Annotated in this window: 54 protein-coding genes (2 of these 54 cut by a window edge); 24 read left to right on the top strand and 30 right to left on the bottom strand. The window is 38.1% G+C overall.

Annotation, left to right across the window (positions count from 1 at the left end; translation table 11 throughout):
• From NZD88_RS13585 to NZD88_RS13560, 6 genes are all read left to right on the top strand, one after another.
• Nucleotides 1-34: the 3' end of a DNA alkylation repair protein gene (locus tag NZD88_RS13585; protein WP_259829860.1), read on the top strand. It extends 686 nt beyond the left edge of the window; the window shows 34 of its 720 coding nt (coding positions 687-720); its start codon lies beyond the left edge, outside the window; its stop codon occupies nucleotides 32-34.
• Nucleotides 35-120: 86 nt separating this feature from the next.
• Nucleotides 121-789, top strand: coding sequence for a hypothetical protein (locus tag NZD88_RS13580; RefSeq protein ID WP_259829858.1), 669 nt, complete (start codon nucleotides 121-123; stop codon nucleotides 787-789).
• A 15-nt stretch (nucleotides 790-804) separates the two neighbouring features.
• Nucleotides 805-2,823 carry a hypothetical protein gene (locus NZD88_RS13575; RefSeq protein ID WP_259829856.1) on the top strand — a complete coding sequence of 673 codons (2,019 nt, stop codon included), beginning with the start codon at nucleotides 805-807 and terminating at the stop codon, nucleotides 2,821-2,823.
• Nucleotides 2,824-4,062: a hypothetical protein gene (locus NZD88_RS13570; RefSeq protein ID WP_259829854.1), complete on the top strand. Its 1,239-nt coding sequence runs from the start codon at nucleotides 2,824-2,826 to the stop codon at nucleotides 4,060-4,062.
• A gap of 35 nt (nucleotides 4,063-4,097) precedes the next feature.
• Nucleotides 4,098-4,436, top strand: a complete 339-nt coding sequence (locus NZD88_RS13565; RefSeq protein WP_259829852.1) for a DUF6122 family protein — start codon at nucleotides 4,098-4,100, stop codon at nucleotides 4,434-4,436.
• Between the two features lie 232 nt (nucleotides 4,437-4,668).
• The gene (locus tag NZD88_RS13560) at nucleotides 4,669-5,739 is read left to right on the top strand and encodes a calcium:cation antiporter (protein ID WP_259829850.1); all 1,071 of its coding nucleotides are present in this window, start codon (nucleotides 4,669-4,671) and stop codon (nucleotides 5,737-5,739) included.
• Between the two features lie 31 nt (nucleotides 5,740-5,770).
• On the opposite strand, the gene NZD88_RS13555 is transcribed toward NZD88_RS13560, so the two are convergent.
• Complete coding sequence (locus tag NZD88_RS13555) at nucleotides 5,771-6,151, bottom strand: group III truncated hemoglobin (RefSeq protein ID WP_259829848.1); 381 nt, start codon at nucleotides 6,149-6,151, stop codon at nucleotides 5,771-5,773.
• 157 nt (nucleotides 6,152-6,308) lie between these two features.
• Here NZD88_RS13555 and NZD88_RS13550 point away from each other — a divergent pair, with 157 nt between their 5' ends.
• The 5 genes from NZD88_RS13550 to NZD88_RS13530 all read left to right on the top strand — a co-directional run bounded on the left by NZD88_RS13550 (nucleotide 6,309) and on the right by NZD88_RS13530 (nucleotide 10,734).
• Nucleotides 6,309-7,280 (top strand): ion channel, encoded by a 972-nt coding sequence (locus NZD88_RS13550; RefSeq protein WP_259829845.1) that lies wholly within the window; start codon nucleotides 6,309-6,311, stop codon nucleotides 7,278-7,280.
• Nucleotides 7,281-7,769 carry a YkgJ family cysteine cluster protein gene (locus NZD88_RS13545; protein WP_259829843.1) on the top strand — a complete coding sequence of 163 codons (489 nt, stop codon included), beginning with the start codon at nucleotides 7,281-7,283 and terminating at the stop codon, nucleotides 7,767-7,769.
• Nucleotides 7,770-7,883: 114 nt separating this feature from the next.
• Nucleotides 7,884-8,222, top strand: coding sequence for a hypothetical protein (locus tag NZD88_RS13540; protein ID WP_259829842.1), 339 nt, complete (start codon nucleotides 7,884-7,886; stop codon nucleotides 8,220-8,222).
• Nucleotides 8,223-8,390: 168 nt separating this feature from the next.
• Complete coding sequence (locus tag NZD88_RS13535; protein WP_259829841.1) at nucleotides 8,391-9,110, top strand: LytTR family DNA-binding domain-containing protein; 720 nt, start codon at nucleotides 8,391-8,393, stop codon at nucleotides 9,108-9,110.
• Nucleotides 9,111-9,213: 103 nt separating this feature from the next.
• Nucleotides 9,214-10,734: an amidohydrolase family protein gene (locus tag NZD88_RS13530; protein ID WP_259829840.1), complete on the top strand. Its 1,521-nt coding sequence runs from the start codon at nucleotides 9,214-9,216 to the stop codon at nucleotides 10,732-10,734.
• A gap of 168 nt (nucleotides 10,735-10,902) precedes the next feature.
• Here the strand turns inward: NZD88_RS13530 and gdhA are convergent, their stop codons facing one another.
• The 3 genes from gdhA to NZD88_RS13515 all read right to left on the bottom strand — a co-directional run bounded on the left by gdhA (nucleotide 10,903) and on the right by NZD88_RS13515 (nucleotide 14,542).
• Nucleotides 10,903-12,261, bottom strand: a complete 1,359-nt coding sequence (gdhA, locus tag NZD88_RS13525; protein WP_169234411.1) for an NADP-specific glutamate dehydrogenase — start codon at nucleotides 12,259-12,261, stop codon at nucleotides 10,903-10,905.
• Between the two features lie 190 nt (nucleotides 12,262-12,451).
• Nucleotides 12,452-13,561 (bottom strand): DNA-processing protein DprA, encoded by a 1,110-nt coding sequence (gene dprA, locus NZD88_RS13520; protein WP_259829839.1) that lies wholly within the window; start codon nucleotides 13,559-13,561, stop codon nucleotides 12,452-12,454.
• Nucleotides 13,562-13,774: 213 nt separating this feature from the next.
• A complete protein-coding gene (locus tag NZD88_RS13515) occupies nucleotides 13,775-14,542 on the bottom strand; it encodes a rhomboid family intramembrane serine protease (protein ID WP_259829838.1) in 768 nt (255 codons plus the stop codon).
• A gap of 257 nt (nucleotides 14,543-14,799) precedes the next feature.
• On the opposite strand from NZD88_RS13515, the gene NZD88_RS13510 reads away from it, so the two are divergent.
• Entirely contained in the window at nucleotides 14,800-15,726 is a 927-nt protein-coding gene (locus tag NZD88_RS13510) for a DUF3078 domain-containing protein (protein WP_259829836.1), read from the top strand.
• Nucleotides 15,727-15,959: 233 nt separating this feature from the next.
• Nucleotides 15,960-16,883, top strand: a complete 924-nt coding sequence (locus tag NZD88_RS13505; protein WP_259829835.1) for a DUF3078 domain-containing protein — start codon at nucleotides 15,960-15,962, stop codon at nucleotides 16,881-16,883.
• A gap of 72 nt (nucleotides 16,884-16,955) precedes the next feature.
• Here the strand turns inward: NZD88_RS13505 and sufD are convergent, their stop codons facing one another.
• The 5 genes from sufD to NZD88_RS13480 all read right to left on the bottom strand — a co-directional run bounded on the left by sufD (nucleotide 16,956) and on the right by NZD88_RS13480 (nucleotide 21,511).
• Nucleotides 16,956-18,263, bottom strand: coding sequence for a Fe-S cluster assembly protein SufD (gene sufD / locus NZD88_RS13500; RefSeq protein WP_259830103.1), 1,308 nt, complete (start codon nucleotides 18,261-18,263; stop codon nucleotides 16,956-16,958).
• 115 nt (nucleotides 18,264-18,378) lie between these two features.
• On the bottom strand, nucleotides 18,379-19,122 hold the full coding sequence (gene sufC / locus NZD88_RS13495; RefSeq protein WP_169234416.1) for a Fe-S cluster assembly ATPase SufC: 744 nt from the start codon (nucleotides 19,120-19,122) through the stop codon (nucleotides 18,379-18,381).
• Nucleotides 19,123-19,140: 18 nt separating this feature from the next.
• On the bottom strand, nucleotides 19,141-19,644 hold the full coding sequence (locus tag NZD88_RS13490; protein WP_259829833.1) for a GNAT family N-acetyltransferase: 504 nt from the start codon (nucleotides 19,642-19,644) through the stop codon (nucleotides 19,141-19,143).
• A 7-nt stretch (nucleotides 19,645-19,651) separates the two neighbouring features.
• Nucleotides 19,652-21,100: a Fe-S cluster assembly protein SufB gene (gene sufB, locus NZD88_RS13485; protein WP_169234418.1), complete on the bottom strand. Its 1,449-nt coding sequence runs from the start codon at nucleotides 21,098-21,100 to the stop codon at nucleotides 19,652-19,654.
• Nucleotides 21,101-21,181: 81 nt separating this feature from the next.
• Nucleotides 21,182-21,511 (bottom strand): HesB/IscA family protein, encoded by a 330-nt coding sequence (locus tag NZD88_RS13480; protein WP_034739378.1) that lies wholly within the window; start codon nucleotides 21,509-21,511, stop codon nucleotides 21,182-21,184.
• Nucleotides 21,512-21,656: 145 nt separating this feature from the next.
• On the opposite strand from NZD88_RS13480, the gene NZD88_RS13475 reads away from it, so the two are divergent.
• Nucleotides 21,657-22,502, top strand: coding sequence for a GLPGLI family protein (locus NZD88_RS13475; RefSeq protein WP_259829831.1), 846 nt, complete (start codon nucleotides 21,657-21,659; stop codon nucleotides 22,500-22,502).
• Nucleotides 22,503-22,555: 53 nt separating this feature from the next.
• Here the strand turns inward: NZD88_RS13475 and ypfJ are convergent, their stop codons facing one another.
• Nucleotides 22,556-23,416, bottom strand: coding sequence for a KPN_02809 family neutral zinc metallopeptidase (ypfJ, locus tag NZD88_RS13470; protein ID WP_259829830.1), 861 nt, complete (start codon nucleotides 23,414-23,416; stop codon nucleotides 22,556-22,558).
• A 77-nt stretch (nucleotides 23,417-23,493) separates the two neighbouring features.
• Here ypfJ and NZD88_RS13465 point away from each other — a divergent pair, with 77 nt between their 5' ends.
• From NZD88_RS13465 to NZD88_RS13455, 3 genes are read left to right on the top strand one after another with little or no spacing between them, the layout of a single operon-like run.
• The gene (locus NZD88_RS13465) at nucleotides 23,494-23,814 is read left to right on the top strand and encodes a hypothetical protein (RefSeq protein WP_259829829.1); all 321 of its coding nucleotides are present in this window, start codon (nucleotides 23,494-23,496) and stop codon (nucleotides 23,812-23,814) included.
• Entirely contained in the window at nucleotides 23,814-24,140 is a 327-nt protein-coding gene (locus NZD88_RS13460; protein WP_259829828.1) for a hypothetical protein, read from the top strand. Before NZD88_RS13465 ends, NZD88_RS13460 begins: the two co-directional genes overlap by 1 nt.
• A gap of 3 nt (nucleotides 24,141-24,143) precedes the next feature.
• Nucleotides 24,144-25,271 carry a glutathionylspermidine synthase family protein gene (locus NZD88_RS13455; protein ID WP_259829827.1) on the top strand — a complete coding sequence of 376 codons (1,128 nt, stop codon included), beginning with the start codon at nucleotides 24,144-24,146 and terminating at the stop codon, nucleotides 25,269-25,271.
• Here NZD88_RS13455 and NZD88_RS13450 read toward each other — a convergent pair.
• The 12 genes from NZD88_RS13450 to NZD88_RS13395 all read right to left on the bottom strand — a co-directional run bounded on the left by NZD88_RS13450 (nucleotide 25,261) and on the right by NZD88_RS13395 (nucleotide 40,456).
• Complete coding sequence (locus tag NZD88_RS13450) at nucleotides 25,261-27,339, bottom strand: LTA synthase family protein (protein WP_259829825.1); 2,079 nt, start codon at nucleotides 27,337-27,339, stop codon at nucleotides 25,261-25,263. The two genes, NZD88_RS13455 and NZD88_RS13450, sit on opposite strands and share 11 nt — an antisense overlap.
• Nucleotides 27,340-27,566: 227 nt before the next feature.
• Nucleotides 27,567-28,085, bottom strand: a complete 519-nt coding sequence (ribH, locus tag NZD88_RS13445; RefSeq protein WP_169234424.1) for a 6,7-dimethyl-8-ribityllumazine synthase — start codon at nucleotides 28,083-28,085, stop codon at nucleotides 27,567-27,569.
• 3 nt (nucleotides 28,086-28,088) lie between these two features.
• A complete protein-coding gene (locus NZD88_RS13440) occupies nucleotides 28,089-28,796 on the bottom strand; it encodes a YfgM family protein (protein WP_259829823.1) in 708 nt (235 codons plus the stop codon).
• Nucleotides 28,797-28,963: 167 nt separating this feature from the next.
• Nucleotides 28,964-29,500 (bottom strand): adenine phosphoribosyltransferase, encoded by a 537-nt coding sequence (locus tag NZD88_RS13435; RefSeq protein ID WP_259829822.1) that lies wholly within the window; start codon nucleotides 29,498-29,500, stop codon nucleotides 28,964-28,966.
• A complete protein-coding gene (locus NZD88_RS13430) occupies nucleotides 29,500-30,699 on the bottom strand; it encodes a hypothetical protein (RefSeq protein WP_259829821.1) in 1,200 nt (399 codons plus the stop codon). Before NZD88_RS13430 ends, NZD88_RS13435 begins: the two co-directional genes overlap by 1 nt.
• Nucleotides 30,700-30,847: 148 nt before the next feature.
• Nucleotides 30,848-31,864, bottom strand: coding sequence for a hypothetical protein (locus NZD88_RS13425; RefSeq protein ID WP_259829820.1), 1,017 nt, complete (start codon nucleotides 31,862-31,864; stop codon nucleotides 30,848-30,850).
• Nucleotides 31,865-32,031: 167 nt separating this feature from the next.
• Complete coding sequence (locus NZD88_RS13420; RefSeq protein ID WP_259829819.1) at nucleotides 32,032-33,363, bottom strand: quinol:cytochrome C oxidoreductase; 1,332 nt, start codon at nucleotides 33,361-33,363, stop codon at nucleotides 32,032-32,034.
• Nucleotides 33,364-33,371: 8 nt separating this feature from the next.
• Nucleotides 33,372-34,073 carry a c-type cytochrome gene (locus NZD88_RS13415; RefSeq protein WP_169234430.1) on the bottom strand — a complete coding sequence of 234 codons (702 nt, stop codon included), beginning with the start codon at nucleotides 34,071-34,073 and terminating at the stop codon, nucleotides 33,372-33,374.
• 1 nt (nucleotide 34,074) lies between these two features.
• Nucleotides 34,075-34,596, bottom strand: a complete 522-nt coding sequence (locus NZD88_RS13410) for a DUF3341 domain-containing protein (protein ID WP_047398786.1) — start codon at nucleotides 34,594-34,596, stop codon at nucleotides 34,075-34,077.
• Nucleotides 34,583-35,980 (bottom strand): NrfD/PsrC family molybdoenzyme membrane anchor subunit, encoded by a 1,398-nt coding sequence (gene nrfD / locus NZD88_RS13405; RefSeq protein WP_073336711.1) that lies wholly within the window; start codon nucleotides 35,978-35,980, stop codon nucleotides 34,583-34,585. The genes NZD88_RS13410 and nrfD overlap by 14 nt, the downstream gene beginning before the upstream one ends.
• Before the next feature lie 25 nt (nucleotides 35,981-36,005).
• Entirely contained in the window at nucleotides 36,006-39,071 is a 3,066-nt protein-coding gene (locus NZD88_RS13400) for a TAT-variant-translocated molybdopterin oxidoreductase (protein WP_259829817.1), read from the bottom strand.
• 23 nt (nucleotides 39,072-39,094) lie between these two features.
• Nucleotides 39,095-40,456: a c-type cytochrome gene (locus NZD88_RS13395; RefSeq protein ID WP_259829816.1), complete on the bottom strand. Its 1,362-nt coding sequence runs from the start codon at nucleotides 40,454-40,456 to the stop codon at nucleotides 39,095-39,097.
• Nucleotides 40,457-40,638: 182 nt separating this feature from the next.
• Here NZD88_RS13395 and NZD88_RS13390 point away from each other — a divergent pair, with 182 nt between their 5' ends.
• A complete protein-coding gene (locus NZD88_RS13390; RefSeq protein ID WP_169234433.1) occupies nucleotides 40,639-41,196 on the top strand; it encodes an SPOR domain-containing protein in 558 nt (185 codons plus the stop codon).
• Nucleotides 41,197-41,243: 47 nt separating this feature from the next.
• On the opposite strand, the gene NZD88_RS13385 is transcribed toward NZD88_RS13390, so the two are convergent.
• From NZD88_RS13385 to NZD88_RS13360, 6 genes are all read right to left on the bottom strand, one after another.
• On the bottom strand, nucleotides 41,244-42,521 hold the full coding sequence (locus tag NZD88_RS13385; RefSeq protein ID WP_259829815.1) for a DUF6080 domain-containing protein: 1,278 nt from the start codon (nucleotides 42,519-42,521) through the stop codon (nucleotides 41,244-41,246).
• A gap of 74 nt (nucleotides 42,522-42,595) precedes the next feature.
• Entirely contained in the window at nucleotides 42,596-43,555 is a 960-nt protein-coding gene (locus NZD88_RS13380) for a T9SS-dependent choice-of-anchor J family protein (protein ID WP_259829814.1), read from the bottom strand.
• A 90-nt stretch (nucleotides 43,556-43,645) separates the two neighbouring features.
• Nucleotides 43,646-45,187 carry a protein adenylyltransferase SelO gene (locus NZD88_RS13375; RefSeq protein ID WP_259829813.1) on the bottom strand — a complete coding sequence of 514 codons (1,542 nt, stop codon included), beginning with the start codon at nucleotides 45,185-45,187 and terminating at the stop codon, nucleotides 43,646-43,648.
• A 75-nt stretch (nucleotides 45,188-45,262) separates the two neighbouring features.
• Nucleotides 45,263-47,641: a transglycosylase domain-containing protein gene (locus NZD88_RS13370; protein ID WP_259829812.1), complete on the bottom strand. Its 2,379-nt coding sequence runs from the start codon at nucleotides 47,639-47,641 to the stop codon at nucleotides 45,263-45,265.
• Between the two features lie 6 nt (nucleotides 47,642-47,647).
• A complete protein-coding gene (locus NZD88_RS13365; RefSeq protein WP_259829811.1) occupies nucleotides 47,648-48,112 on the bottom strand; it encodes a gliding motility lipoprotein GldH in 465 nt (154 codons plus the stop codon).
• A complete protein-coding gene (locus tag NZD88_RS13360; protein ID WP_259829810.1) occupies nucleotides 48,105-49,520 on the bottom strand; it encodes a PSP1 domain-containing protein in 1,416 nt (471 codons plus the stop codon). The genes NZD88_RS13365 and NZD88_RS13360 overlap by 8 nt, the downstream gene beginning before the upstream one ends.
• A 280-nt stretch (nucleotides 49,521-49,800) precedes the next feature.
• Here NZD88_RS13360 and NZD88_RS13355 point away from each other — a divergent pair, with 280 nt between their 5' ends.
• The 5 genes from NZD88_RS13355 (at nucleotide 49,801) to NZD88_RS13335 (ending at nucleotide 55,769) form a co-directional block, all read left to right on the top strand.
• Nucleotides 49,801-51,042, top strand: coding sequence for an OmpP1/FadL family transporter (locus NZD88_RS13355; RefSeq protein WP_259829809.1), 1,242 nt, complete (start codon nucleotides 49,801-49,803; stop codon nucleotides 51,040-51,042).
• Nucleotides 51,043-51,052: 10 nt separating this feature from the next.
• The gene (locus NZD88_RS13350) at nucleotides 51,053-52,615 is read left to right on the top strand and encodes an SGNH/GDSL hydrolase family protein (RefSeq protein WP_259829808.1); all 1,563 of its coding nucleotides are present in this window, start codon (nucleotides 51,053-51,055) and stop codon (nucleotides 52,613-52,615) included.
• 85 nt (nucleotides 52,616-52,700) lie between these two features.
• On the top strand, nucleotides 52,701-53,639 hold the full coding sequence (locus NZD88_RS13345; RefSeq protein WP_259829806.1) for a ribose-phosphate pyrophosphokinase: 939 nt from the start codon (nucleotides 52,701-52,703) through the stop codon (nucleotides 53,637-53,639).
• Between the two features lie 55 nt (nucleotides 53,640-53,694).
• On the top strand, nucleotides 53,695-54,330 hold the full coding sequence (locus NZD88_RS13340) for a 50S ribosomal protein L25/general stress protein Ctc (RefSeq protein WP_259829805.1): 636 nt from the start codon (nucleotides 53,695-53,697) through the stop codon (nucleotides 54,328-54,330).
• 218 nt (nucleotides 54,331-54,548) lie between these two features.
• On the top strand, nucleotides 54,549-55,769 hold the full coding sequence (locus NZD88_RS13335) for a cysteine desulfurase (RefSeq protein ID WP_259829804.1): 1,221 nt from the start codon (nucleotides 54,549-54,551) through the stop codon (nucleotides 55,767-55,769).
• A 38-nt stretch (nucleotides 55,770-55,807) separates the two neighbouring features.
• Here NZD88_RS13335 and NZD88_RS13330 read toward each other — a convergent pair whose 3' ends face one another.
• Nucleotides 55,808-55,933 (bottom strand): GNAT family acetyltransferase, encoded by a 126-nt coding sequence (locus tag NZD88_RS13330; RefSeq protein ID WP_259829803.1) that lies wholly within the window; start codon nucleotides 55,931-55,933, stop codon nucleotides 55,808-55,810.
• Nucleotides 55,934-56,152: 219 nt separating this feature from the next.
• On the opposite strand from NZD88_RS13330, the gene NZD88_RS13325 reads away from it, so the two are divergent.
• Nucleotides 56,153-56,785, top strand: coding sequence for an NAD(P)H-dependent oxidoreductase (locus tag NZD88_RS13325; RefSeq protein WP_259829802.1), 633 nt, complete (start codon nucleotides 56,153-56,155; stop codon nucleotides 56,783-56,785).
• A gap of 71 nt (nucleotides 56,786-56,856) precedes the next feature.
• Here the strand turns inward: NZD88_RS13325 and hemE are convergent, their stop codons facing one another.
• Nucleotides 56,857-57,671: the 3' portion of a uroporphyrinogen decarboxylase gene (gene hemE / locus NZD88_RS13320; RefSeq protein ID WP_169234446.1), read on the bottom strand. The gene runs 217 nt beyond the window's last position; only the last 815 of its 1,032 coding nucleotides appear in the window; its start codon lies off the right edge, out of view — the gene reads right to left on this strand; it ends in the stop codon at nucleotides 56,857-56,859.

Genomic DNA, 57,671 nt, shown 5'->3' with positions numbered 1-57,671 from the left:
AGTAAGACAGGATTATTTGAAAGGCAGAATTTAAAAAAAATGGTTGTTTTCAGTGAAATAACAGCGTCCATAAAGTATTTTCAAACGGAATTAAGTAGTTTTGTGTTTTAAAACTCAATTATGAAAAATTTTCTGAAGCTGTTTGTACTGCTTTTTCCTTTATTATTACTGACCAGCTGTTTTGATATTTTGGATAAAGTGAATGTGAAAGCTGATGGAACCGGAGAATATACTATTATTCTAAACGCCAGTAAAAGCAAAACCAGACTGGCCTCCATCTCTAAAATGGAGACCATTAATGGGAAAAAGGTTCCAAAAAAATCTGAAATTGAAAATAAAATCAATGAAGCTTCCAAAATTTTCAAGGGAACACCGGGAATCAGCAATGTAAAAACCTCGATGGATTTTGACAATTACATCATCAAACTAAGCTGTAATTTTAAACAGATAGAAAATATCAACGCCGGACTTGAACAGCTGAAGGCAAAACATATCCTTGGCAAAATGATTCCCACACAGATTTATAGCCAGAGTCTTCAAAAGAAATCATTGACCAGAAACAAGGTGAATACTTTTAAAGCAGATTACGATAAGATGGGGAAGGCAGACAGAGAAGTCTTCAATGATGCTAAATATACCTCCATCATGCAGTTTGAAAATACGGTAAAATCTCAAACCAACAGCTCTTATGTGCTGGCTCCGAATAAAAAGGCCGTAAAGCTGGAAGCGGATATTTTAGACCTTATTTTTCAAAAAAAACAATTACAAAACACGATATTATTTCAATAAATTCTAACACTAACCATGAAATCCATTCTATTAAAAACACAAACAATTACTTTCGTACTTTTTGGTTTTATGCTTGTTTTCGCGCAAAAAAGCATGAAACTTCCTACTGATGCCGTATTTTATATGGAAATCAACGGGAAACAACTCAATCAGAAAATCAATTGGCAGAAACTTAATCCTTTACTGCACGAGTTAAGCAAAAAGAGCGAAGAAAAATCCTCGTGGAATGACTATTCCAAAACAGGGATTAAATATGATGCTACACAATATCATTATGCCAGTTTTAATGATTCGATACAAACATACACCACTCATTTTATTGTAGACAATAAAGAGAAATTCCAGGAGTTCATCAATTCTACCAAGAGAAAAGGCCTGGAAATTTCTAAGAAAAAGAACTATTCGTTTGTAGATATTAACGATAATATCTTTGTGGCCTGGAACAATGACCGTGCTGTTTTGAGTATGGTGAATTATACCAAACCTTATAAAGCTCTGGAATGGGATGCTGAAGTAGATAGTGCTGCGACAGCGGCTGTTGAGGCTGCTGCTGTAGCGGACAGTGCTTATGCCATAGAGCCGGAAAAACCTTTCGATTACAAAGAAGAAATCATCAGCCTGAAGGATGAGATCAAATATTTAAAAGATAACATCAGAGAAAATAACAAGGAGATTACCAGAATTCAGAAAGATATCAAGTATCTGGAAAAGAATCATAAATATCCGAAGGAAAACGTAGATACGCAGCATTCTGAAGGTGAACCGGATGTTTATCCTAAAGAAGAGGAGTATGTGGAACCTGCGGTAGATTCTGCATATCAGAAAGAACTGGACTCCATGAATATTGAGAATTTCAAGATCGTCAAGAAAATTGCAGAAGATCGTTTTGATCAGTATTTCAGTTCCAATTTAGAACTTGAAGTTCCGAAATCCATGCTCAATTTCAGAGACCCGAATTCTGACGTGTTCGTCTACACAGATTACGGGAAAATGGTGAATGACGGGATCTACGGAAAAATGATGAAGCAACTGGAATTTTGGCAGTTCCTGAGAAATGTATACAATTCAGATTCATCTTACAATTTATATTTTGATAAAGACAAAGTAAAGCTGGTGAATAATTATCAGCATAAAAATCCGGAAACCCAGAAAACAATTTCATCCGTTTATAAAGGGAAGAAGAACAAAAAACTGGCAGAACTTATCAATGAAAAAAGCATCGGTTATTACGTGATGAATGTAAACGGAGCTAAATCTTTTGACATGATGTACAGCCTGCTTCAGGATTCAGGAGAAGGCGAATATAAAAAGGAGATGGAGCTGGTGATGGAAACCATGAAAATTATTCTGGATGAAGAAGCTATTGCTAAAATAGCCCCAGGAAACGGAATTTTTGTACTGAATGAATTAAAATCCAAAAAGGTAGATTATACAGACTACGAATATGATGATGACTACAATGAAAAAGAAGTAAAGAAAACTAAAGATGTAGCCGTTCCGAATTTTACGTTTGCTTTTGCAACGGAAAACGAAGGCTATTGGAACCGTGTGTTCAATGTAATGGCTACCAATAAACATTTGTCTAAGAAATTCTCAAAAATCGGAAACTTTTATTCATTTAAGGATGAAAAAGGGGACGGATATATGGATCAATTGTACATGACGGTAAAAGATGGGATCGTGTATCTGACAAGTTCTACAGACAATATTACCCCTCAAAGCCAGTCTGATATTTCTAAACAATGGGCTAAAGATTCATCTAAATATCCGTTATCCGGAAGACTGGATATGCAGAAACTTATGATCGGCCTGGAAAAAGAATTTAAAACACCTTCTGAAAGAAAAACATTGGATCTGTTCAGAAAAAATGTAGGTGAAGTTTACTTCAGAACTGAAGTAAAAGGAGAAAGTTTCGAAACAGAAATAGATTACAACATCAAGAATTCTTCGGAAAACAGCCTGATGTATTTCTTTGATCTGTTTGATGAAATTTTTAAAATTAAAGAATCAGAAAAGAAGCCTCAAATCCTGTAAATGAACAAAAAGAAACTTATTGTCCCGTTAATTCTTTTACTCGCAGCCGCGATGTATTTTGTGTTTTTTTATACAGACAAAACATTAAAGGTGGTCCCTAAAAATGCAGATGTGGTTGTTTTAATCGATGTGAAAAAATTAACGAGGCAATATATTTCAAACCTGATTGTGCATCCTTCAAAATGGTCAGGAAGCAAAACAAAAGATAAAAACGAGATTTCGTTAAAAGACTCAGGCATCAGAATCCCGGATTTTTTACAGATTTTCCATCTCAAAGACACCAGATTCTCGGAATGGTACAGCGTGGTTGAACTGAAAGACCCGCAAAAATTCATTACTTTTTTAAAAAACCATCATTTTGTAAGCAAAGGGAAAAATCTCTTTCAGAAAGATCAGATTTTTGTTAAAATAGAGGGTGAAAACAGCATCATAGGAACTTCTGCTTCAGCTTTTGAGACCATCAAAAACCAGCTCTTCCAATCTTCCGTAAAAAATACGCTGACTGCCGATCAGTTTATTACTCATACAGCAGGAAGTATCTCCTTCATTTCAGGACAGAAAATTCAGAATTTTTCTATTGAATTAAAAGCTGATGAAATTGAAATAAAGAATACAACAGACGTCAGAACTTTAGCTTCTCTTATTTCAGAAGTTCAGAAAAAAAATCACTTTTTAGAAGCAGAATTAGATGCCCGTAATGTGAAAAATTATGCCCGTTTTTTCAATAAAAGCATAATAGATTCCTCTCAAATCAATTATTTTAAAGCAACTGCTGATCTGGAGCAGGTGAATGATACCATTATCAGCTACGGCTATGACGATAATTTTAATGAAATCGAGAAAAAAACCGTTCAGAAAATTATTCAGCCCAATTATGCGATCAATCTTCAGAGTTCTGTTCCCGAAAAAACATGGGAATATTTTCAGCATAAAAAATGGATCAATGCTCAGAATCAATTCACAGCGATTCCTTTTCAGCCCAACCATATCGATAGACGGAGCGGAGGGCTTGTCATTCAATCTACAAGGAAACCGGTATCTTTATCCCCAAATCTTGCACAAAATTATATCTTCATCAAAAATAGTTCAATGCTGCTCTCCTCGTTAAGTATTTTAACATCAACAGAGAAAAAATTGCTTTCAGACCTTGAGTATATATTTTACGGAAATAAAGCAGAAAATTATTGGGTGAAGATCAAAGCTAAGAAGGGAAAACTGCCTTTAATTTTAAGATGGTAGAAATCCTGTAATCCTAAAAAACTGACTGAGTATTAATGACTTTATCTGAAATTGCATTACTGAAAACGTTCACCCATTATTTTTTACATCTGGTTTTTCCGGTTTTCATTGCCCTGATCTTTTTCCGCAAAAACTGGAATAAAGCATACCTTATTATGCTGGCCACGATGCTGGTAGACCTGGACCATATTTTTGCCAATCCGGTGTTCGATCCATCAAGAAACAGTATAGGTTTTCATGTTTTACATTCCTATTATGCCATTGCGGTGTATTTTTTGCTGCTCTTTTTTAAAGGAAATATCAGAATTGTAGCCATTGGTCTTTTGTTTCATATGCTGACAGATTTTCTGGATTTTAACCTGTGGGTGCACTAAGAGGATGTAAGAAGGAGGCTGGAAGTTAATATTCAGTTTCAATATCAATTGCGAGGATAATAGATAACAGAGTAGCATGTAAAAGAATAAAAAGGGGTAGTGGTTATCCTTTATGACCTCAATAACTTCTCTCTTCTAACTTCAGACTTCTTACGTATTAGATTAAAATATGATTAATATTTTCTTTTGATATTTCAAATTTCATAGATTTTTTGTATTTTGTAGACACTTTATGAGATTAAAAGAACTTTTACATTATACGTATATTTTTCCTGTTTTAGCGGTAGGATATTATTTTTCCGGACTGATGGGGGGCGGAGTTTTTTATGATGTTATCGCAGGACTTCTGCTTACCGGAAGTGTTTTATCCGCAGTACATCACGCAGAAGTGGTGGCTCACAAAGTAGGAGAGCCATTCGGAACGATCATTCTTGCCTTATGTATTACCATTATTGAAGTTGCGCTGATCATCTCGCTCATGGTCGCCGGCGGAGATCAGGCGATCACGCTGGCCAGGGATACCGTTTTTGCTGCCGTCATGATTATTCTTAACGGAATATTGGGGATTTGTATCCTTGTGGGTGGCGTTAAATATCATGAACAGTTCTTTGCAAGAACTTCTGCAACAACCTATTTAGTGAGTATTGTTTCCATTCTGGTGCTTACTCTGGTTCTTCCCAATTTTACTTCAAGTGTCAACGGACCTTTCTATAACGAAGCTCAGCTTGTTTTTATTTCCATTGCGTGTCTTGTGATCTACGGAGTCTTTCTGATGGTGCAGACCGTACGTCACAGAAGCTACTTTATCGTTCCCGATGAACATCCTGAAGCGCATTATATCCCTTCATTAAATAAAACGCTGATAAGCTTTGGCTTTTTGGTCGTATGTCTTGTTATTGTAGTGTTGATGGCTAAAGGACTTTCCGGAACCATAGAAGGAATGGTACAGAGCATAGGCGCTCCGAAATCGTTGGTTGGGGTAATAATTGCAGGTGTTGTGCTTCTTCCTGAAGGAGTGGCTGCCATACGTGCCGCAAGAAGCAATCAGATACAGTCCAGTTTAAATCTGGCATTGGGATCTGCTTTGGCAAGTATCGGACTGACTATCCCGGCGGTATCTACCGTTTGTATTGTGTATGATATTCCGTTGGTTTTAGGGCTTGATAAAAAAGATATTATTCTGCTTTCACTATCCGTATTTATTGTCATGCTTTCTTTAAGCCGCGGAAAAACGAATGTCCTGTACGGAACCGTTTTATTGGTGAATCTTGCCGCCTATATCTTTACGGTCATCGTCCCATAACATTCCTCACTAGCAAACTCTCAAACTTGTATCACAGCCTCCTCGCAAGCTCCATTTTAAAAGCCATCAGCTTAGCGATATTTTCGGATTTATAAATGGCCATTTCGGCATTTTCTCCGACGAAATTCTCTTCAATCGTTGTTCTCCAAAGCTCAAGCCAACGGTCAAAATGCTTCTGCTCCATAGCCTGGATTTCGTTGATTGGAAAATGGACTCCCATAGGATTTCCTTTGTAGCTCATCTGCCCAAACAAAATGGATTCCCAGAATGAATACATTTTCGGTAGGTGCTTGTCCCAGTCTACTTTCGCGACATCGCTGAAGAAAAATCCAATCGTCTCATCTTTAATAACTTTGGTGTAAAATGAGTTAACAAGGTGTTCAATATTCTCTCTTGATTCCAATTTTTTCATATTTCAAAAGTACTGCAAAATCAAATTAAAAATTCAATCATCAGCTTGATAAATTTCATGAAAACAATATTTTATCTTTGCATGGTAAAATGGATAGATCGCAAAAGAACAAACGTGCTTTTTTGAGATTAATCTGAACAAAAAATAATCATATAAAATGGCAAGAGGCTTCAGACAGAAGATTCGTCAGAAAAACACCGAAAACAGTGGTTTTGGAAGCAATGCATCCGGAAGGTTCATCAATAAAGACGGGCTTCCGAATGTAAAGCGAAGAGGCGTAAATGTATTCAACAGACTGAGCTGGTATCATACCATGCTGAACCTGTCGACTTTCCGTTTCCTATCCTATCTGGTGATCGCATATATTCTGATTAATCTGGTATTTGCGATGATCTATTTCCTCATTGGAGTAGAGCACCTTACCGGAATCGATAAAAGTGATCCGCTGAACGAATTCATTGATGTTTTTTTCTTCAGTTCACAGACCTTTACCACCGTAGGGTACGGAAGGATTGCGCCTATAGGCTTTACAGCGAGTCTGGTGGCTACTTTTGAAGCTTTTCTGGGATTGCTTACCTTTGCCATTGCAACGGGACTTTTCTACGGAAGATTTTCACGGCCTAGAGCTTACCTGAGGTTTTCGGATATTGCTGTTATTGCTCCGTTCAAAGAGTCGCGGGCTTTGATGTTCAGGCTGGCACCTTTTAAAAATAATGCTTTGACTGATGCTGATGTCATTGTTTCTGCAGCTATTGAGGTCATAGAAAACGGGGCTCCGAAAAGTAATTTTTATTCTTTAAAGACCCATTTAAGCAAAATCAATACGCTGGCGCTGAACTGGACAGTGGTTCATGAGATCAAAGAAGACTCACCATTTTACGGCTTTTCGGATGAGGATTTTAAGAATACGGATATTGAGATTATTGTTCAGGTCCGTGCCTTTGATGAAGTCTTTTCCAATACGGTGGTGCAGAGATCTTCGTATGTCTCGAAAGAGATTGTTTATGGAGCTAAATTTACCCCGATGTACTACCCGGATACCAATGATCAGACAACGATATTGGATCTGGATAAAATTAATGAATACCAAAAAACAGACCTTCCGGCTATGGCTGAGGATAACGAATAAATGAATTTAGACCTTTATAAAAAGCAGGCTTTACAGAAGCAGAAGGAACATAAAAAATTTCTGGAAGGACTGAAAAAGAGACCGCCCAAAAACCTTGATTATATTGTCCAGGAGACCCATGATGAAGTTTTTGATGAAGTAGACTGCCTCCAGTGCGCCAATTGCTGTAAAACCACCGGACCCTTATATACAGAAAAGGACATCGAACGCATTTCCAAGCATCTGCGCATGAAACAGGTTGATTTCGAATCAAAATTTTTAAGGGTAGATGAAGATAATGACAAGGTACTTCAGAATCTTCCCTGTTTTTTCCTGAATAATGATAATACCTGCTCCATCTATGAAGTAAGGCCGAAAGCCTGTCGTGAATACCCGCATACAGACCGGAAAAAAATCTACCAGATCAACGACCTGATGCTGAAAAATACAGTGATCTGTCCTGCTGCATTTGAATTTGTTGAAAAGATGATGAAGAATATTTCAAAATAAATCCTACTTTGTAAAATCTCTTAAATAATGATAAAGTACGTTAAATAAGACTCTTACACATAATTTAATAAAAACTGTGTCGTTTAATTTAAACAACCATTTAAATATTGTATTATGAAAAAGTTAGTTTTAACAGCAGCGTTTACTTTAGTCGGCGTAATCGCAGTATCGGCACAAACACAAACACAGACACAACCGCAAAAGCCAGCCGATACCACCACTAATAACCAGACCACTCAAACTCAACAGCAGAATACACAAACGGGCAGTTCTACTGATGCTCAGAAACAAAATACCACTGCTACTGCAACGGTAGATGCAGCAGCCACTCCGGCCACAACAGTTGATGCTACGGCAACAGTGAATGCAGAGACTGCTACCGATGCTACAAAACCTTCAGAAGCCACAAAAGCAGAAAGAAAAGCTAAGAAAAAAGCAAAGTCATCGAAGTAAATATTGAACAAAGTAGAAAGGAAATCCTGGGGCATAATGTCTCAGGATTTTTTATTGGTAATCAATTAATCAAAGTATTATTTATGTATATTTCCTGTTGAGTAAAAACATAACCGAAACCAACCAGGCCAACAGCCTTTTTATTCAATGAAAAGATTAAATCCTTCGATGAAGCATCATTTACTGATAGGAATCCTCCTCGGTATCTGGCTTTTCATCTTCGCTTTTCTTATAAGACCATTTGATGATGGAACGGTAAGTTTTAAAGCATGGGTTCTTATCAGTATAGGATTTAGTCTGATTGCTTTTCTATGTTGTGCTGTACTGGCCATAATTCAGAAAAGGGTTTATTATAAACAGTCAGAATGGAACCTTGGATTTGAAATAATGAGTCTCATTTTTTTTCAACTTTTTTACGCGATAAGTACGTATGGGTTTTATAAAAGTCCCGTTTTAGATGGAGGATATGATTTCTTTGAATTTGTAAGTACAATCACCCTTAAATTAGCCTTAATTTCTACACCAATATTGGTTTTAGCCAGGATGTATGTTGTTACATTAATTCCTGCCAAGGATGATCGTATCATAATCAGAGGAGAGAATAAACTGGATATTTTAAACATTAAAAAAAGTGATTTAATCTGTGTTTCCAATGCACAAAATTATGTTGAAATTTTCTTTATAGATGGTAATGATTTAAAAACAAAGCTTATTCGAAGTACTCTAAAAAAAATTCAGAGTGATTGTGATTTTTTGATTCAGGTTCATCGTTCCCATTTAATAAATCCTTCTCATTTTAAGGCCTGGAAAAATCAGGATACTATTTCTCTTACTCAGCTTGAAATTCCCGTTTCTAAAAATTATAGGGAACGTTTATTATCCTTATAATTTTCGTACCTAAAACCTCGTATTTCATCCCTAACTCCTCAAATCACATGGTTTCGGGGAGCATTTGTATTTATTTTGCCTTTCAAATAAAAATAAATAATTTATGAAAAAGCTCTGGGTCAGGAGAGTTCTGCATTCCGTTATGCTATTGTCAGGCGTTCTTATTTTTGGATTTATGTGGGCAGATCATGAATTAAATAAGGTCTTGGGTAAGGGTACGAAGGTTGTAGATTTCTCTTCAATGATTAAACCGTCAAAAATAATTCAGATACGGAATGTGAATGTTCTGTCAGAAGATTGCAGTCATTTTATTAAGAACCAGAATGTCCTCATTAAGGATGGCGTGATCGTTCAATTAGGCGAAAATCAGATAGTGAATGAAATGGCTACCAGTATTGACGGGAGTGGGCAATATCTAATTCCGGGCCTCGTAGACAGCCATGTCCATTTAAAAGAAAGCCGGAACGATTTGTTTTTATATTTGGCTAATGGGGTTACTTACATTAGAGAAATGGCAGGTCAGCCGGTTATTTTGGAATGGAGGAAATCAATACGTAAAAATGGTCTTGGGCCGCGAATGTTTATTGCATCTCCACCCATATTTAGTGAAAAAGGATTAGCCGGTTATTATTACGGCTGGACAAGACAGTCTATTAATTTTTCCAATAGAGACGATGCTCAGAAAGGAATCTGTAAAATAAACAAACAAGGTTATGATGCCATTAAAATGTACGGTTTTGTGAATCCGGAAATGTTTAAAACAACCATAGAGATCGCCAGTGAAAATAACATTCCGGTCATTGGCCATATACCATTGGTTAATTTAGATACTTTTTATCAGTCAGGCCAGATTGAGGTGGCTCATATTGAAGAAATTACGGTTAAGACAATCGATGAATTTGGGAAATCCATTTCTGAAAACCCGCAAGAGTACCTCAACTTTCTCAAAATACGGTCAGGGCAGATAGCACAAAAATTGAAGGATCAAAACATCAGTGTTACTTCAACGGTTTGGTTATCTGAAAGTTTTATCGGTCAAAGATTTGATTTAAAGTCTAAACTTAAGGAAATTGAATTAAAGTATGCCAATCCCCCCATTATTGAAGGAACTCCACTTTATAAATTGGGCTGGTTACCAGGTAAAAATGGATACGAATATGATGGAAAAGATGAGCCTGCAGCAAAGAAACGGTCATTGACTTTTTGGAAGACGTATGCAGAAGCGATCCACATGATGGCAAAGGCTTTGGCAGATCATCAGGTGACCATTATGGCGGGAACGGATGCTAATGTAGCTACTGTTGTTCCCGGGTTTTCTCTTCACAATGAGCTGGAGTCTTTATCTAATTCAGGGATGACCAATTCACAGGCGATTTACTCCGCGACTGTTGCGCCGGGCAATTGGATGAAAAGTAAAACAGGAAAAATAAAAGTGGGATATCATTCGGATCTCGTACTGCTTAGCAGAAATCCATTGGAAAATATTAAAAATACAAAGACTATCGAATACGTGTTTTTTAATAAGTATGTAATTAACAAGAAACAAATCAAAACCATTCTGAAAGCTATAGAAGATGCAAATAATGAAAACAGAAATATAAAAATCAATGAATACTTAAAGTAATGAATAGGAAAGCTTCTTGGAATTCAATTGGTTTTTTAGTCCTGGCAAAATAAAAAAAGCGCTGTACATGTACAGCGCTTTCTCCTTTCACTTTTTACTTTTTTCCCATTATCCCGGGAACAGGCTTTATCAAAAAAGGTTGGGAACATTCCCAACCTTTATTATTTTTTATACTACTCCCTGAGCGAGCATTGCTTCTGCAACTTTCACGAAGCCGGCAATGTTTGCTCCTTTCACGTAGTTAACATAGCCATTTTCATCTTTTCCGTAGTCTCTGCAAGCCTTGTGGATTCCGATCATGATCTCTTTCAGTCTTGCGTCAACTTCTTCAGAAGTCCAGTTAAGACGGATAGAGTTCTGTGTCATCTCAAGACCTGAAGTAGCAACACCTCCAGCGTTGGAAGCTTTACCAGGCGAGAATAAGATTTTATTATCTAAGAAATAGTTGATTGCATCTAAAGTAGAAGGCATATTAGCCGCCTCAGTAACGCAAACACATCCGTTTTCTACCAAAAGTTTAGCATCTTCAAGATCCAGTTCATTTTGAGTGGCAGAAGGAAATGCTACATCACATTTAACCTCCCAAGGACGTTTTCCAGCGTGGAACTCGGCAGAAGGATATTTCTTAGCATAGTCTTCCGCTCTGTTGTTTCCGGAAGATCTAAGTTCTAATAAATAATCGATTTTTTCTCCGCTGATACCATCTTTATCATAGATGTATCCATCAGGACCAGAAACCGTTACTACTTTAGCGCCAAGCTCAGTAGCCTTCTTGATTACTCCCCAAGCTACGTTTCCGAAACCAGATACACTTACAATTTTACCTTTGAAAGTTTCATTGATCGTCTTAAGCATTTGCTCTGCGAAGTATACCACACCGTATCCTGTAGCTTCAGGACGGATAAGTGAACCTCCGTACGCAAGACCTTTTCCTGTAAGTACTCCTGTAAATTCGTTTCTTACTTTTTTGTACTGTCCGAAAAGATATCCGATCTCTCTTGCTCCTACACCAATGTCTCCTGCAGGTACGTCTGTTTCAGGACCGATATGCTTGCATAATTCAGTCATAAAAGCCTGACAGAAACGCATTACTTCCATGTCAGATTTTCCTTGTGGGTCAAAATCTGAACCTCCTTTACCTCCTCCCATCGGAAGAGTCGTCAATGAGTTTTTAAATACCTGCTCGAAAGCAAGGAATTTAAGAACTGAAAGGTTTACAGTAGGATGGAAACGAATTCCTCCTTTGTATGGTCCAATCGCAGAGTTCATTTGGATTCTGAATCCTCTGTTTACCTGGATCTCTCCTTTATCATCAACCCATGGAACTCTGAAGATAATGATTCTTTCAGCTTCAGCCATTCTCTCTAGAAGCTTCATTCCCGTATATTCCTTTTTGGTCATAATAAACGGAATTACAGTCACAGCTACTTCTTTTACGGCTTGTAAAAATTCTGGTTCATTAGGATTTTTTGCTTCAATCTTGGCAATAAACTCCTGGATTTTCTGGTCAATATTATATTGTTCCATATATTAGGGTTGATTATTATTGTCAACAAATTTAATTTTTTTTTCAAGATTCACAATACTGTATTTCAACATTGCTGAAAATTAAATAATAATGTCCCGAAATATTATTAAATTGATAATTAATGATCAAATTTTGTTGAAAATTAAAAGTTAAGTCTCAAATAATGCAATATTAAGAAATCGTTAATTCTCAAATTACGGTAAATTGCCTCCCGGAATATGATTTTACTTTCCCCAAAAGCTCTAATTCCAAAATTACCGGAAGAATTTTATAAGATGGCATCGAAATCATCTGTGCCAGATCGTCCAGAGATACCTGAGGATTGGCTTTTATGCACTCATAAACGGTTTCTTGATTTTCAGTAAGTTGTAGACTTATCTCACTAAATGAGAACAGATCGGCCACTTTCTCTTTTGAATGATTAAAGCCCAGCGAATCCATAAGATCCTTTATAGTAGAAATAGCTGATGCTTTATTCTGGAAAATCAATTGATTGCACCCCTGGCTGTATGGATCTGTGATCTTTCCGGGCAATGCGAAAACTTCCCGGTTATAGTCATTGGCAAAGGCTGCAGTGCTTACAGATCCACCTCCGAATCCGGTCTCCACAACGATGGTTGAAGGAGAAAGTCCTGCTATAATTCTGTTTCTCTGAATGAAATTTTCACGGTCCGGTTTTCGGGATGAATTGAACTCGGTGAGCAGCGCGCCACCCTCTTCCAGAATCTTTTCGGACAGTTTTTTATTTTTGGAAGGATACAGCATATGAAAACCGTGAGCCAGCACAGCTGCCGTAGGAATTTTATATTGAATAGATTGTTCATGAACCTCTTTGTCAATACCAAGAGCTAATCCACTGACAGAGATGTATTTGGAAGCCTTTGTAGCTTCGAAGAACTCCCCAATAAACTGTTTCCCGTACAAAGTCATATTTCGGGTTCCCACAATGCTGATCTTCTGCAAAGAATCATCAAATTTTCCTTTTTGGTAAAGGACAGCAGGTGCGTCATCACATTCACCGAGTAAATAAGGAAGCTGATTGAGATGCCTCAACATGATTTTGATATTGTTCTTTTCGCAGAATTGTATTTCTTTTTCTGCAAATTTCAAATAGTCTTCATTTCCGATATCAGCGACTGTTTTCCGGCCTATACCATCTGCTTTGTTATACTCTTTTTTTGCTGTTTTCCAGGCTTCTTCAGCACTTCCGAAGGTTCGTACAAGTTTATGGAAATTGATGTCGCCAATCAGACTGCATTCGCGCAGGGCGATTGCATATAGGTGTTCTTCAGAGATCATGTGTGTTTTTTATCAAAAGTAATAAAATAACCTGAGTTGAATATTGTCAGGAAGCCTGAAGTTTGATGAGGAAAGTTATTGATCATCTAATGAATAGCCATAGGTCTGTTTTTATTACTTTTTAATAGGGCTCACCAGAACTTTCGATAACTTTAAAATATACTAAGTCTAATAGTAACTTCCAACCTTCCTCTCCGGGCTTCCAGTTCCATTTTATTTCCTTCTTAATTCTTCCAAATGATCCCAAATGTCATCTCTTTTCTTATAAGGCAGTTCCAGGAAGTCGTCCGGATGATTTTCCTTGTATTCCTGCCATAGTTTGTCATCTTTTTCGCTGTAATAATTGGGAAATTCCCAGATGTATTTTTTCTTTCTTTCCCCAACATTTTTAAACGCAAAAGCAATAATACTTCCTACAACAGCGCCTGAAAGATGGGCCTGCCATGAAATCTTACTCGGTTCCTGAAGATTGTAGAACAATTCCTCCGGAAACATTCCCCAAATCAAACTGCCATAGTATAAAACGACAAGAAGTGATATGGTAAGCAGCTTCGTATTCCATTTAAAAACGCCGCTGAAGAACAGGAAGAAGGCAAGGACGTATACCACTCCGCTGGCACCAATGGTGCAGGTGTACATATAGTCGCCGGTAATGATGTCTATTGGAGGCAGCATCCATACAAGAAGTCCTGTAGCCAGCCATCCGATAATAAAGACTTTATTGGCCACTAATGGGTAAAACTGGTACAGAAGAAAAAGAAGGACGGCTACCGGAATGGAGTTTCCTATGATATGATCAATATTTCCGTGCAGAAGGGGAGCTGTAACAATTCCCAGCAAGCCTTCCGGCAACAGAGGTATAATGGCCCCAAAACAGCTTTGAAAAAAGCCCTGCATCTGCAGAAAGTAGCCGAACCACATGGCCGAAAGCATCAGCAATGGGGTTATAACAGCTCTTTTGGAAATTATATTTTTAAACATGTGGAGAGTACGTCAAATCAAAAGCCAATGATAAATTTCGGCAAATTTGTCGATGTATTCTGATCAGGCCTGTATAATTTAAGACAAAAGGTTTCAATTTTAACAGATGAAGCTTAATATTTTGACATTGAATGTATTAAAGTGGCTTGTTTTTGGTTGTTTGAAGAGAATTTAACCTGTTTATGGGTTTTTATAAGCCAATATTTGCTTTAAAAAAGATTATATTAATATTTTTGTAATGAAAAGCATGTAAAATAATGAAGAAGTTTTTATTGATTCTTTCCTTTTCAATGGGGATTTATGCAAGTGCACAAGAAGAATTGAAAAAAGATTCAGTAATCGTAGATACGGTAAAATACTGGTCGGTATTAGGGAAAAACAGTTTAATGATCAATCAGGCAGCCTTTTCAAACTGGGCTGGTGGTGGAGCCAACAATGTAGGATGGCTTGCCGGCGTGAACTACAACATCACTTATGAAAAAGACAATGATCTCTGGGAGAATATTATCGCCCTGGATTATGGTCAGAATGACACCAAAGGCCTTGGGGTAAGGAAAACACAGGACGTGATTAATATTTCCACCAATTACGGGCGTAAATTTTCCAAAAGCTGGTATTTCTCTTTGGGTGCAGGCCTGCAGTCGCAGTTTGCCGCAGGATATGAAGACGGAAATAATCCTGCTGCCAAAAAGATTTCCAATTTTATGGCTCCCGGTTATCTGAATGTCGGTATGGGGATCACGTATAGGCCTAATGATAATTTGACGGTAACAATGCGTCCTACCAACGCCAGATGGACCTTTGTCTTAGATAAAGAGCTCCAGTTTGCAGGAAGTTACGGTTTGAAAAATGACGGTGATACATCTCTGTTACAATTCGGTTTCCTTGGAACGGCATTATACAAGGTGAAATTAATGGAGAATGTTCATATCACCAATACGGCCTCTGTATTTTCCAATTATCTGGATCATCCTGAAAGGTTTGTTCTTGCCTACGGAGCTGCTGTCAACTTTAAAGTGAATAAGTTTATTTCATCCAATATTACCTTAGACCTTCTGTATGATCATAATCAGATCCAGAAAACACAGCTGAAGCAGACCCTGGGGATAGGATTTGCCTACATCTTGAATAATGGGGTAAAACGTTCAGACCGTAAAGACAGCCAATGGTGGATTAAGAAATAGAGTACATCGCACACAGTAAATAGGAATCGCTTCAGTACGAGGCGATTTTTTGTTATATAATTAAAGGTACTTTTAAGTATTGATAAGTTCATTTCCTCGCTTTTATAGATTTTTTTTGGCGGTAACATACCTGTTTCTAATGTATTAAATAATAATTTTAATATTTCAATGATAAGTGACTATTTTTTTAACAAAAATTATATGTATATTTTTGTAACGAAAAATCCTTACTTATGAAAAAACTTTTATTGGCCGCATCCGTATCTATTGGAGTATGCACAATGGCACAGGAGGTTAAACCTGATGTCGCTACAGCAGATACTGTAAAAGCTTGGTCTATCCAGGGACAAAACACATTAATGCTCAATCAGGCTGCCTTTTCAAACTGGGTTGGTGGTGGAGCCAACAACGTTGGATGGCTTGCCGGGGTTAATTATAACCTTACTTACGAGAAAGGCAAAGATTTGTGGGAAAATATCATTATTCTGGGCTATGGTCAGAACAATACAAAAGGTATTGGTACCAGAAAAACGCAGGATGTGATCAATTTGTCGACTAATTACGGGAGAGAATTTGCCAAGAACTGGTATATTTCAGGAGGAATAGGCCTTCAGACACAGTTTGCAGGAGGTTATGAAGACGGAAATAATCCTGATGCCAAAAAGATCTCCAATTTTATGGCTCCGGGATATCTTAATATCGGTGCCGGTGTTACTTACCGTCCCAATGATAATTTTACTTTGACGCTTCGTCCTGCCAATGCCAGATGGACTTTTGTTCTGGATGAAGATCTTCAGACAGTAGGAACGTACGGTCTTAAAAATGACGGAGATTCTTCTCTTTTCCAGTTCGGTTTTCTGGGGACAGCGATATATAAGATCAAAATCATGGAGAATATCAATCTGACGAATACGGCTTCTGTGTTTTCCAACTATCTTGACCATCCTAGCAGACTGGTTCTTGGATACAGTGGAATTCTTAATATGAAAATCAATAAGTTTATTTCAACCAATATTACGCTGGATTTGTTGTATGATCATAACCAGATCCAAAAAACACAGCTTAAACAGACTTTGGGAGTTGGTTTCGCCTATAATATCGATAACGGGAAAAAACGTTCTGATAAGAAAGAGAATCAGTCCTGGATGAAGAAATAATTCTGCACCGGGGATCAATAAAAAAGCACTTCTCATTTGAAGTGCTTTTTTTGGCATCAATTTATATAAGTCTTAAAACTCTAAATCCACTTTAAGCTTTTCAGCTAAAAGTTTCGAAATTTTTTCTTTAAGTGGCTCAATGTCAATATTCTGCATCGCATCATTCGCGAAAGCATATAAAAGCAATGCCTGGGCTTCTTTCTTAGAGATTCCTCTTGCTCTCAGGTAGAACAGGGCATCTTCGTTCAGCTGACCTACTGTACAGCCGTGAGAACATTTTACGTCATCTGCAAAGATCTCCAACTGAGGTTTGGTATCAATGGTAGCTCCTTCGCTTAAAAGGACGTTGTTATTCTGTTGGTAAGCATTTGTTTTCTGAGCCAATTTATCTACGAAAACCTTTCCATTGAAAACTCCGTGGGCATTTCCGTCGAAAATACCTTTATAGTTCTGGTAGCTTTCACAGTTCGGGAAATTGTGATGAACTGCTGTATGGTGATCCACCAGCTGGTCTTTTCCAATGATCGTGATCCCGTTCATAAACGAATTAATATTGCTTCCGTTATGAATGAAGTCCAGATTGTTTCTTACCAGCTTTCCTCCAAAAGTGAACGTATTCACAGTTGTTAAGCTGTCTTTTTCCTGTCTTGCAAAAGTACTGTCGATAAGATATGACGTATTGTTGTCATTCTGAAGCTTGTGCCAGTCTGCTTTTGCATTGGGATAAGTAAAGATCTCTGTCACAGAATTCGTCAGCACATAAGTACTGTCAAAATTGTGGTGACTTTCTATAACCTCTACCTTAGCACCTTCTTCTACAATCAGTAAATTTCGTGTATTGTAGAAAGTGTTTTCTTCCTGATTCTGAGAAATATAGAAAACGTGGATCGGTTTTTCGATCACTACATTTTTTGGAACTTTCAAAAAGAAACCGTACTTGCAGTAGGCAAGGTTTAAGTTCGTGAAAGCAGTATCTTTAGAAGCAATGGTATTGAAATACGTATCAAATACTTCTTTGTGTTTCTCATCATTCAAAGCGTAGTTGATTGAAAGGAATTCTACGTTCTCGATAGAAACTTTCGAAAGTTCTTTATGAAGTTTACCATTCACAAAAACGATCCAGTCAAAATTCTCTTCACCTAAATGCAGCTGGTCCAGCTGTTCTCTGGTGATATTATGACTTTCTTTAGGGAAAAAATTATAATTTTTCTCTGTGATCTCTTTTACGTTGGTATATTTATATTCTTCGTCTTTTTTAGTCGGAAAACCTAAGTTTTCGAAGTTTTGAAGAGCAGATTTTCTCTCTTCATCCAGAAACCTGTGATGAAGACTCTCCAAAAATTCACCGTGATTGTCAATAATCTGATCGTATAAAGCCATTACTGATATTTCGGCCATCACACCTTATTTTATATATTTAAAAATAACATTATGTACTGCGGGTTTTCCGCATCTTCAGAAAGGATTGATAAAATCCCGTCTGAAAAATTTCTTCTTAGTTAAGAAGCCAGTCGTATCCTTTTTCTTCAAGTTCTAAAGCCAGAGATTTATCACCGGTTTTGATGATTTTTCCGTTGGCAAGAACGTGAACAAAGTCAGGCTGAATATAGTTAAGCAATCTCTGATAGTGAGTAATCAGAAGAACTGCATTTCCTTCGTTTTTAAAGTGGTTTACCCCGTCTGCAACAATTCTCAGGGCATCGATATCAAGACCTGAATCGGTTTCATCAAGGATCGCCAGTTTCGGATTAAGCATCATCATCTGGAAAATCTCGTTTCTTTTCTTTTCACCCCCGGAGAATCCTTCGTTCAGTGATCTTGAAAGGAAATCTTTTTTTATACCTAATTGCTCAGATTTTTCACGGATCAGGGCAAGCATTTCTTTTGCCGGCATTTCTGACAGTCCGTTTGCTTTTCTTGTTTCGTTTAAAGCAGCTTTAATAAAGTTGGTTACAGAAACTCCCGGAATTTCTATCGGATATTGGAAAGAAAGGAAAATTCCTTTGTGTGCTCTTTCTTCCGGAGCATCTTCGCTGATGTTTTCTCCCTGAAAAAGTATTTCTCCGTCCGTTACTTCATAATCTTCTTTTCCTGCAATTACAGAAGAAAGAGTAGATTTTCCAGCTCCGTTCGGTCCCATGATCGCATGAACTTCGCCCGGCTTTATTTCAAGATTAATACCTTTTAAGATTTCTGCGCCGTCTTCAATTCTGGCGTGCAAGTTTTTTATTTCTAACATTTTTATTTGCTAAACAAATTATTTTTGAATTCTATATACTAAACTTTCAGGCTGACCAGGAAAATCGTTAAGCTTCCCTATGTGCGTCATACCTGCCTTTTCCAAAACTTTAACAGAAGCTATATTATCTGGACGAACAATTCCAAATATTTCTTCTTTACCAATATTGGTAAATCCAAGGTCTATAACTTTCTTTGTAAACTCTGTTGCATATCCTTTTCCCCATGCTTCCACGGCAAAGCGATATCCAAGATTTAGTTTTTCTTCTTCTCCATACATTTTATAGCTCAAGCCTCCAAAACCGATGATGTTTTTGTTTTCTTTTGCTATAATAGTCCAACCTCCAAAATTATATTGATCCCAGTGTTCCAGCATTCTCTTGAATGTATTTTCTGCTTTGGCAGAACTCATTGGTCCATTTGGGTTATACAGATTAGTTTGTGGATCTTTATTAATTTCAAAAAACCTTTCAAAGTCGTTTCCTTCAGGTTTTCTTAAAATTAAGTTTTCTGTAGTCTCCATACTCAAATTATCCAACAGACCCCTCCAGAGAGATTTCTAATAATTTTTGTGCTTCAATGGCAAATTCCATTGGAAGTTTATTCAAAACTTCTTTACTGAAGCCATTGACAATCAGCGCGATCGCCTTTTCTGTATTGATCCCTCTCTGATTACAGTAGAAGATCTGATCTTCCCCGATTTTCGAAGTCGTTGCTTCATGTTCCAGCTGGGCAGTAGGATCTTTGATTTCAATATAAGGGAATGTATGTGCACCACATTCATTACCCATCAACAGAGAGTCACACTGTGAAAAGTTTCTGGCTCCTTTGGCAGAAGGCATTACTTTTACCAGGCCTCTGTATGAGTTTTGAGATTTTCCTGCGGAAATCCCTTTTGAAATGATCGTTGATCTCGTATTTTTTCCAATATGGATCATTTTTGTTCCTGTATCTGCATACTGGTGATTATTTGTCACAGCGATAGAGTAGAACTCACCGATGGCTCCGTCACCTTTTAAGATACAAGAAGGGTATTTCCAAGTTACAGCAGAACCTGTTTCAACCTGTGTCCATGAGATTTTTGCTTTTGTTTCGCACAATCCTCTTTTGGTTACAAAATTGAAAACACCCCCTTTTCCTTCTTCATTTCCCGGATACCAGTTCTGAACGGTTGAGTATTTGATCTCAGCGTTATCCATGGCAATCAGTTCCACAACAGCTGCGTGAAGCTGGTTTTCGTCTCTTGAAGGTGCTGTACAACCCTCAAGATAAGAGACATAACTTCCTTCGTCAGCGATCACAAGCGTTCTTTCAAACTGTCCTGTTCCTGCCTGGTTGATACGGAAGTAAGTAGAAAGTTCCATTGGGCATCTTACGCCTTTTGGAATATAGCAGAAACTTCCGTCAGAAAATACTGCGGAATTCAGTGCTGAATAAAAATTATCTCCTCTTGGAACTACTTTTCCAAGGTATTTTCTTACTAAGTCAGGATGGTTTTTAATTGCTTCCGAAATAGAACAGAAAATAATTCCTTTTTCCATTAAGGTATCCTGAAAAGTTGTTTTAACGGAAACAGAGTCTATTACAATGTCTACAGCAACTCCTGAAAGTCTTTTTTGTTCCTCGATATTGATTCCTAATTTTGCAAAAGTCTTCAATAATTCAGGATCTACTTCATCCAAACTTGCCAATTCAGCGTTTACCTTTGGAGCAGCATAATATTTTATGGCTTGAAAATCAGGTTTTTCATATTTAATGTTAGCCCAAGTTGGTTCTGTCATTTTCAGCCAGATTCTGAAAGATTCCAAACGCCATTCTGTCATCCATTCCGGTTCTTCTTTTTTAGCAGAAATGGCACGAACAATATCCTCGTTTAACCCGATTGGAAAATCTTCGTAATCGATTTTCGTTTCCCACCCGAATTCATATTTTTTATTTTCAAGATCAACTCTTAAGTCGTCTTCAGTATATTTACTCATTTTAATAGATTTTAGATGTTAGTTTTTAGGCGTTAGTTTTTGCAATAAGCTTATTTCTAACTTCCGGTTTCTAACTTCTAATTATAAAGAAAAACTCTCTCCACAACCACACGTTCTGGATGCATTAGGATTGTTGAAAACAAACCCCTTTCCGTTTAATCCTCCCGAATATTCAAGGATTGTTCCTGCTAAATAAAGGATAGACTTTTTCTCAACAATAATTTTCACATCATTGTCTTCAAAAACTTGATCTGTGTCTGTCTTTTGATTGTCAAATCCCAAAACATACTCTAAACCAGAACATCCTCCACTTTTTACCCCTACTCTTATATAATCTTCAGCAGGGTTGAAGCCATCTTCCGACATAAGTTGGATGGCTTTTGCCTTTGCTTGGTCTGATACTTTTATCATTGTATTTATTTAGAATGATTTAATGATGCAAAAATACGAACAAAAATCAGGATATAAAAATCAGCATTTTTATTTTATCGATTTTTATTATTGATGGCTTAACTTTGTTAATCTTTTGACATCCAAAGAATAAATTTATTGTACAATGAAAAAAATAGGCATTATTGCTTTAGCACTGTTTATGCAGCATATTTCTGCGCAAAACAACAGGTTTGTGTATCAGGTAACCATGAAACCTGATGCGGAAAATAAATCCGATATTAAAACTGAAAACGCATATTTAGATATTTCCGCAGAAAAATCAATTTTTTATTCTGAAAACAGGTACAAGAGAGATTCTACCTTGCAGAAAGCTTTTCAGGGAGGCGGTGGAAGGGGCTCAATTAATAGAGAGCAGTTGGAAGCATTCAGGTCCAATATCAATTATTCTATTGAAAAAGATAAGTCTACCCAGAAAATGTCTTATAAGGACAGGATAGGAAGAGATATTTACGTTTACGAGGAAGACCGTCCATTGAACTGGAAGATGTCTTCTGAAACCACCAAAATAGGAGAGTACAAAGTTCAAAAAGCAACCACGGATTTTGGCGGAAGAAAATGGACAGCCTGGTTTACCACAGATCTGCCTTATCAGGACGGACCCTATAAATTCAATGGACTTCCGGGACTGATCGTTAAAGTGGAAGATGATAAAGGAGAATATTCTTTTGATCTGATGAAGAATTATAAAATTGCTGAAATTCCTGCTTTGAACCAGTTTGGAAATGTCCTGAAAGTAAAAAGATCAGATTATGTAAAGCAACAGGAAAAATATAAAAAAGATCCCATGTCATTTATGCAGAACACTGGAGGCGGAGGCGGTTTTCCGGCACCACCGAGAGCTTCCGGTGGCGGAGGCGGAAATCAAAATCCGGCCGATATGAGAAAAAGGATGGAAGAGAGAGCAAAAGAAGAAGCTAAGAGAAATAGCAATCCTATAGAGTTGCCGTAAAAAATAACCCCTGAAGATTTTCTTCAGGGGTTTTTAATTGTATAAAAAGGGGATTATTTCAAAAGCTGGTTGAAAGTGTCTCCCTGCTTAATATCTCCCGTATTGTACCCTTTCATGAACCATTCTTTACGCTGGGCTGAAGAACCGTGGGTAAAGCTTTCCTGGTTGACATAACCTTGCGATCTTTTTTGAATATTGTCATCGCCTACAGCTTCAGCAGCTTCTATAGCAGACTCTATATCACCCGGTTCAAGGATATGTTCTCTGCTGTCAGTCTGTCTGGCCCAAACTCCGGCATAGAAATCTGCCTGTAATTCTGTAGCCACAGAAACTCTGTTCATATCTGCTTCAGAATATCTTCCGCTTCTTCTTAAAGCATCAACTTTCTGAGTTGTTCCCAAAAGCGTCTGTACATGATGTCCCATTTCATGAGCCATCACATAGGCAATAGAAAATTCTGTGACTTGTGCGCCAAATTTCTGCTGTAGCTCTTTAAAAAAGCTCATATCCATATAGACTTTTTGATCCGCAGGGCAGTAAAAAGGTCCCATGGCAGCCTCAGCTGTTCCGCAACCGGATTGTGTAGTACTTTCAAACAGGACAACTACAGCAGGTTGATATTTCATGCCATTTTCAGCAAAAATTTTGGTCCAGGTCTGCTCATTTTCGGCAGTCACCATCTTTACAAATTCACTGATTTTGAGTTCACCAGGACTTAACTCTCTCTGTTCTGTAGGGGCTGAACTATTTCCGCCTGAAGAAGAAAGCAGTGATGAAGGGTCTCCCCCTAAAAAGAATATAATTGCAGCGATGATCAGGGTTCCCAATCCACCTCCCACAATAGCACCTCCGCCTCCGCCGCCAGATCCGCGTCTGTCGTCTACGTTGTCGCTTCTATCGTCTGTCCATTTCATAATATAAAATTTTTGCCTTGTAAATTTAAAATAATATCATTACTAAATTACTACTTTTGTGAAAAATTACTGCCCTCGTGAAAAAAATTAAACTTTGCCTGTTATTAGTTGGCATAATGGCACTTACAGGATGTGAAAAAGAAAAAGAAGATGAAGTAAACAGTGTGGATAAGAATGGTTCTATTGAGACCGAACTTTCTGTGGAACATCTGGATAATACAGATATTCTCATCACTAAACACAAAATCTGGAAGGATAAAAAGCTTTTTAAAGAAATTGTTAAAAGAGATACCATCCCGAGCCTCGGAGATACTCTGGTAGCAGGAGAAGACAGTGATGGCTACGACCATACTGCCAAAACGAAAAAAGACTATCAATTTTTTATAACGGTTCAATAATGAAAAAGTCCGGTTCTATAAAATTACTTTTTGTAACAGGTGTCTTGGCAGCCTGTTCTCAGGAAAAGCCTAAAGATAAAGCAGAAAAGAAAGTCTACATGAGGTCCGATACTACGGCTTCTTATACAAGGACGCATGGTTTTATGGCTGGAATCCTTCTGTATCATGCATTCAGACCATACGGAGCTTACAGTTCTGGATCTTATCAAAAGGCGGGCTATTACAGCGATGCAATAAGCAGTAAATCCAATATCGGAAGAAATAATTACAAAGGAAATGTCGTAAGAGGCCAACTGGGAAGAAGTGGTTTCAGTGCATCATCATAAATTATGGAAAGAATTCAATCACAGTTCAGGAAAAACTGGCAGCATAAACTTGAAAATCTGGGCTTCGGCTATCATTCTCTGGATGGGCTTTACTGGGACGAAAGTCATTATTATCAGTTAACCCCAGAGGAAATTAATACAATAGAAAGTGCCACTGCTGAACTCTGGCAAATGTGTCTGGAAGCGGTAGATTATATTATTGAGAAAAATCTTTGGGAAAAATTCAGTATTCCCGAATGGTTCCGTAATTATATCATCACGAGCTGGGAAGAAGATCATCCTTCGATCTATGGAAGATTTGATTTTGGTTTTGATGGTAAAAATTTGAAATTACTGGAATTTAATGCCGATACACCTACTTCTTTATATGAAGCATCAGTGATACAATGGTATTGGCTTCAGGAACAGTTTCCTTATAAAGATCAGTTTAATTCTATTCATGAGAAGCTTGTAGAGTACTGGAAGCATCTTAAAAACTACCTGAATCCTCATCATGTTTATTTCGCATCGCTTACCAATATTGAAGATGTCACCAATGTGGAATACATGCGTGACTGTGCTTCACAGGCAGGTTTTGATACTGAGTTTATTCCTGTTCAGGATATTGGCTGGGCCGAGGATATTTCAGAATTCGTGGCCGGTGACCGATCGGTGATGGAGTATATTTTCAAGCTTTATCCTTATGAGTGGATTCTTGCAGACGGTTTTGGAGAGAAGCTTGTGAAAAATGGCTTCAGATCTCAATGGATTGAACCTGCATGGAAAATCCTGCTTTCATCTAAAGCAATTCTGCCTGTCCTTTGGGAAATGTACCCGGATCATCTGTATCTGTTGGAGTCTTATTTTGAACCCAGACATCTGAAAGACTTTGCTAAAAAGCCTGTTTATTCCAGAGAAGGAGCCAATGTGATTTTACACAAAAATAATATTCCTGTTGAGGAGAACGATGGGATATATGGCAAAGAAGGTTTTATTTATCAGCAATTATTTGATCTTCCCAATTTTGAAGGCAATTATCCGGTGATTGGCAGCTGGGTAATCGGGCAGGAGCCTGCTGGTATTGGGATCAGAGAGAGTGTTCACCTGATCACCAATAACCAGAGCCGTTTTGTACCTCACCTTATCGGTTAAGTTTCTTTTCTTTAAGCCAGAATGAAGTAGATTGATACGCAGATACCGCATCATTAACCAGTTTCTGTTCTGGATTTTTTACCAGTTTTTCCTCATAATGCAGTTTGAATTCAGGAGCCAGGCTGCTGGATTCCAGCTGTAAAGAATATTGTTTTACCTTTTTGACCGGTGAAATGATCGTTAGATGTCCGTCTTTTACTAATCCAAGGTCCTGATATGTTGCGATATAAGCCTTTGGCTGGAATTCTTTTTTGAAGACATCCTGACCAAGGAATTTAGATTGATAATTAAAATTCAATAACCCGAACAGGGTAGGCATCACATCGATCTGAGACATCAGCTTGTCAAACTTCTGAGGCTGAATAAAGCCTTCCGAGAAAATCATCGCCGGAATTCTGTATTTGTCCATAGGAAGCTCTGTTTTTCCCGCACTGGATGCGCAGTGATCGGCAATAATAACAAAGACTGTATTTTTGTACCAATCCTGCTTTTTAGCCATTTCAAAGAACATTTTGAGTGAATAGTCGGTGTATTTTACCCCTCCGTCACGTGATTTTGCCGTTCCCGGAATATCAATTCTTCCGTCAGGATAGGTAAAAGGCCTGTGGTTGGAAACAGTCATCCAGTGGTTGAAAAACGGTTTTCCGGATTTAGCCTCAGCATTCATGGTTTGAATTGCTTTTTTAGCCATATCCTCATCGGCAACGCCCCAGACATTGGCAAAAGTGATTTCTTCAGGTTTAAAATTATTTCTATCGACAATACCATAGCCGTTTCCAGCAAAAAAGTCCTGCATATTATCGAAATAGCTGTAACCACCATACAGGAATTTCACATCATATCCTTTGGATTTGAATACACTTCCTGTCGTGAATTTATTCTTATTGTCGTCTCTTTTGATAATGCTTTCACCTGCAGTAGGAGGAATACAAAGCGTTAATGCTTCAAGCCCTCTTACCGTTCTGTTTCCGGTAGCATAAAGATTAGTGAACATCATCGAGCGATCTGCAAGACTGTCAAGGAAAGGCGTGATCTTTAAAGTACCCCCATAATGGGCCATAAAGTCGGCAGATAAACTTTCAATAGAGATCAGAACGACGTTTTTCTTAAGTTCCGGCTGTTCCGCAACTACATTTCGTGTTAAGGATGGTTCGGGATACTGGCTCAAAAAGTTCTTTTCAGCTTCCTGCTGGCCAATCTGCGGATAAAACTGGAAATAATCCAGTTCATTGTGGGTAAATGCCCAATAGAATTTTGGAAGCCCGTTGTCTTCGATTTCGTCAGCAAACACATTATCCGACCTGATCTGCATTAATGAAGATATCCCGAAAATACTGATGCCTGCCAGAACTACAAAAGTACCAACCAGTATCATTTTCTGTTTAAAATTTGGAAGCTCTAAAAGCTCGCCTTTCGTTTTTTTATAAATAAACCAGGTAACGGCTAAAGTGATAATCAGGATGGCTGAAAACAAAGGAACTACAGGATAGCTTTCCATAATGTTTCCAATCACCTCGTTAGTATATATCAGGTAATCTACTGCAATGAAGTTATAGCGTACCCCAAATTCATTATAAAAGAAATATTCACTTACAGCATTAAAGATGATCAGAAGAACATACAGCAAAAGCGTAATGAAATACAATACATTTCTGATCCTGATCCTCTTTGAAGGGATAAAAAGCATCAAACCAAAGAAAAGGGTCTTGATTCCTACAAAGGCCAAGGCGACTTCTGAAATAGATCCCCCATACTGATTGAAAATATTATTTGGAATGAGCAGAATGTACAGGAAAAATAGCACCAACGCCCCAAAAATGATGTATCCGTATGGTTTTTTATATTTTGAATTCGATAAGAATAAAAAATAAACCGCCAGAATTGTACTGGCTAAGGTGAAAACAAAAATATCATTCAACAGACCGATAGAAAGGACCTTGACTACTTCAAAAAAGCCAAAGCTGGCCGTAGTGATCGGATGGAAAAAGAATACGATCCGTAGGATCAGTGAAATAATAAGATAGAAAGCTCCTAAATACAAGAATGGTTTTATTTTGCTTGGAAACATGTACGTTAAGTATAAGTTAATTTTCGCAAAGATAGTTTTTGTATATAACTTTTAATAAGAAAAAACGAAAACATGACATTTCTTATCATTTTTTTGAATTATTAATGAAGAATTAACTTATCAGGTCATAAAACCAAATGTATGAAAAAGGGTAGAGGGAAGTTGATTATCAATAAAAAAGGACTATTAAAAAATAGTCCTGTATGCTGTTAAGATGTATTAAAAAATTAAGAGTGCCCGAAACCGATGTTTCCTTTTTTGTTAGAAAGATTCTTTTTAAAATCAATCATTCTTAAAGCGGTAACGGCTGCTTCTACCCCTTTGTTTCCTAAATCTCCACCGCTTCTGGCAATGGATTGTTCTTTGGTGTCATCTGTTAATACACAGAAAATAGTAGGGGTATCCGTTAGGACATTACAGTCTTTGATTCCCTGTGCTACTGCTGAGCATACAAAATCGAAATGAGGCGTCTCACCACGGATCACACATCCGATAGCAATAACTGCATCATACTTTCTTTCTTTGCAAAGCTGCATGCTTGCATAGTTAAGCTCAAATGCACCCGGAACCGGGAATAATCTGATGTTTTCTGGTTTTACGCCTTCTTTTTCAAGGATTTCCAAGGCTGCATCACGAAGATTGTACGTTACAAAATCATTCCACTCAGAAAAAACAATGCCGATAGAAAAATCTTCGGCATTTGTTATATGAAGTGGCTTGTAATCCGAAAGATTAACTGTTGCCATTTTTTAAAAGTATTTAGTCATTTCAATATAAGAATCAGACATTCCGTTATCGTAGTCCTGATATTTCTCGTCAATAGCAGAGAAGTATTTCTTAGCTTCTGCATTTTTCTTTAATCCTAATGCCACGATACCTGCTTTTCTTGTGAAATAGTAAGTCGTATAAGGATCATCAGAAGCCGTTGACGCTTTGTCTAATAAAGCCAGAGCTTCATCATTTTTGTTAAGACCTGATTTTGCATCTGCCATAGCACCGAATTTCAATGCCATTAATGTTTTGTTATCAGATGAAAAGTTATCTAACAGGTCGTAAGCTTCCTGGAATTTTCCTTCTTTGAATTTCAATAAACCTGCATTGTAAGCAGAAAGTTTACCAACATTCGTACCTGAATATTCGTTATATGTTCCTACAAAACCTGGATTTGCAGCAGATTTTCCGCCTAAAGCTTCTTTATCTTTACCTTCAGTCTGTTTCTTTTGAGCAGCAAGGAAACTTTTTACAGCTTCAACGTTTTGAGGAGCTACTACAAACTGTTTGTAAGCGAAGAACCCTAAAACACCTAAAATCAATACTCCGAATACAATACCCAATTGCTTTGAATATTTCTCAAGAAATCTTTCAGTGTTTAAAGCCTCTCTGTCAAGGTCTTTAAAGAACTCAACCGTTTCTTTACCTTCTTGCTCATTTGGAGCATTCTTACCCAATTTTGCCATAAATTCTTAAAAATTGAAATGCAAATTTAATTGTTTCTGAATGATTTACAAAATACTTTGAAGTATTATTGTGAAAATGTTGTGAATTGTCAGATGTTAATGGTAAAAACGCTTCAACTCCGCTTACCGTTACATCTCTAGTACCTATATTTTTATATCAGAAAAGCTTAATATTCGAGGATGTTATAAACCTCTGCCCCGAATTTCTTCAGCTTTTCATCGCCATTAAGATCTTTTAAACCAATAAGGAAACTGAACTGAGAAACTGTTGCCCCTTGTTTTTCTACAAGCTTTGCGGCAGCTTCTGTAGTTCCTCCGGTTGCCAATAAATCATCATGGATAAGGATTCTCTGTCCTTTTTTGATCTGTCCGTCACGGGTTTCAATGATGGCGCTTCCGTATTCCAGGTCATATTTTTCTGAAATAATCGGTGGAGGAAGCTTTCCTGCCTTTCTGATTAAAATAAAGGGAGCTTCCAAAGCGACAGCAATGGCAATTCCGAAAAGATACCCACGGCTTTCTATTCCGCATACGGCGTCTACTTTTCCTTTGCTGAAAGCTGCCAGGTCTGCAATGACCTCTTGATAAAGCTTCGGATCTAGAAAAATAGGGGAAATATCCTTGAACTGGATTCCCGGAATGGGAAAATCAGGGAAATTTTCTATGGTTTCTTCGAGTTTTTTGATCAGTTCTTGTGAAGCCATTATGGGTTTATTTTATAGCTGGAAATTTTCCAGTCTCCATTTACATTTTTAAGTCCGAAAGTTACCTTCAGAGAAGTTGTTTTTCCGTTCTTATCTGTTACATCATAGGTGGCATTTACGCTAGCACCACTGGAGTTGTTCGCATTGGTTGTAATGTTCTTTACATTGACATTTTTCACAGATCCAAAACCTGAAGTAGGATTGGAGAAGGATTCATAGCTTCCCCAACTTGGGTTACTGGAAGTATCGTATGCTGCTTTAAGGTTCTGAGAGCTTACGCTGTTCAGAAACTTGCTGACTGTATTTTTTGGATCTGCTGCCGGTTGTTTAGGAGCGGTAGGTGTAGGAGTAGCCGCGTTTGGATCTGTAGGGGTTGTTGGAGTTGCAGTAGGGTTGTTTGGATCAATTGCAGCGTTAGGATCTTGTGTTACAACTGTTGAATCCGTTTTTGGTACTGTAGGAACTCTCAACGCTGATGGATTGACATCAAGTCCGATTTTAGACATTTTGAATGTCTTCGCTGTCGTTTTTACTGAAACCGTAATATCGATCTTGCCGTCTACCACTTTTGCGGCAGAAATTGAAGAGAATTTTAAATTGAATCCTTTGAAATTATTATCCTGCATCAGGTTTTTAGCGGTAGAAAGCTTTACTCCATTACTGAAGACTTCCAAAGTAGCTTCTAAACCTGCACCGGTAAATGAAACAGGATTTCCTGCAGTGTCTACAAGCCTGGGAACAATTTGAATAGCTGTAGGCGCACCGGTTCCGTCATCACCTGTAGGTCTGGTGATAATGCTTAGTGAGCTCGCTTTTACATCATTCGGATCGGTTTCTTTAGCTTTATCATCTCCGAAGATATTCATTTCTCCAAGTGAAGGAGGAGATGTGCTTGCCCATTCGATTCCGTTTTTCTGGGCAACTTCGTCAGCCATTGTAAGAATCTCAGGAACTTTTTTCCCATCTATGAGTTTTCCAAGAGCTTTCAATTCTTCTACATCACCTTCAGCTTCTACACCGAAAGTCTTTAGAATATAAAGAGCTTCACTGAATTTAATCTGTTTAATTGTTGAAAGGCTGGAAGTCATATCATTAATACTTGACTGCAGCGTTTTAGTATTCGTAGCATCTACATGATCCTTCCTGCATGCTGTAAAAAGCAACAGACTGAGAACAAGTAGAAAAGAAAACTTTTTCATTTTATTTTGTTTGTTGCAAATTTAGTAAAACCTATTAATAATAGCTTGTTTTTATTTTTGTTTTGTGTTTTCAGGTTTTTCCATAAAAAAAGACTGATCAATAAAGTCAGTCTTTTTTCTGTAACAAGTTCTTCAATAGACCAGCTACTTATTTTTTATTCTCCTGCTCTTTTAAATCATCTTTGAAAAATGAACTGAAGATCGTCTGCATATTGGGGAATGAAGAGTCCTGCCAAAACTGAGTCTTATAGTTACTGTTTTCCTTGTTAAATTTCACTTTTTCTATATCGTCATCATTACTGAAATTGAGTTCTGTAGGATAAAAGTTATTGTAGAGAATGATCTGGTTGTAATCAGGTTCGCTTTTATGTTTAAGTTTTACAAAAGCCACTTCGTTATATTCAAGGAAATCCTTCAGGGTTTTTTCTGATCCTTTTTCGAAAGACATGTTCAGAATGGTTCTGATATCAAAAAATCTGAATCCGAATATGGAAAATTCTTTCTCCTGAAGAGCAGCACCGGTCACTTCTATCTGATCTTTACGGTCTCCTTTTAGTTCTTTAATGGTATTTCTTTTTGTTTTGTATTCTTCAGGGTTTCCTACATTTTTAAGTTTTGGAAGCTGTAAAGAATTACCATAATCCCATGATGAAGTTTCTTTTTTCTCACTTTTCGAACCCGTCAATCTAAAAACCCTGTATTGTTCAACATTTGCGCTTTTCAGTTTTTTGGTTTTATTGTCGAAAATGTAAGTGACAATTCCGTCGGTATAACTGTTCAGCTTACTGTTTACGGTAACGTAGGCATTAAAATTTCCTTTGATGAAAATATATTTCGCAGGTTTTGAGTTTTTGATGACCACGGTTTCTATTTCTTTGACCTGATCGTTAATTTTAATCACGTCCTGACTGAAGTCGGAATAGGAGAGTGTGGCAACACGGAAATTATTGTAAACCAATTGGAACTTTTCCTGTGAAGGGGTAATTGCCTGTTTATCAATTTTACCGTCAATATCAGAATAGGCAAGAATGCTTCCGTCTTTTCCGAAGACAGAAACTTTGGGAAGCGGTTTATTCGTTTGTTCAGAAACAAAGGTTACGGTTTGTGCCTGAATGAAGCTGAATAAGAAAACGAACAGCGTAAAGAGCAGATAATTTCTTTTCATAATAATAGCTTGTTTTTGTTTATTGAAATAATAATCGATCAGTCTTATTATAAAGACACACAAAACTCAAAATGGTTGCCTGAACAAGTCAAAATGTTCACGGGTCTGCACAAAAAAAGACTGATCATTACAATCAGTCTTTTTTATTTTATTTCTGTTACAAATCCTTAGAAAGGATACTCATAAATTTCAGATTCGTGAAGGTATGGGTTACCTGTAGGGATCAGTTTCAGTTTAGACAATGCTGTCAATACGGTGAACATAAATAATCCAACTACAAAAAGAAGAGCACCTAATATTAAGATGAATACTTCAGGAGTTTTCCAGTATGGACCTACCGTTCCCGGCATTACCATGTTGAAGTAGTCTAAGATGTGTCCTAAAATAACCACTACAGCCATAACAGTTACTACTTTGTAGTTTCTCTTGATGCTGCTGCTCACTAATACCAATAATGGTAATAAGAAGTTAACGATCAGCATTGGTAAGAATGTAATACCATAGTGCTGGAATCTTCCAAAGAAGTAGTTAACCTCTTCCGGAACGTTCGCATACCAGTAAAGCATGAACTGTGCAAACCATGTATATGTCCAAAGCATACTTGTAGCGAAAAGGAATACTCCTAAATCGTGTAAGTGATTGTCATTGAACTGAGGTAAGAATCCGTTTTTCTTTAAGTAAACACTTAGAAGGATAATCATAGCGATTCCACTTGAAAGGCAGCTTACCATTGAATACCAGATATACATTGTAGAATACCAGTGAGGGTCAATAGACATTAACCAGTCCCAAGCCCAAGCGGCAGAAGCAAATCCGAAGAATGCAATATATCCAACAGCCCATCTGTAAAGGAATTGATACTCAACTAAAGATTTTGTATCATCTACTTTTTTAGACTGAGCTTTCAGTTTCCAGGCAAAGAATGAAGCCCCTATTACGTAGATAAGCGTTCTTATCGCATAGAAAGGGATGTTTAAGAATCTTTTCTTTTCGAATAAGATTACATCGAAATGGGCAGACGTAGGGTCTGTCAAATCCGGATCCATCCAGTGGAATATATGACCTTGGTGGAAGATATTCAATAGCATTAATATTACTAGAATAGCACCTCCATAAGGAATATAAGAAGCAATAGCTTCCATTACTCTTGTAATAATGATTGGCCATCCTGCATGAGCTGCATGCTGAATACAGTAGAAAAATAATACTGCACAACTAAGTCCAAAGAAGAATACAGCTACGAAATGTATGGATGCTAAAGGCGAATTGTGAATCTGCATTGTCGCATGCTCTAAATGAGAAGCTTCATCTTGAGGTCCTACCATTTCACTGGAGTGAGTAGGTGCATTATGACCTGCAGAATGAACTGCCTCCATCATTTCTTTAATTCTCTCTGTACTGATTCCATGATTCATGAAAAAACCAATACCAAACAGAACTAAACCTACAACAAGAAGTATTAGAGAAGTTGATTTTAATTTTGGTGAAAAACTATACATTTCTTTTCTTATTTTTTAGTTTCGGTAGTAGTCTCTGTTGCCGCTGCAGCTGGTGTAGCTGTAGCCGTTGTAGCTGCTGCGGGTGCTGCTGCTCCTTTTTTGAAGGCGCTCATCACATACATGGCTACTCTCCATCTGTCACCAGCATTCAGCTGGCCAGCATAAGATCCCATTGCATTTCTACCGTTAGTTAATACATAATGAACAGATCCTACAGTAAGTTCTCTGTCAGCATAGTTTGGTACCCCAGAGAAAGCTCCGGTTTGTACAATTGGACCTTGTCCATCACCACCAGTTCCGTGGCATGCTGCACAAGTATGATCAAATAACATTTTTCCTCTTTCAATATCTTTAGCTGCATTAGCTGGATTAAGAGGGGATCCTGTCATTTTTTTAGAAGCATCATAACCTGCATTATACTCATCTACATTTTTAGGAAGAAGACTTTCTTCGAAAACTCCGTCTTTGTTTTGAGCCACTGATCCTTCTACCGGTGCAAGACCTGTCGCAAAACTATTTTTAACGAAAGCAGGGATTTCATTTTCATGATCTGAATAAGCATCCTGAGCTTTCATCAATGGATCGTAAGCTACCGGAAAGTACATATCCGGAAAATATACTAGGGGTGTATTTTCTTTTGGTCCGCAAGAATTAAGTAAAACTGTTGTTAAACCTAAAACTGCTGTAATTTTTAATACATTCTTTTTCATTTTAAGCGTCTTTAACAGTTATTTCTTCAACTCCAGTTTCAATAAGTAACTGTTTTACAGACTCTACGTCTTCAGTTACAAATTCCATCATGAATTTATCATCAGTAGTTCTAGGATCTGGATTCTGAGCCGGAGCTCCCGGATACATTTTGTTTCTAACCAAGAAAGTTAAAGACATCATGTGAGCGGCACAGAAGACCATTAATTCGAACATTGGAACTACGAATGCAGGCATGTTGTGTGCCCAGTCAAAAGCAGGTTTACCACCAATATTTTGAGGCCAGTCATGATTCATCACATACCAAGTTACAGTAGCACCAATGGTAACCCCATAAAGAGCATAGAAGAATGCGGCATCAGAAATTCTGGTTTTCTTTAATCCTAGAGCTTTGTCAAGTCCGTGAACCGGAAACGGAGTATACACTTCGTTTATCGCGATTCCTTTATCGTTGAATGCTTTAACGCCGTTCATTAAATCGTCGTCGTCAGCATAAAGTCCGTATACAATTTTAGTGGTGCTCATCTCCTTCTTTTGCTTTATAAGTTTCACCTGAAATTTTCAGAATCGATTTTAATTCAGCCTGTGCAATTACAGGGAACGTTCTTGCGTATAGTAAGAATAATACAGAGAAGAATCCGATTGTTCCTAAGTATACACCCACATCAATGATCGTTGGCTTAAACATAGTCCAAGATCCTGGTAAGTAATCTCTTGAAAGGTTGATAACGATGATATCAAAACGCTCAAACCACATACCGATGTTAATAATTAAAGCAATAATAAATGTTGCGATAATGTTTGTTCTTACTCTCTTGAACCAGAATAAAGCCGGAACAATTAAGTTACACGTGATTAGTGCCCAGAATGCCCACCAGTAAGGTCCTACTGCAGCACCCGGAGAAAGGTATGTAAAGTCTTCGAATCTTGATCCGGAATACCATCCGATAAAATATTCAGTAGCATAAGCTACGGTTACCATACCACCTGTAAGAACGATTACGATGTTCATAATTTCGATATGATACATAGTAATATATTCTTCTAAGTGACACACTTTTCTAGCGATCAACAATAGGGTCTGTACCATAGCGAATCCTGAGAAGATCGCACCAGCTACAAAGTAAGGAGGGTAAATGGTAGAGTGCCATCCTTTAATAACTGAAGTTGCGAAGTCAAAAGATACCGTGGTGTGTACCGAGAATACAAGTGGAGTTGCTAAACCTGCAAGAACCAAAGAAAGTTCTTCGAATCTCTGCCAGTGTTTTGCTTTACCACCCCATCCAAATGCTAGGAATGTATAAATTTTCTTAGTCCAAGGCGTTTTAGCTCTATCTCTGATCATTGCAAAGTCAGGGATTAGTCCCATGAACCAGAATACAGTTGATACTGAGAAATACGTTGAGATCGCAAATACGTCCCAAAGTAGAGGAGAGTTAAAGTTCCCCCAAAGAGAACCGAATTGGTTTGGTAATGGGAATACCCAGTATCCTACCCAAACTCTACCCATGTGGATTACAGGGAAGATTGCTGCCTGCACAACCGCAAAGATCGTCATCGCCTCTGCAGATCTGTTTACAGACATTCTCCAACGCTGTCTAAATAATAATAATACTGCGGAGATTAGGGTCCCGGCGTGACCGATACCTACCCACCATACGAAGTTGGTAATATCCCAACCCCAGTTAATAGTTCTGTTAAGCCCCCATGCTCCAATACCTGTCCCGATAGTATAAGCGATACACCCGAATCCATAAATGAATAGAACTAAGGCTGCATATAGTGAGATCCACCATAATTTACCTGCTCTTTCTTCGATAGGTCGTGCGATATCTTCTGTAATATCGTGATAAGTTTTGTGACCAATAATTAGAGGTTCCCTTATCGGAGCTTCGTAATGTCCTGACATTTTTTACCTATTTATTATTTAAACTTTATTTTTCTACTCTGTTTCTTACTTTAGTGTGATAGAACACGTTTGGTTTTGTGCCGATCTCTTCAAGTAAATAATATCTTCTGTTGCTAGAATATAATTCTCTCACTTCAGATTCTTTGTCATTCATGTCTCCGAACGTCATTGCTCCGGTAGAACAAGCAGCAGCACATGCACAAGAATTCTTGAATTCAGTATCTGTTACTTTTCTATTGTCTCTCTTAGCTGCTAAAATAGTAGCCTGAGTTTCCTGGATACACATTGAACATTTCTCCATAACCCCTCTAGTTCTTACTACTACGTCAGGGTTTAGTACCATTCTTCCAAGATCGTTATTCATATTGAAATCGAACTTGTCATTTAAGTTATACGTGAACCAGTTGAAACGTCTTACTTTGTAAGGACAGTTGTTTGCACAATATCTGGTACCGATACATCTGTTGTAAGCCATATGGTTTTGACCTTGCTTACCGTGTGAAGTAGCCGCTACCGGACATACAGTTTCACAAGGAGCGTGGTTACAGTGCTGACACATTACCGGCTGGAAGATCACATCTGGATTGTCTGCAGGGTGGTTTAATGCACCTCCGTCTCCGAATGCTGTACCATACAATTCTGGTACTGCCATTCCTTCTTTCAATCCTTCGTATACTTCTACTTTCTGTCTTGAAGAATAGTAACGGTCAATTCTTAACCAATACATATCTCTGGACATTCTGATTTCTTCTTTACCTACTACAGGAACGTTGTTTTCTGCCTGACAAGCAATGATACATGCTCCACAACCAGTACAAGAGTTCAAGTCGATTGATAAGTTGAAGTGAGGTCCATCCGTGTCATCGAAAGCATCCCAAAGGTCAATCTTTCTTGCAGGAAGAGCTCCACTGATCGTATGATATTCCAAAGGCTTGTTCCATCCTTTATGTTCATCATCGAAAGCTACGTTGATGAATTCTGCCAAAGGAACTTCCTTCGCGATTTCATAACGTCCCATTAATGTATTCTGAAGCTGGATACCTGCAAATTCGTGGTCTTCTCCTGTTTTTTCGATCTTAACTCCTGAAACAGTTAAGTTAGAACCGTCAAATAATGGATAAGCGTTTACTCCTGTATCAGCAGTTGTTCCGGAATCTTTTTTACCATATCCAAGCGCAAGACCTACAGATCCTTCTGCCTGTCCCGGTTGAATGAATACAGGAACATCTTTTATGGTTACTCCATTTACAGTAAGGTTTACGATAGAACCGTCCAACTGCATTCTTGCGTTAAGATCATTGTCAATCGCGAACTTTTCTGCGTCTTTAGGAGAAATTGTCAAGTAGTTATCCCAAGACATTCTTGTGATAGGATCCGGTAATTCCTGAAGCCAAGGGTTGTTGGCCTGAGTACCGTCACCCATTGAAGGCTTGGTGTATAATACCAATTCTAATTCAGAAGCTTTGAAGTTTCTTAATTCAGCAATAGCCTGAGCAGCATTTCCTCCTGAATAAGATAATGCAGTTGCATTATTTGAAGTCGTGATACCGTTGTATAAAGCTTTGTTGAAAGAAGTAGCTCCTAAGATAGAAGCAGCGCTTCCTTTTAGATAGTCATAGTAATTATTAGCTGCATTGTTCTTTCCATTTTTCCAAACCAATAGAGATTCTTCAATCTGTCTTGATTTATATATCTTCTGGATCGTTGGCTGCATTAATGAATATACTCCAGTCTGAGGTTCGATATCTCCCCAAGACTCTAGCCAGTTAGCAACCGGGATTACAGCTTTCGCTGCTTTGTACATTTCATTTTTCTTGTCAGCTACAGCGACTACACAAGCAACTTTAGCTAAAGATTTTTTGAAATCTTCTCCTTTTGGATGAGAATAGATAGGGTCTACGTTGTTGGCGATCAATACACCAACCTGACCTGCATTTACCCATCCTAAGAATTCCTGGTATCTTGCTTTATCAAATTCTTTAAGGAAGTTCGCTTTACCTGTGAAAGCAACTGAACCTAATTTTTGGTTGATTAAGTGTGCTAAAACCTGTGCTCCTTTAGAACCGTCTGCTAAAACAACAGCTTTGCTGCCTTTCGCTTTTAGTTCGGTTGCAATTTCAGTAGCCGTCTTATCAGAAGTACCAGCACCTACGATTGCATTGTAAACTTCAACTAGAGTTTTGTTTACAGCACTTGGCTTTAATCTGTATCTTGAGTCAGCGTTAGCACCAGTCAATGACATGTTGGATTCCACCTGAATGTGTCTCAACATGTTTGGTCCTGGCTTTCTTGCTGCTGCGAAAGATGTTTCTAAACTTGCTCCGTTGTAATCTCCTAAGAAATCAGCCTGGAAAGAAACTACCAATTCTGAACCTTTAAGGTCATAAACCGGTAATGCTCTTTGTCCGAATACTTCCTGAGCTGCATCTAAAGCTGCAGAGTGAGGATAAGCATCATAAGTTACCAGTTCAGCGGTAGGATATTTAGCTTTGAATTCAGCAAACAACTTTTTGAAAGTAGGAGAAGGGAAAGAGTGTGACAAAAGCACAATCTTTTTACCTGCTGCACTTGCATCTGCCAAACCTTTAAGGATAAAACTGTCTACTTTATCGAAAGTTTCGTCTTTACCGTCCAGTTTAGGCTGCTTTACTTTATCATTATCATAAAGAGAAAGTACACTTGCCTGAGCTCTTGCATTGGTTGTTCCTAAATCTCCTGCTGCCGGGTTTGGATCTATTTTGATCGGTCTTCCTTCACGGGTCTTTACTAAAACACTGGCGAAGTCGAATCCGTCAAAATATGTTGAAGCGTAATAATTCGGAACCCCTGGAATAATGTCATGTGGCTTTACCACATAAGGAATCGTTTTGATCACTGGTGCTTCACAGGCAGCCAATGTTACGGCTGCTGTAGAGAATCCTAATATTTTTAAGAAATCTCTTCTTGAAGTACTGGATCCGTTCTGTTCAGCATCTCCAAGGAAATCTTCTACCGGAATTTCTTCCTGAAACTCTTTCTGAGCCAGCTTATTGTTTAAAGCCGGATCTCTAAGTTCATGAATACTTCTAAATTGTATTTTGTTTGAAGCCATTTATACTTCTAATTTTTTAGTTATTAATAATGACATTTACCACACTCAAGACCTCCAATTGCATCTACAGTGATCTTACCGCCATCCTGAGGATATTGTTTTTTCAACTTGTCATGTAGATTCTTGAAGTATTCTTTATTATAACCGTTGTTCATATCAACCTCAGTAGTTCTGTGACACTCGATACACCATCCCATGGTGAAGTCGTTAGCCATTTGAACAACATTCATTGTATCAATTTTTCCGTGACAAGCTTTACATACAACATCAATTTTGTTGTTTGGATTCTTTTTGTTGAAAGAATTGATGATCGCTTGTTCACCTGCTACTACGTGTTGAGAGTGGTTGAAGTACACGAAGTCTGGCATGTTGTGGATTCTGGTCCATTCAACCGGCTGTGTTTTTCCAGTGTATACCTGTTTTGCAGGATCCCAGCCTGTAGCTGCATAAATCTTCTGGATTTCACCGTCGTAGAATGCTTTATCTTTTCCTGGCTCCATGTAGTGGTCTGCATTGTACTCAGAAATAGTTCTGTGACAGTTCATACAAACGTTCATCGATGGAATTTCGGATACTTTACCATACTTGGCACTTGAGTGACATAACTGACAGTCAATTTTTTGTTCCCCAGCGTGAATTTTGTGAGAGAAGTAGATAGGTTGTTCAGGCTTATACCCTTTGTAAACACCAATCCACATGATCCAGTTCCAAACTCCATAAGCGGCCAGAAGGGCAAGGATACCCAATGCTGCTTTACCTATGTAGTGGTACTTCTCATAAATTTCGCTGAAAGATTTAACTCTCGTTTCGTTAAGTCCTGCTAAGTCTTCGGATTGACCTAATTTAACCAATTGTCTCAGTTTAATTAAGATCCAAACCAATAGAGCTGCAATGGCCAGAAGTGAAATAATAACTACGCTTGTTGTAGTATTATTTGCTGGAGCTGCAGCGGCACCGTCTGCTGTAGCTGTTCCTGCTGCCGGTTTCTTCTCTTCCGGAGCCGGAGGATTAGTGGTGAATGCTAAAATGTCGTCAATATCCTTATCGGTAAGATTAGGAAACTGCAACATCTCAGTCTTATTAAATTTTTCGAAAATCTCATTGGCGTATTTATCCCCAGAAGCTCTCAGAGCTTTGTTGTCTTTGATCCACTTGTGAAGCCAATCTTTGTCTACACCACCCTCTGTCTTTACACGTTCTACAACACCCTTAAGAGGTGGTCCTATTACCTGTTTGTCCAGCGCGTGACATGCAGTACAATTCGCTTTGAAAAGTTTCTCTCCATTTTTAGGATCGCCGTCTTGCCCGTAAATTGAAGCACTTGTCGATAGCAATAAGCCTATTGCGATCAACGTTTGTTTATAATGCTTTCTCCAACTAATCATTTAAATTATCTTATGTTAGTAAAATATTGAACCAATCAATTCCGCAAAAATAATATTTTTAACAGGAATTTAACGGTATATGGAAAAGGGAAAATATCATTTACGTTTAATTTGTATTGATTCTAAATAGTGTTGTTTGGTATAATTTTTTAATTTTAATAGATTTGCAGAAACAAGTTTAAATGAGAAATTTAATCAAAATATTTTCAATAATATCTTTATTTGGGTTTTATAGTGTTGAAGCCCAACAGGTTGTTAAAAAGGATACGCTGTCTGGTACGGAGCTAATAATGACGATGGACCCCAAAGTAAGCGCTGCTTTAGGAGGAATTGAAGATAAATGTTCGAGGACTGCCGGAGGTCCTTCGGGTTCTTCAGTAAGAGAAAATAATACAGATAACGGAATTGTTACAGCTCCAAAGCCTCCAAAAATCTATGTTCCGAGCAGAGAATTGAGCAATGCAGAGATTTGTAGAAAAAATCCGAGAATTTTAGGATTTAAAATTCAGATCACAACGGTAAAGAGTAACGAGGAAGCGAATGAGGTGAAATCTTATTTCAGAAAAAGATTCCCGAATCTTAAAGTGGAAACGGATGCTTCTTTAAGACCCAACTATAAGATTTTAGCAGGAAGCTACTTTACCAAACAGAGTGCAGCTTCAGATCTGTCAAAAATAAGAGAATACTTTAAATCGGCGGTTGCTGTACAGTACAGGATTTTCTGTGCGGAAGCGAGATAAAGATGAAAAGATTATAAAACTAAAGCTGAGAATTTTCTCAGCTTTTTTTATTGATAATAGGTTTCCAGGAACTGGAAAAAATCAGACATTCGGAAAAAGTTGTTTGCCAATAGAAAAGCTAATAAAATAACCATTGTTGCCATTAAAAATGATAAGGTTTTCTGGTGTGATCTGTAGCTGTTAAAAAGCCACCCCAGAAGCAATGGATAGACAAAAATAAAATGTCCTCCATAGATATATGAAGTGTGAAGTCCAAACCTCATAATGCAGTGAATGACAATGTCAACCAGGAATGAAATGGCCAGGATTTGCACCAGTTTATTTTTGAAATTTTTAAAATAACTCCACAAAATAAGGGCTAATAATGCAATGATAAAAGCATAACAGAATGAAGAAGAATATGGTTCCATTAAAAGGCCTTTAAAGTCAAAACCTTTCATGTTATGTTTGTCCGTTGTCATGAAGCTTGGAAACAAAATACTGCCGCCAAAAAAATAAGAAAGCATCATGTCCCAATCCGGAATTGATTCTACATTGGAGAACTTTTCATACTGTTGGTTGGTTTTTGAAAAGATGTTTTCATACTTAAAATCAATTCTCAACAGATAAAGAAATACAAAACATACCGTGGTAAGTACTACACGAAAAACCGCATTTCCAAATTTTTTCCAGCTTCTGAAAAGATCCTTTTCAAATAATATGGGAATAAAAACCTTAACAAGATTGGTAATTGTAAGGCCTCCGATGGTAATTCCGGCAAGCGTAAGTGCCGATCCGGGTATTTTTTCGTCTCTTTTTAGCTTTACAGCAGCATAATAGTTGTAAATACTGAGCAAAAGCAGCGTATAGGTGAAATTTTCAGGGGTAAAAGAAAGAATAATATTTGTTGAAAAAGCTCCGAAAAACAGAATGATCAGCAAACTGATTGTAAGTGGGAGTCCGGTGATGTTCTTAAGGTACTTGAAAATCTGAACCATGCACAGACTTATGGCTGTATTGCTGAGCCAGGCAAGCGTAAGTCTAAAGGTGGTGTCCGTTTTTCCGCCTGAAATCATTAAGGAAAACTCTCTGATCCAGTTGAAAAAGTAGTAAGCCAAAGGATGCCTCTCAAAACTTCCGCCGGTCATCACAATCGCTTTATTGTCAAAGCTGAAATAAGCATCCCAGGGAATTCTACTGTCAAAAATAATTCTGTAATGAAGCGCAATATAAGAGCCCAGAATACCGTAACAAATCAGGAAGAACAGAAATACTGCCAACTCGGTGTAGGTAGAAGGGAATACCTGTTTTAAAAGGTTAATAAGTTTTGTTTTAATAAGAGACACGTGTCAGTTTTTTGCAAAAATAAAATAAAAAAACTCACCTTGTGTGGTGAGTTTTAAAGATTATGATCATGTCATTACTGCTTGATCACTTTTTCGATAGCAGATGTACCGTCGTTAAATTCCGCTTTGATGATATAGGTTCCTTTTGAAAGCGATGAAATATCTGTTTTGTCAGACTCCGTTTTCATCACCGTTCTTCCGGACATATCCATAACAGAAATCATTTTTACTTTTTTATCAGTCTTGATGTTGATCGCTCCTTTTGTTGGATTAGGATAGAATGCTGCTGAATTTTTAGTTTTTGCTGTTTCACTTGTACTCAAAGTTCCAGTTGTAACTTTTATATCGTCTACCATGAACATGTAAATATCATTTGATACACATTGGATGCCTATTCTGATGGTTTGCCCTGCATAGGTATCCAAGCTGTAAGATCCTTGTCCCCAATTGGGGTATGGTGCAAGCAGTGGTTGTGCTCCTGCTCCTGCAATTATGGTAAAGTTGGCGGCAGCAGTAGGGGTACCTGATCCCACATAGATTCCTATTCTGTATTTTTCAAGCCCATAAGAATTTGACAATGACTTTGTCCATAGGGATAATGTGTTTGCGGCAGCACCCAGAGTTATCGGAGGTGAGATCAGCCAGTCATTGTTAACTACTGTACCTCCTGTTGGTGGAGTAGCATTCCAGCAGGCAGCGTATTTAGCTCCGCTGTGAGGAGCGAAGTTTCTTACTTCTTCATCCACTCCTGGAATTGGAGTAGCATTATTAGTTACATTTGAAGCAGAAGGGTTAAAGATTTGAAAAGCCATTGGTGCATTGGCATTTGCCCAGTTTGCCGTCCAGGAATCATCTTCTGTAGGACCACCTCCTGTGTAGGTAGGTCTGCCGTCAAGGTCCAGAGTAAGCCAGCTTCCAAAACCTGTAGTAATGAAGTTACCGTAAGAGTCAAAATTTTCATCAAGAAGCACCGTCTGAGCATTTGATGCTGTAATTCCAAGCAATACACTTAGAGAAAAGAGAATTTTTTTCATAATAATAAGATTTTTCCAAAAGTAGTGAAAAATTATTATTTTGATATTGAAAAATATATTTTAAATTGCTCATTAAGTGTGTTTTAGCTTTTAGGAACTGCATGAAAGTGTAGAACAGCCTGTCGTATCATCATAGGCAGATGGTCTTTTTGCTGAAAATTCAGGATATAATTCTTCATAAGGATTTTCTAAAGCACGGGTGAGTTTTTCAAGCATTTCAGTTTTCCCGGCATTGATCTCTTCGATACATTCATAAAGAAGATAATTTCTCAAGGTAAACTTTGGATTTGACTTTTTCATCAGAGATAATGACTCTTCTCTCGAAATCGTGTTGGATATCAGTCTTGCTTCATATTTTTTGGTGAAGTCCTCTAGTTTTCGAACTCGCTGATCTGTTAAAACGACATAGGATACATTTTCAAAAAAAGACTTAACGTCACTTTCATGATTTAATTTTTCCAGCTGATTAAAAAACAGAGTATAATCCAACTGAAGTTCCTGCATCAGTCCCTGCCAGTTCGTGAAAAACTCTTCATCACTCTCCCTGAGTTCGTCGAATCCAAATTTTTTGCAGAGCATTTTGTCGTGAGCTTCCCAAAAATAGGACCCATAATGATTGAGAGTATCTTCTAAAAATTTTTCGTCTTTGATGAGCGGATGAAGGGCATTCGCTAGCTGCCATAGATTCCATTGTGAGATCTGACCCTGCTTCCCGAAAGCATATCTTCTTCCCGGAAGATCGGTTGTGTTTGGAGTGAAATTCAGATCGTATTCATCCATCATTGAATAAGGACCGTAGTCTATGGTTAACCCTAGAACAGACATGTTATCGGTATTCATAACACCATGAACGAATCCTACTCTGAACCATTCGGTCATGAGATTGGCTGTTCTTGTACATAAATTTTCAAAAAAGTGTTTGTATTTTCCGACACCATCAGTAGTGATTTCCGGATAGTAATTTGTAATAGTGAAATCAACCAGATCCTGCAGGGTTTTATATTCCTGCTGTGCAGAGATCAGTTCAAAATGTCCGAAACGGAGAAAACTTTCAGCAGTTCTGATAACTACAGCTCCTTTTTCCAGTTGTGGATTTCCGTTATACATCATATCCCTTACCACATCTTCACCAGTGAAAGCAAGACTTAAAGCTCTGGTGGTAGGAACTCCCAGATGATACATGGCTTCACTCATCAGATATTCACGTAGTGAAGATCTCAATACCGCTCTTCCGTCTGCATGCCTTGAATAAGGAGTGGCGCCCGAACCTTTCCATTGGATTTCTGTCTTTTTTCCGTCCTTACTGATGATTTCTCCTGCAAGGATTGCCCTTCCGTCTCCAAGCTGCCCTGCCCAGTTTCCGAACTGGTGTCCTGCATAGGCTGTGGCATATGTTTTTACGTTTTCAGGAAGGTTATTTCCTACGAGAAAATCCAGATCCTTTTCTTCATAGGGTCCAAGACCTATTTCTTCTGCCAGGGTTTCGTTAAAGGCAATCAGTTTCGGTCCGTCAAAACCTGCAGGTTTTACGGTTGCAAATAGAACTTTCGGGGTGTTTCTCTGCATTGGATTGTCAGAGAAATCTCCTGGAAATATATCGGTGAAGGGCTGTTTGATCTGTTCAATATTCATAGATCAAAGGTATTAATTATAAAAGAAAAGACCTTCCAAATTATTGAAAGGTCTTGTGTATTTCTAAAAGAGAATTTATTTATTGAAATCTACCTCATCGGTTGAGTGAAGATTGTCGTTGATATTTTCTTCTTTTTTTTCTGTATTGTTTTTAGGTGTAGGATCTACGGGCCTTGGATTTTTTATCTCATCAATGGTCTGAAGTCCTCCGTCATCTCCATAGCCTTCACCGAGGCCTTTTAGGTTTGAACATCCGTCTTTCCAGTCAGATGGTCTGGTGAATTTATCATCAGGTGTGATTCCCAGAGATTTATCTGCCCAAACTTTCTTCATGAAGATAGCCCAGATCGGTAATGCCATTTTCGCACCCTGACCTTCACCGGTCCCCAGGAAGTGGGTAGCTCTGTCTTCCCATCCTACCCAGGCTCCTGTTGCCAGTTTTGGAGTGATCCCCATAAACCAACCGTCAGAGTTGTTCTGTGTAGTCCCTGTTTTAGCAGCAATTTCCACACCTTTAGAGATTCCTCTTCTTCCTAATTCTCCGGAAGCGGTACCATATTGTGCAACCCCTTTCATGAGTTCAATCATGGTGTAAGCATACATTGGGTTCATTACTTCTTTCGGCTCTACATTTACTTCTTTGATCACCCTTCCGTTGGCATCTTCAATTCTCCAGATCATTTCCGGTTTATTGTAGTTTCCATAGTTGGCGAAAGTACTGTAAGCACCTAGCATTTCATAGATGGTAATATCTGATGAACCTAAAGCAATGGTATTGTTTCTAGGAATATCTTCTGTAACTCCCAGGTCTCTTGCCGTCTGGATAACGGCGTCTACTCCCGTCATTTCGATAAGTCTAGCCGCAATCGGGTTTTGAGAGTGTGCCAAACCATCTTTCAACGTCAGCATTCCTCCTCTTCCTGGAACATTCCATCCGTTATGGCTGTAAGAAGCATTAGAAACTGTAGAGCATGGTGTCATACCCAGTTTCATAATAGCGGTGGCATATACAAAAGGTTTGAAGGTAGATCCTACCTGTCTTTTACCCTGTTTGATGTGGTCATACTGGAAATGTTGCCAGTCTATACCTCCTACCCACGCTTTGATCTCTCCACTTCCCGGAACCATCGACATTAAGCCGGCCTGTGCCACTTTTTTGTGCCATCTGATGGAATCCCACGGAGACATTTCCACTTCTTCTTCTCCGCTCCATGTGAAACGGGAAGTTTTGGTAGGTTTTTTAAACTCCATAATGATAGAGTCTTCAGGCATACCGTCCGCTTTTAATAGCTTATAACGGCCAGTTCTTCTTACCGCCTGCATCATTACATCTTTGATCTGTTTATCATTAAGGTAATAAAATGGCCAGTTCTTTCTTCCTCTCTGTTCTGCATCAAATCTTTTCTGAACATCAGTAAGATGTTCTCGGATAGATTCTTCTGCGTACTTCTGCATTTTGGAATCCAGAGTAACATATATTTTTAACCCGTCTTTGTAAAGGTTAAGCTTCTTGCCTGTTTCCTTTTCATAACCTTCAAGATATCTGTCTATTTCTTTTCTTAAATAGAACTTATAATAAGCCGAATATCCGTCTGTAATGTTTTTAATAGGGTGGAAGTCTACAGCTATAGGGGTACTGATCGCTTTTTCATACGTAGCCTGATCAATATATCCTGTTTTCTGCATCTGATCCAATACTACATTTCTTCTTTCTTTTGCTTTTTCTGGATATCTGTAAGGGTTGTTCTTTCTTGGGTTTTCAAGCATGGCTACGAAAGTTGCAGCCTCAGGAAGGGTAAGCTCCGAAGTTTTTTTGTTAAAGTAAACTTTGGATGCCATTTCTACACCGTTTGCATTGAAAAGAAAGTCAAACTTATTGAAATACAATGTAATGATCTCTTCTTTGGTGTATCTTTTTTCAAGACTTACTGCCACGACCCATTCTTTCAGTTTCTGAAATGCTCTTTCAATTTTATTCTGAGAAGCAGATCCTGTGAAAAGAAGCTTCGCTAACTGTTGAGTAATGGTAGAACCTCCACCTCGTCCACCTCCATAGACTACAGCTCTGGCAATAGACTGAAGGTCAATTCCTGAGTGTTCTTTGAAACGCTCATCTTCTTTAGCCTGAAGGGCATAAATAAGATAAGGGGGAAGGTCTTTATAAACAATAGGCTGTGTTTTTTCCTTTTCAAACCTGCCTAAAGTAACACCGTCCGAAGAAATAATTTCAGAAGCGACATAAATATCGGGGTTTTCAAGTTCCTTTACATCCGGCATTTCTCCAAGAAAGCCCTGGGAAACAGAAAAGAAAAGTCCTGAAATACCTAAAACGACTGCAATGAGTCCAATCCAAATAAATTTAACCCACTTTTTCCAAGAGGTATCTTTCTTTTTTTTGGGAGGAAGAGGGAAGGTTTTCCCCTTATTTCCTGCGTTTTGTCTGTTGTCTTCCATTTATGGTTACGGTTTAGCCGTTTCTATTTTTACTCCAACATCTTCAATTCCCGGAAGGTTGTCATTTCTCATCGCCTGGATCAGGCTGATTTCATACTTTCCTTTTTCCGGAAATTTATAGTTCAGTCTATACTGAAATAAAGCTTCCTTCGTATCACCAAAACCTGTACCAAGCCATTCTCCGTTTGGTTTTGCCAGGACATAATTCAGGGTATCTGTTTCCTTCTTTTTGTTCTGGAGATTGGTGAAGTTTACAATAAACCTTATATTGCTGTAAGGGTAACTGTTGTTATTTCTTACGACAAATATAATATTTTTAGGATTCTGCGGATCTGAAACTTCAAGATTAAATTTTTGCTCGCTTTTCTTGCTCCATTTGTTGTTAACAGAGTTCATGATGACATTTTCTCCCGAAGAAGATTGACAGCTAAAGAAAAGGATGAGAGGTAATAATCCTAAAATTTTACGCATTTTTATCTTTTTTTGGAGGATATTTCTTTTTAAAATTTTTCTTATTCGGGTTTGGCTGTTTTGCTTCCGGGTTAGAAGGTGCATCAGTTTTTTCCGTTTGTGCTTTTGGCTGCTGTTGCGGCTTTGGCTGCGGTTTCTGTTGCGGTCTTGGCTGGTTTCCGGAATTAGCGCTAGGGTTTTCCGGTCTTTCGGATCTTTCAGGCCTTTCTGGTCTGCTTTTCTTTGGTCCCTGGCTCTGGCCTTGTACCTGTTGTCCTTGCCCCTGTCCACCGCTGTTCGGTCTGTTCTGGTTTCTATTCCTGTTATTGTTCCCTCTGTTCTTTTTTTCGAACCTGTCCATATTGTTTTCCTGGATTAGGTCGATGGTTTGAACAGGAGTATCAGGTTGCTTCAGATCTTCCAGAGGAAGGATTTTTTCGCCTTTTTTATTTTTTGCGATAAATTTCTTAACAAGTTCAATATCAAAATCATACCATGCCATTGAACTGTCAACATAAGCAAACCACATTTTCTTTTTGAAAACGTCGATTTTGATACAAAATGCTCTTCCTTTTTCAGTGTCCAATGTTGTTGATGAAGAAGGGAAGTGGCTCAATGTATCAAGGTAACTGTCCAGTTCATAATTAAGGCAGCATTTTAGCTTACCACACTGTCCTGCCAGTTTTTGCGGGTTGATGCTTAACTGCTGGTATCTGGCTACATTCGTATTGACAGATCTGAAATCGGTAAGCCAGGTCGAACAGCAAAGTTCTCTTCCACATGATCCTATCCCGCCAACTTTTGCTGCTTCCTGTCTGAACCCGATCTGTTTCATATCGATCTTAGTTCGGAAAGCACCGGCATATTCTTTTATCAGCTGTCTGAAATCCACTCGGTTATCAGCTGTGTAGTAGAAGGTAATCTTTGAAGAATCCCCTTGATATTCTACGTCAGTGACCTTCATTTCAAGACCTATTCTGTGTGCGATTTTTCTCGCTTCAAGCTTTACAGCATCTTCTCTATTTCTTGCTTCCTGCCAGACTTCAAGGTCCTTTTGGTTAGCTTGTCTGTATATTTTAAGTATTGATTCTTCAGGAAATTTTTTCTTTTTTATCTGAATCTTTACTAATTCTCCGGTAAGGCTTACAACGCCTACATCGTGTCCCGGGCTTGATTCTACTGTTACTACGCTACCTATATGTAAAGGAATATTATTTACATTTTTATAAAACGATTTTCTGTCATTTTTAAATCTAACTTCTACAAGATCGCACCTGTTCGATGCAGGATTGTTAATGTCAGAAAGCCAGTCGAAAACACTTAATTTATAACTATTACCACAGGTATTTACACTTTCACAGCCATTCGCGGTTTTTTTTGGTCCGCAAGAATGGGCAGAATCGCCGGATGTTTTGCATCCACAACTCATATATAACTATTTTTTATAATCTTGCAAATTTATGTAAATTTATCTTTATGCAATTCTAAAATACTTAAATATTCAATATAGGTATCGTTTAACATTAAACGTAGAAAATATATAATATGTTAAAAGCTTATAAGTTACTAGTGTATATGTGTTTAGCCTGATATATTTTTAAAGTGTTATTTCAAACATAATTTTCTTTTCGTATATTGTTTAAAATATTAAGAAATATTAACAGGTGTATTCAAATTAATTTTATATTTGGATTATATAATAACAGTCTATGAAAAAAATATTAGTATCAACTGCTTTATTGGCGGGTGTTTTATCTTACGCAGGAGGCTTCAGGGTATCTCTGCAGGGAGTAAAACAATTGGCAATGGCGCATACTAGTGCTCATGCCGAAGATGCAAGTGTGGCATTCTTTAACCCAGCGGGTATGTCATTCATTCCTTCTAAACTGAGTATAGTAGCAGGAGGGTTTGGTGCAAGTAATAAAGTTACTTTTCAAAACTTGAATACTTTACAGAGTACAGAAACAGATAACCCTATCGGAACTCCGATATATGCTGCCGTTGCTTACAGACCGATAGAGAACCTATCTATTGGTTTCAGTTTTACAACCCCTTTTGGAAGTACAATTCAATGGCCAAGTGACTGGGAAGGGAAAGAAATGGTGCAGAAGCTGGAGCTGAAGAGCTTCTACTTTCAGCCTATGGTTTCTGTAAAATTGGCTCCTTGGGTATCATTCGGGGCAAGCTATATTTATGCAAAAGGTAAAGTAAACTGGGATAAAGCTGTAACGCAGTTTGGTGGTGAACTTAATATTAAAGACGAAAAAGCAAGTGGTAGCGGTTATGGATTCGGGTTCTATTTCAGACCTGATCCGAAATTAGACATCAGTATTGCTTACCGTTCGCCTGTAGACATGAAAGCTAAAAAAGGAACGGCTACCTTCCAGTTCCCGTCTGCATCTATTTATCCTTTATTAGGATTAGACCCAAGTACGGGACAGGATAAATTTACTGCAACTCTTCCTTTGGTTGAAGAATATACGATTGGTTTAACTTATAAAGTAACACCAAAGTGGTTGGTTTCGGCAGACTTCAACTACCATGGATGGGAAAGATACAGCAAACTGACATTAGATTTTGCTAATGCTCCGGTTGGAAATACGCCGGGCGATCCTACTATACTTGTAGCTCCTAAAAACTTCAAAAATTCAAAAACATTTAGATTAGGGACTCAGTATGCATTCACTGATATGATCTTTGGACGTTTGGGAGCATATTATGATGAATCTCCATATTCTGATGATCATTTTATTGCAGAAACACCTTCATTTAACACGTATGTGATTACCGGAGGGGTAGGCTTTAAACTAAAGCAGTTTGGAGTTGATGTAGCAGGAGGATATGCACTTCCTCAGGCCAGAGACGTAAGGAATGCTGCCCTTGGCTTTAACGGACAGGCAAAAGCTCAAGCATTTTACTTTGGTTTAGGTTTATCGTATAACCCTTTTTAATTGAAAGACTATGAAAAAAATTATAATATCAGCACTTGCCGTGTCTGCACTTCTTTTTACAACAAGTTGTAATAATGATTTTGATACTGATGTAAAAGATATTCAGGTAACAAGCGGGGAGGCCAACTTTTCTAATTATGTTTCTCTGGGGAACTCTTTGACTTCCGGTTATAGAGATGGAGCGCTTTACAGCAGTGGACAAAATGAATCATATCCAAGTATCATTGCAATGCAGATGAAACTTGCAGGTGGCGGAGCATTTAAGCAACCTTTGATGCCCAATGATGTAGGTGGGTTTATAGGATTACCTGGCTTTCCTGGGAAATTGAATCTTCAAGTTACAGCAAGCGGTAGTTTAAGTCCTGTTGCGAGTAGCCCTGCAGCAGCATTAGATAATGTGACAGCCGGTGGACCTTACCAAAATATGGGAGTTCCGGGGGCAAAATCTTTCCACTTGGTTGCGCCAGGTTACGGAAGTGCTGCCAATCTTGCCGTAGGAGCTGCCAATCCATATTTTGTGCGATTTGCAACTTCTGCAACAACTTCTGTTTTACAGGATGCAATGGCTCAGAAACCTACATTTTTCTCTCTTTGGATTGGAAACAATGACGTATTATCTTATGCTACTAACGGAGGAACAAATTCTCAGACGGTAGGTGGGGTTACTACTTATACTCCGGCAACGGTTCAGAGTGGTAATGTAAATCCACTAACGTATAAATCAAATGATATTTCTGATCCTAATCTTGTAGCAGGATCTATTAAAAATGTATTGGATGGTCTTAAAAGTGTAGGAACAACAAAAGGAGTTATTGGAAATATTCCTTATGTTACTTCTATTCCTTTCTTTACGACAGTTCCTTACAATCCTTTAACGCCAACAACTTTAGGGGCAAATTTAGCAACTCTTAATGCAAGCTTGTACGGGCCGTTAAAGCAGGCATTGACTGCTTTTGGAGCTGGAGACAGAATTAATTTACTTTCTTCTACTTCTTCCAATCCTGTATTAATCAAAGATGTTGCTCTTACAGATCTGTCTGCACAGCTTACTGCCGCATTGACTCCTTCTTTAGGACCGCTTACAGCAGCGGCATTTGGACAAATCTTTGGACAGGCAAGACAAGCTAAATCAGATGACTATATCCTTCTTACATCTAGTTCTCTGATTGGGACTACTGCAGCTGGAGTACCGGCTCCTGTAAATGTTTACGGAATTTCTTATCCGTTACAAAACCAACATGTATTAACAAAAACAGAAGCTTCTTATGTGAAGACAGCAGTAGATGCTTATAATGCTTCTATAAAATCACTTGCTGATTCTTATGGATTAGCTTTTGTAGATGGTAATGCTAAAATGGTTGAGCTTAATGGGCAATCAGGTATTTTATTCGATGGGGTAAGATATACTGCCAAATTCGTGACAGGAGGAGCTTTCTCTCTTGATGGGGTTCACCTTACAGGAAGAGGATATGCCGTAATTGCCAACGAGTTTATGAAATCGATTAATTTGAAGTATAAATCTACGCTGCCGCAGGTAGATCCTAATAAATATTCAGGAATAAAATTCCCGTAATAATACAGGAAAATAAAAACTTAGAAACCACAAGAGTAATTCTTGTGGTTTTTTTTTAAATTTGCAAAATCTTTAAAAAGTAAAAATGGCCGATCAGTTAAGTTATCTATTTTGTACAAGAACCAGTAAGGACTTGGCAGAAAACATTGCCCAACATTATGGGAAAGAGTTAGGGAAAATCAACTTTCAGGAGTTCAGTGATGGGGAATTTGAGCCTGTTTTGGATGAATCTGTAAGAGGTGGAAGAGTTTTCTTAATCGGATCTACCTTCCCGCCAGCAGACAATCTTTTAGAACTTCTATTGATGATTGATGCAGCGAAAAGAGCTTCCGCAAAGAGCATTACTGTTGTGATTCCTTATTTCGGACTTGCAAGACAGGACAGAAAAGACAAGCCAAGAGCGCCGATAGGTGCAAAACTGGTTGCTAATCTATTAACAGCAGCTGGAGCAACGAGAATTATGACCATGGATCTTCACGCAGACCAGATTCAGGGATTCTTCGAGATTCCGGTAGATCATCTTTATGCTTCAAGTATTTTTGTGGATTATATCAGAGCCTTAAACCTGGATAATCTTACTATTGCTTCACCGGATATGGGAGGTGCAAAAAGAGCAAAAAACTATGCAGGTCACCTGGGTGCTGAAGTCGTAATTGCTTACAAAGAAAGAAAAAAAGCCAATGTTATAGAAGAGATGTTCCTTATCGGTGATGTAGAAGGGAAAAATGTGATCCTTATTGATGATATGATCGATACTGCGGGTACACTTTGTAAAGCTGCAGATATTTTGATGGAAAAAGGAGCAAAATCAGTAAGAGCGATGGCAACTCACGGAGTACTTTCCGGAAAAGCATACGAAAATATTGAGAGCTCTAAATTGCTGGAAGTTATTGTAACTGACTCAATTCCTGTTAAAAATAATTTGTCAACTAAAATAAAAGTGCTATCTTGCGCCCCATTATTTGCGGATGTTATGACCATGGTTCATGAGCACCAATCAATTAGCAGTAAGTTTATTATCTAATTGATTTTTAGCATATTGCAAATTTAAACTGAACAATTTTTTAAATTTTTTATAAATGAAATCTATTACAATTCAAGGTACAAAAAGAGAAAGCGTGGGCAAAAAGTCTACAAAAGCTTTACGTGATGCTGAATTAGTTCCTTGTGTTGTTTATGGAGGTGAAGCTCCTTTAAACTTCTCTGCTGAAGAGAAAGCTTTTAAAGGTTTAGTATACACTCCTGAAGCACACACGGTATCTATTGAACTAAACGGAGAAACAATTCCAGCAGTTCTTCAGGATATTCAGTTCCACCCAATTACGGACAAAATTTTACACGTAGACTTCTACCAATTATCTGACGATAAGCCAGTGGTTATGGAAGTTCCTGTAAGACTTACCGGACGTTCTAAAGGTGTTGTGGCTGGTGGTGTTTTACGTCAGTCTTTCAGAAAATTGAAAGTGAAAGCAATTCCTGCAAACTTACCAGACGAGGTAGTTGTAGACGTTACTTCATTGAAAATTGGTAACAAACTTTATGTAGGTGGAATTAAGACTGAAGGATTCTCTTTCGTGCACCCGGACAATGCAGTTGTAGTAGCTGTTAAGATGTCTAGAAATGCAATGAAAGGTGGTGCAGTAGCAGATGATGAGGATGAAGAAGTTGCAACTGAAGAAGGAGCAGCTCCAGCAGAAGAAACTGCAGCAGAATAATATTTGCTGATTCAACAAATCATATAAAACCTGTCAATTTATTGGCAGGTTTTTTATTTTAAAGCCAAAAGGGTAAATGATCCTTCTTACCATCATGTCAATCGAATCTTTCTATCAGCTGATAAGTATCAGCCTGGAGCCCCATGCGTCCTTTCAGAAAAAAAGACGTAAATTTGAAGTGTTCTAAATAAGAGCGATCTAATTTAAAATTTTAATAAATGTTTGACATTCAGGAAATAAGAAGTCAGTTTACTATATTAAACCGCGAAGTGAATGGTAAGCCTTTGGTTTACTTAGATAATGCAGCAACATCTCAGAAGCCGGATTCTGTTTTAAAGGTCTGGAATGATTATTATACCGAGCTTAATGCCAATGTTCATAGAGGAATCCATACCTTAAGCCAGCTGGCTACCGAAGAAATGGAGCTTTCAAGAAGAAAGATCCAGAAATTCATTAATGCTAAACATGATTTTGAAGTCATTTTTACAAAAGGAACCACAGAAGGGCTGAACCTCATCGCCTATATTTTAACACAGAAGCTTAAAAAAGATGATGAGATTATTATTTCCTATCTGGAGCATCACTCCAATATTGTTCCATGGCAATTGCTTTGTGAAAGAACAGGAGCAAAGCTTAGAGTGATCCCGATTGATGAAAATGGTATTCTTCAACTGGACTATCTGGATGAGTTTTTAAGTGAAAAAACCAAAGTAGTTTCTGTAAACCAGGTGTCCAATGCATTGGGAATTGTGAATCCTATTGAGGAGATCATTGCGAAAACAAGGAAAAATTCAGATGCATATATCGTGATTGATGGGGCACAGTCTGCGCCTCACTTTGAGATTGATGTACAAAAGATGGACTGTGATTTCTTTGTGTTTTCCGGACATAAAATGTATGCGCCGATGGGAACCGGAATCCTTTATGGAAAACAGGAAATACTGGAAGAATTACCACCATTCCATGGAGGAGGGGAGATGATCGCAACATGTTCTTTTGACGGAACGACTTACGCTGGGCTTCCTTTTAAATATGAAGCAGGAACACCGAATGTAGGAGGAAACATTGCACTGGGTGCTGCTGTTGATTTTATTGAAAAAACAGGCAGACAGAATATTCAGAATCATGAAAATGCCTTGCTGGACTATGCTCAAAGACAGCTTTTAGAACTGGAAAACATAAAGATCTACGGTGAAAAAGCCAAAAGAACGGGCGTAGTTTCCTTTAATCTGGAGGGGGTCGGGATTTCTTCTGATGTAGGTATGATCCTTGATAAAATGGGTATCGCGGTAAGAACAGGACATCACTGTACGCAGCCGATCATGGACTTTTTCAATATAGCAGGAACGGTAAGAGCCAGTTTTGCGGTTTACAATACATTTGAAGAAATTGACAAGCTTATAGAAGGCGTGAAGAAAGCTCAGAAAATGTTGGGATAAAAATGAAAAGCAGTTGGTTAACTGCTTTTTGTGATAAATTACTCCTGAAAAACACAGTAACATCTTCCCTGAACAATCACTTGAACATATCCAATTGCACATTCAAGGCAGATTTCACCGCCAGCTACGATTTTTTTCATTTTTTCTTTGTCTAATTTTTTCATATTCAATGATTTAAAATGTTAATGATAACATAAAGATAATTAAAAATATCACTGGAAAACTAACAAATCCTCCAAATTTTGGGGGATTTATTAGTTTAATTAATGGGATATTATCAGAGAACATGTAAATAATAGACTTTGCCAATCTCTGAGATAGGAATTTTTATGCCGGCTTGTCTTTCTTCTTGAAGTAATTTTGCTCTGTCTAAATTTAACGTAATGGAATTAATAGAAAAACTGAACTGGAGATTTGCAACCAAAGCAATGAACGGTCAAAAAGTACCACAGGAAAAAGTGGATAAAATATTGGAAGCTGCAAGACTGGCTCCTACATCCAGCGGGCTTCAGCCTTTTGAGATTATTGTGATCACCAATCAGGAGGTAAAAGAGCAGATCAAGCCTCATGCATGGAATCAGCCGCAGATCACAGACTGTTCACATCTTTTGGTGTTTGCTGCCTGGGACAATTATACGGAAGAAAGAATTAACAGTATGTTCGACCTTACGAACGAGATCAGAGGCTTTAAAAATGAAGGCTGGGAAAACTACAGACAGATGCTGTTAGGGACTTATCCTCAAAGATCTGCCGAAGAGAACTTTACCCACGCTGCAAAACAGGCTTACATCTCATTTGGAGCAGCCATTATTGCAGCAGCTTTTGAAGAAGTGGATTCTACCCCAATGGAAGGGTTTTCACCTGAGGCTGTAGATGAAGTTTTAAACTTAAAAGAAAAAGGTTTAAAGAGTGTTTTATTGTTGCCAATCGGATACAGAAATACGGAATCGGACTGGTTGGTGAATCTTACCAAAGTGAGAAAGTCTAAAGAAGATTTCATTACTGAAGTGAATTAAATACTAATTTTTTCTCATAGAAAAGCCCTTTCAAACAATTGAAAGGGCTTTTGTTTTTTATGAAATAAATCCTATATATTCGGTTTCCAATCCACAACCGCTCTGATAAACGCTTCCGCATTTTCTACAGGGATGTTAGGTAAGATTCCGTGTCCAAGATTCGCAATATATCTGTCTTTTCCAAAACGGTTAATCATCTCGGTCACCATCTTTTTGATCGTTTCCGGAGTAGAATGCAGTCTTGCAGGGTCAAAATTCCCCTGAAGAGTCATCGTATGGTTCGTTAATGTTCTTGCAAGCTCAGGTTTAATAGTCCAGTCAACACCCAGAGCAGACACTTTAGACATGGTCATGTCTTCGAGAGCAAACCAGCATCCTTTTCCAAATACCACAACATGGGTAAGTGGGCTTAAGGCTTCAACGATCTGGTTGATATACTGCCATGAGAATTCCTGATAATCTGCAGGAGAAAGCATTCCACCCCAGGAATCAAAAACCTGAACAGCAGAAACGCCTTTTTCAACTTTTCTTTTTAAATAAGCAATCGTAGTATCTGTGATCTTCTGAAGCAGTAAATGAGCCGCTTCAGGTTGCTGGAAACAGAATGATTTCGCAATATCAAAAGCTTTACTTCCTTTTCCTTCAATACAGTAACATAGGATGGTCCAAGGAGAACCCGCGAAACCGATCAATGGAATTTCGTTGTCTAATTTAATTAATGTAAGTTCAATGGCATCAAAAACGTATCCTAAAGTATCGTCCACATCAGGAACTATCACATTCTGAACTTGTTCCATCGTTCTGATCGGATTGTCCAGCCACGGACCTACATTCTCTTTCATTTTAAAATCAATTCCCATGGCTTGGGGAACTACTAAAATGTCAG

The organism is Chryseobacterium pyrolae, assembly GCF_025153485.1.
In the GTDB taxonomy this organism is placed as follows: domain Bacteria; phylum Bacteroidota; class Bacteroidia; order Flavobacteriales; family Weeksellaceae; genus Chryseobacterium; species Chryseobacterium antibioticum.
The sequence above is the reverse complement of the archived record's forward strand: the minus strand, read 5'-3'. Positions and strand labels throughout refer to the sequence as shown.

Bases quoted from the DNA above. Each gene is read 5' to 3' on its own strand.
- NZD88_RS13580 (WP_259829858.1), top strand. From the start codon at position 121: ATGAAAAATTTTCTGAAGCTGTTTGTACTGCTTTTTCCTTTATTATTA.
- NZD88_RS13575 (WP_259829856.1), top strand. From the start codon at position 805: ATGAAATCCATTCTATTAAAAACACAAACAATTACTTTCGTACTTTTT.
- NZD88_RS13570 (WP_259829854.1), top strand. From the start codon at position 2,824: ATGAACAAAAAGAAACTTATTGTCCCGTTAATTCTTTTACTCGCAGCC.
- NZD88_RS13565 (WP_259829852.1), top strand. From the start codon at position 4,098: ATGACTTTATCTGAAATTGCATTACTGAAAACGTTCACCCATTATTTT.
- NZD88_RS13560 (WP_259829850.1), top strand. From the start codon at position 4,669: ATGAGATTAAAAGAACTTTTACATTATACGTATATTTTTCCTGTTTTA.
- NZD88_RS13555 (WP_259829848.1), bottom strand. From the start codon at position 6,151: ATGAAAAAATTGGAATCAAGAGAGAATATTGAACACCTTGTTAACTCA.
- NZD88_RS13550 (WP_259829845.1), top strand. From the start codon at position 6,309: ATGGCAAGAGGCTTCAGACAGAAGATTCGTCAGAAAAACACCGAAAAC.
- NZD88_RS13545 (WP_259829843.1), top strand. From the start codon at position 7,281: ATGAATTTAGACCTTTATAAAAAGCAGGCTTTACAGAAGCAGAAGGAA.
- NZD88_RS13540 (WP_259829842.1), top strand. From the start codon at position 7,884: ATGAAAAAGTTAGTTTTAACAGCAGCGTTTACTTTAGTCGGCGTAATC.
- NZD88_RS13535 (WP_259829841.1), top strand. From the start codon at position 8,391: ATGAAGCATCATTTACTGATAGGAATCCTCCTCGGTATCTGGCTTTTC.
- NZD88_RS13530 (WP_259829840.1), top strand. From the start codon at position 9,214: ATGAAAAAGCTCTGGGTCAGGAGAGTTCTGCATTCCGTTATGCTATTG.
- gdhA (WP_169234411.1), bottom strand. From the start codon at position 12,261: ATGGAACAATATAATATTGACCAGAAAATCCAGGAGTTTATTGCCAAG.
- dprA (WP_259829839.1), bottom strand. From the start codon at position 13,561: ATGATCTCTGAAGAACACCTATATGCAATCGCCCTGCGCGAATGCAGT.
- NZD88_RS13515 (WP_259829838.1), bottom strand. From the start codon at position 14,542: ATGTTTAAAAATATAATTTCCAAAAGAGCTGTTATAACCCCATTGCTG.
- NZD88_RS13510 (WP_259829836.1), top strand. From the start codon at position 14,800: ATGAAGAAGTTTTTATTGATTCTTTCCTTTTCAATGGGGATTTATGCA.
- NZD88_RS13505 (WP_259829835.1), top strand. From the start codon at position 15,960: ATGAAAAAACTTTTATTGGCCGCATCCGTATCTATTGGAGTATGCACA.
- sufD (WP_259830103.1), bottom strand. From the start codon at position 18,263: ATGGCTTTATACGATCAGATTATTGACAATCACGGTGAATTTTTGGAG.
- sufC (WP_169234416.1), bottom strand. From the start codon at position 19,122: ATGTTAGAAATAAAAAACTTGCACGCCAGAATTGAAGACGGCGCAGAA.
- NZD88_RS13490 (WP_259829833.1), bottom strand. From the start codon at position 19,644: ATGGAGACTACAGAAAACTTAATTTTAAGAAAACCTGAAGGAAACGAC.
- sufB (WP_169234418.1), bottom strand. From the start codon at position 21,100: ATGAGTAAATATACTGAAGACGACTTAAGAGTTGATCTTGAAAATAAA.
- NZD88_RS13480 (WP_034739378.1), bottom strand. From the start codon at position 21,511: ATGATAAAAGTATCAGACCAAGCAAAGGCAAAAGCCATCCAACTTATG.
- NZD88_RS13475 (WP_259829831.1), top strand. From the start codon at position 21,657: ATGAAAAAAATAGGCATTATTGCTTTAGCACTGTTTATGCAGCATATT.
- ypfJ (WP_259829830.1), bottom strand. From the start codon at position 23,416: ATGAAATGGACAGACGATAGAAGCGACAACGTAGACGACAGACGCGGA.
- NZD88_RS13460 (WP_259829828.1), top strand. From the start codon at position 23,814: ATGAAAAAGTCCGGTTCTATAAAATTACTTTTTGTAACAGGTGTCTTG.
- NZD88_RS13455 (WP_259829827.1), top strand. From the start codon at position 24,144: ATGGAAAGAATTCAATCACAGTTCAGGAAAAACTGGCAGCATAAACTT.
- NZD88_RS13450 (WP_259829825.1), bottom strand. From the start codon at position 27,339: ATGTTTCCAAGCAAAATAAAACCATTCTTGTATTTAGGAGCTTTCTAT.
- ribH (WP_169234424.1), bottom strand. From the start codon at position 28,085: ATGGCAACAGTTAATCTTTCGGATTACAAGCCACTTCATATAACAAAT.
- NZD88_RS13440 (WP_259829823.1), bottom strand. From the start codon at position 28,796: ATGGCAAAATTGGGTAAGAATGCTCCAAATGAGCAAGAAGGTAAAGAA.
- NZD88_RS13435 (WP_259829822.1), bottom strand. From the start codon at position 29,500: ATGGCTTCACAAGAACTGATCAAAAAACTCGAAGAAACCATAGAAAAT.
- NZD88_RS13430 (WP_259829821.1), bottom strand. From the start codon at position 30,699: ATGAAAAAGTTTTCTTTTCTACTTGTTCTCAGTCTGTTGCTTTTTACA.
- NZD88_RS13425 (WP_259829820.1), bottom strand. From the start codon at position 31,864: ATGAAAAGAAATTATCTGCTCTTTACGCTGTTCGTTTTCTTATTCAGC.
- NZD88_RS13420 (WP_259829819.1), bottom strand. From the start codon at position 33,363: ATGTATAGTTTTTCACCAAAATTAAAATCAACTTCTCTAATACTTCTT.
- NZD88_RS13415 (WP_169234430.1), bottom strand. From the start codon at position 34,073: ATGAAAAAGAATGTATTAAAAATTACAGCAGTTTTAGGTTTAACAACA.
- NZD88_RS13410 (WP_047398786.1), bottom strand. From the start codon at position 34,596: ATGAGCACCACTAAAATTGTATACGGACTTTATGCTGACGACGACGAT.
- nrfD (WP_073336711.1), bottom strand. From the start codon at position 35,980: ATGTCAGGACATTACGAAGCTCCGATAAGGGAACCTCTAATTATTGGT.
- NZD88_RS13400 (WP_259829817.1), bottom strand. From the start codon at position 39,071: ATGGCTTCAAACAAAATACAATTTAGAAGTATTCATGAACTTAGAGAT.
- NZD88_RS13395 (WP_259829816.1), bottom strand. From the start codon at position 40,456: ATGATTAGTTGGAGAAAGCATTATAAACAAACGTTGATCGCAATAGGC.
- NZD88_RS13390 (WP_169234433.1), top strand. From the start codon at position 40,639: ATGAGAAATTTAATCAAAATATTTTCAATAATATCTTTATTTGGGTTT.
- NZD88_RS13380 (WP_259829814.1), bottom strand. From the start codon at position 43,555: ATGAAAAAAATTCTCTTTTCTCTAAGTGTATTGCTTGGAATTACAGCA.
- NZD88_RS13375 (WP_259829813.1), bottom strand. From the start codon at position 45,187: ATGAATATTGAACAGATCAAACAGCCCTTCACCGATATATTTCCAGGA.
- NZD88_RS13370 (WP_259829812.1), bottom strand. From the start codon at position 47,641: ATGGAAGACAACAGACAAAACGCAGGAAATAAGGGGAAAACCTTCCCT.
- NZD88_RS13365 (WP_259829811.1), bottom strand. From the start codon at position 48,112: ATGCGTAAAATTTTAGGATTATTACCTCTCATCCTTTTCTTTAGCTGT.
- NZD88_RS13360 (WP_259829810.1), bottom strand. From the start codon at position 49,520: ATGAGTTGTGGATGCAAAACATCCGGCGATTCTGCCCATTCTTGCGGA.
- NZD88_RS13355 (WP_259829809.1), top strand. From the start codon at position 49,801: ATGAAAAAAATATTAGTATCAACTGCTTTATTGGCGGGTGTTTTATCT.
- NZD88_RS13350 (WP_259829808.1), top strand. From the start codon at position 51,053: ATGAAAAAAATTATAATATCAGCACTTGCCGTGTCTGCACTTCTTTTT.
- NZD88_RS13345 (WP_259829806.1), top strand. From the start codon at position 52,701: ATGGCCGATCAGTTAAGTTATCTATTTTGTACAAGAACCAGTAAGGAC.
- NZD88_RS13340 (WP_259829805.1), top strand. From the start codon at position 53,695: ATGAAATCTATTACAATTCAAGGTACAAAAAGAGAAAGCGTGGGCAAA.
- NZD88_RS13335 (WP_259829804.1), top strand. From the start codon at position 54,549: ATGTTTGACATTCAGGAAATAAGAAGTCAGTTTACTATATTAAACCGC.
- NZD88_RS13330 (WP_259829803.1), bottom strand. From the start codon at position 55,933: ATGAAAAAATTAGACAAAGAAAAAATGAAAAAAATCGTAGCTGGCGGT.
- NZD88_RS13325 (WP_259829802.1), top strand. From the start codon at position 56,153: ATGGAATTAATAGAAAAACTGAACTGGAGATTTGCAACCAAAGCAATG.